The 51,763-nt window shown below is 71.3% G+C and carries 45 protein-coding genes, 1 tRNA gene and 2 pseudogenes (1 of these 48 only partly in view); 30 read left to right on the forward strand and 18 right to left on the reverse strand.

Annotated elements, in window-relative coordinates; translation table 11 throughout:
- The 4 genes in view from ACFZDC_RS06185 to ACFZDC_RS06200 are tightly spaced (at most 55 nt apart) and all read left to right on the forward strand, a layout consistent with a single transcriptional unit that may run on beyond the window.
- Positions 1-78 carry the final stretch of a type II secretion system F family protein gene (locus ACFZDC_RS06185; RefSeq protein ID WP_391320604.1) on the forward strand. It extends 708 nt beyond the left edge of the window, so 78 of the gene's 786 nt are visible here — the last part of the coding sequence; its start codon lies off the left edge, out of view; it ends in the stop codon at positions 76-78.
- A 55-nt stretch (positions 79-133) separates the two neighbouring features.
- Entirely contained in the window at positions 134-334 is a 201-nt protein-coding gene (locus ACFZDC_RS06190; RefSeq protein WP_391320606.1) for a DUF4244 domain-containing protein, read from the forward strand.
- The gene (locus ACFZDC_RS06195) at positions 321-725 is read left to right on the forward strand and encodes a TadE family type IV pilus minor pilin (RefSeq protein WP_391320608.1); all 405 of its coding nucleotides are present in this window, start codon (positions 321-323) and stop codon (positions 723-725) included. The genes ACFZDC_RS06190 and ACFZDC_RS06195 overlap by 14 nt, the downstream gene beginning before the upstream one ends.
- Positions 722-1,189, forward strand: coding sequence for an Rv3654c family TadE-like protein (locus tag ACFZDC_RS06200; protein ID WP_391320610.1), 468 nt, complete (start codon positions 722-724; stop codon positions 1,187-1,189). The genes ACFZDC_RS06195 and ACFZDC_RS06200 overlap by 4 nt, the downstream gene beginning before the upstream one ends.
- Here ACFZDC_RS06200 and ACFZDC_RS06205 read toward each other — a convergent pair.
- Complete coding sequence (locus tag ACFZDC_RS06205) at positions 1,140-3,608, reverse strand: DEAD/DEAH box helicase (protein WP_391320612.1); 2,469 nt, start codon at positions 3,606-3,608, stop codon at positions 1,140-1,142. The two genes, ACFZDC_RS06200 and ACFZDC_RS06205, sit on opposite strands and share 50 nt — an antisense overlap.
- A gap of 81 nt (positions 3,609-3,689) precedes the next feature.
- On the opposite strand from ACFZDC_RS06205, the gene bldG reads away from it, so the two are divergent.
- The 11 genes from bldG (at position 3,690) to ACFZDC_RS06260 (ending at position 20,257) form a co-directional block, all read left to right on the forward strand.
- Entirely contained in the window at positions 3,690-4,031 is a 342-nt protein-coding gene (gene bldG / locus ACFZDC_RS06210) for an anti-sigma factor antagonist BldG (RefSeq protein WP_010986038.1), read from the forward strand.
- A 160-nt stretch (positions 4,032-4,191) separates the two neighbouring features.
- A complete protein-coding gene (locus tag ACFZDC_RS06215; RefSeq protein ID WP_391320615.1) occupies positions 4,192-4,629 on the forward strand; it encodes an ATP-binding protein in 438 nt (145 codons plus the stop codon).
- 297 nt (positions 4,630-4,926) lie between these two features.
- On the forward strand, positions 4,927-7,332 hold the full coding sequence (locus ACFZDC_RS06220; RefSeq protein WP_391320617.1) for a sodium-translocating pyrophosphatase: 2,406 nt from the start codon (positions 4,927-4,929) through the stop codon (positions 7,330-7,332).
- A 204-nt stretch (positions 7,333-7,536) separates the two neighbouring features.
- Entirely contained in the window at positions 7,537-8,154 is a 618-nt protein-coding gene (locus ACFZDC_RS06225; protein WP_391320619.1) for a small secreted protein, read from the forward strand.
- A gap of 72 nt (positions 8,155-8,226) precedes the next feature.
- Positions 8,227-9,747, forward strand: coding sequence for a methyltransferase (locus ACFZDC_RS06230; RefSeq protein WP_391320621.1), 1,521 nt, complete (start codon positions 8,227-8,229; stop codon positions 9,745-9,747).
- A gap of 279 nt (positions 9,748-10,026) precedes the next feature.
- Positions 10,027-10,224: a hypothetical protein gene (locus ACFZDC_RS06235; protein WP_391320720.1), complete on the forward strand. Its 198-nt coding sequence runs from the start codon at positions 10,027-10,029 to the stop codon at positions 10,222-10,224.
- A gap of 268 nt (positions 10,225-10,492) precedes the next feature.
- The gene (gene topA, locus ACFZDC_RS06240; RefSeq protein ID WP_391320623.1) at positions 10,493-13,327 is read left to right on the forward strand and encodes a type I DNA topoisomerase; all 2,835 of its coding nucleotides are present in this window, start codon (positions 10,493-10,495) and stop codon (positions 13,325-13,327) included.
- Positions 13,328-13,643: 316 nt separating this feature from the next.
- Complete coding sequence (gene tmk, locus ACFZDC_RS06245; protein WP_391320625.1) at positions 13,644-16,937, forward strand: dTMP kinase; 3,294 nt, start codon at positions 13,644-13,646, stop codon at positions 16,935-16,937.
- A 211-nt stretch (positions 16,938-17,148) separates the two neighbouring features.
- Complete coding sequence (locus ACFZDC_RS06250; RefSeq protein WP_391320627.1) at positions 17,149-18,354, forward strand: DNA polymerase III subunit delta'; 1,206 nt, start codon at positions 17,149-17,151, stop codon at positions 18,352-18,354.
- A 96-nt stretch (positions 18,355-18,450) separates the two neighbouring features.
- Positions 18,451-20,076, forward strand: coding sequence for an alpha/beta fold hydrolase (locus ACFZDC_RS06255; protein WP_391320629.1), 1,626 nt, complete (start codon positions 18,451-18,453; stop codon positions 20,074-20,076).
- A gap of 107 nt (positions 20,077-20,183) precedes the next feature.
- Positions 20,184-20,257, forward strand: a tRNA-Thr gene (locus ACFZDC_RS06260).
- Between the two features lie 156 nt (positions 20,258-20,413).
- Here ACFZDC_RS06260 and ACFZDC_RS06265 read toward each other — a convergent pair.
- From ACFZDC_RS06265 to ACFZDC_RS06275, 3 genes are read right to left on the reverse strand one after another with little or no spacing between them, the layout of a single operon-like run.
- On the reverse strand, positions 20,414-20,647 hold the full coding sequence (locus ACFZDC_RS06265) for a hypothetical protein (RefSeq protein ID WP_391320631.1): 234 nt from the start codon (positions 20,645-20,647) through the stop codon (positions 20,414-20,416).
- Positions 20,647-21,912 (reverse strand): hypothetical protein, encoded by a 1,266-nt coding sequence (locus tag ACFZDC_RS06270; RefSeq protein ID WP_391320633.1) that lies wholly within the window; start codon positions 21,910-21,912, stop codon positions 20,647-20,649. Before ACFZDC_RS06270 ends, ACFZDC_RS06265 begins: the two co-directional genes overlap by 1 nt.
- Positions 21,909-22,262 carry a WXG100 family type VII secretion target gene (locus ACFZDC_RS06275; protein WP_391320635.1) on the reverse strand — a complete coding sequence of 118 codons (354 nt, stop codon included), beginning with the start codon at positions 22,260-22,262 and terminating at the stop codon, positions 21,909-21,911. The genes ACFZDC_RS06270 and ACFZDC_RS06275 overlap by 4 nt, the downstream gene beginning before the upstream one ends.
- 236 nt (positions 22,263-22,498) lie before the next feature.
- On the opposite strand from ACFZDC_RS06275, the pseudogene ACFZDC_RS06280 reads away from it, so the two are divergent.
- Positions 22,499-23,449 (forward strand): annotated as a pseudogene (locus ACFZDC_RS06280) (HoxN/HupN/NixA family nickel/cobalt transporter); the annotation flags it as partial.
- A 169-nt stretch (positions 23,450-23,618) separates the two neighbouring features.
- Here ACFZDC_RS06280 and ACFZDC_RS06285 read toward each other — a convergent pair.
- The gene (locus ACFZDC_RS06285; RefSeq protein ID WP_391320637.1) at positions 23,619-24,050 is read right to left on the reverse strand and encodes a hypothetical protein; all 432 of its coding nucleotides are present in this window, start codon (positions 24,048-24,050) and stop codon (positions 23,619-23,621) included.
- A 121-nt stretch (positions 24,051-24,171) separates the two neighbouring features.
- Here ACFZDC_RS06285 and ACFZDC_RS06290 point away from each other — a divergent pair, with 121 nt between their 5' ends.
- Together ACFZDC_RS06290 and ACFZDC_RS06295 are read left to right on the forward strand one after the other, a co-directional pair.
- Entirely contained in the window at positions 24,172-25,065 is an 894-nt protein-coding gene (locus ACFZDC_RS06290) for a glycosyltransferase (protein WP_391320639.1), read from the forward strand.
- A gap of 406 nt (positions 25,066-25,471) precedes the next feature.
- Positions 25,472-28,807: a BTAD domain-containing putative transcriptional regulator gene (locus ACFZDC_RS06295; RefSeq protein WP_391320722.1), complete on the forward strand. Its 3,336-nt coding sequence runs from the start codon at positions 25,472-25,474 to the stop codon at positions 28,805-28,807.
- 7 nt (positions 28,808-28,814) lie between these two features.
- Here the strand turns inward: ACFZDC_RS06295 and ACFZDC_RS06300 are convergent, their stop codons facing one another.
- From ACFZDC_RS06300 to ACFZDC_RS06310, 3 genes and pseudogenes are all read right to left on the reverse strand, one after another.
- Positions 28,815-30,500 (reverse strand): bifunctional 3'-5' exonuclease/DNA polymerase, encoded by a 1,686-nt coding sequence (locus ACFZDC_RS06300; RefSeq protein WP_391320641.1) that lies wholly within the window; start codon positions 30,498-30,500, stop codon positions 28,815-28,817.
- A 176-nt stretch (positions 30,501-30,676) separates the two neighbouring features.
- Entirely contained in the window at positions 30,677-31,435 is a 759-nt protein-coding gene (locus ACFZDC_RS06305) for a Clp protease N-terminal domain-containing protein (RefSeq protein WP_391320643.1), read from the reverse strand.
- A 73-nt stretch (positions 31,436-31,508) separates the two neighbouring features.
- Positions 31,509-32,135 (reverse strand): annotated as a pseudogene (locus ACFZDC_RS06310) (LysE family translocator).
- Positions 32,136-32,474: 339 nt separating this feature from the next.
- Between ACFZDC_RS06310 and ACFZDC_RS06315 the strand changes: the two are divergent.
- Positions 32,475-33,581, forward strand: a complete 1,107-nt coding sequence (locus ACFZDC_RS06315; RefSeq protein WP_391320645.1) for a DUF2786 domain-containing protein — start codon at positions 32,475-32,477, stop codon at positions 33,579-33,581.
- 7 nt (positions 33,582-33,588) lie between these two features.
- Here the strand turns inward: ACFZDC_RS06315 and ACFZDC_RS06320 are convergent, their stop codons facing one another.
- A complete protein-coding gene (locus ACFZDC_RS06320) occupies positions 33,589-34,107 on the reverse strand; it encodes a DUF4232 domain-containing protein (RefSeq protein WP_391320647.1) in 519 nt (172 codons plus the stop codon).
- A gap of 82 nt (positions 34,108-34,189) precedes the next feature.
- A complete protein-coding gene (locus tag ACFZDC_RS06325) occupies positions 34,190-34,675 on the reverse strand; it encodes a hypothetical protein (RefSeq protein WP_391320648.1) in 486 nt (161 codons plus the stop codon).
- A 274-nt stretch (positions 34,676-34,949) separates the two neighbouring features.
- Between ACFZDC_RS06325 and ACFZDC_RS06330 the strand changes: the two genes are divergently transcribed.
- The 4 genes from ACFZDC_RS06330 (at position 34,950) to ACFZDC_RS06345 (ending at position 36,565) form a co-directional block, all read left to right on the forward strand.
- Positions 34,950-35,324, forward strand: coding sequence for a VOC family protein (locus ACFZDC_RS06330; protein ID WP_391320650.1), 375 nt, complete (start codon positions 34,950-34,952; stop codon positions 35,322-35,324).
- 7 nt (positions 35,325-35,331) lie between these two features.
- Entirely contained in the window at positions 35,332-35,679 is a 348-nt protein-coding gene (locus ACFZDC_RS06335; protein ID WP_391320653.1) for a metalloregulator ArsR/SmtB family transcription factor, read from the forward strand.
- Entirely contained in the window at positions 35,676-36,149 is a 474-nt protein-coding gene (locus ACFZDC_RS06340) for an SRPBCC domain-containing protein (RefSeq protein WP_391320655.1), read from the forward strand. The genes ACFZDC_RS06335 and ACFZDC_RS06340 overlap by 4 nt, the downstream gene beginning before the upstream one ends.
- 146 nt (positions 36,150-36,295) lie before the next feature.
- A complete protein-coding gene (locus tag ACFZDC_RS06345) occupies positions 36,296-36,565 on the forward strand; it encodes a DUF397 domain-containing protein (protein ID WP_067006203.1) in 270 nt (89 codons plus the stop codon).
- 111 nt (positions 36,566-36,676) lie between these two features.
- On the opposite strand, the gene ACFZDC_RS06350 is transcribed toward ACFZDC_RS06345, so the two are convergent.
- Entirely contained in the window at positions 36,677-37,201 is a 525-nt protein-coding gene (locus ACFZDC_RS06350) for an ATP-binding protein (protein ID WP_391320657.1), read from the reverse strand.
- A gap of 354 nt (positions 37,202-37,555) precedes the next feature.
- On the opposite strand from ACFZDC_RS06350, the gene ACFZDC_RS06355 reads away from it, so the two are divergent.
- From ACFZDC_RS06355 to ACFZDC_RS06370, 4 genes are all read left to right on the forward strand, one after another.
- Entirely contained in the window at positions 37,556-38,380 is an 825-nt protein-coding gene (locus tag ACFZDC_RS06355; RefSeq protein WP_391320724.1) for a Scr1 family TA system antitoxin-like transcriptional regulator, read from the forward strand.
- 93 nt (positions 38,381-38,473) lie between these two features.
- Complete coding sequence (locus tag ACFZDC_RS06360) at positions 38,474-39,934, forward strand: aldehyde dehydrogenase family protein (protein WP_391320659.1); 1,461 nt, start codon at positions 38,474-38,476, stop codon at positions 39,932-39,934.
- A 106-nt stretch (positions 39,935-40,040) separates the two neighbouring features.
- A complete protein-coding gene (locus ACFZDC_RS06365) occupies positions 40,041-40,580 on the forward strand; it encodes a DinB family protein (protein ID WP_391320661.1) in 540 nt (179 codons plus the stop codon).
- Between the two features lie 22 nt (positions 40,581-40,602).
- Complete coding sequence (locus tag ACFZDC_RS06370) at positions 40,603-41,244, forward strand: helix-turn-helix transcriptional regulator (protein WP_391320663.1); 642 nt, start codon at positions 40,603-40,605, stop codon at positions 41,242-41,244.
- A 154-nt stretch (positions 41,245-41,398) separates the two neighbouring features.
- Here the strand turns inward: ACFZDC_RS06370 and ACFZDC_RS06375 are convergent, their stop codons facing one another.
- The 4 genes from ACFZDC_RS06375 to ACFZDC_RS06390 all read right to left on the reverse strand — a co-directional run bounded on the left by ACFZDC_RS06375 (position 41,399) and on the right by ACFZDC_RS06390 (position 44,764).
- Positions 41,399-42,028 carry a hypothetical protein gene (locus ACFZDC_RS06375; RefSeq protein WP_391320665.1) on the reverse strand — a complete coding sequence of 210 codons (630 nt, stop codon included), beginning with the start codon at positions 42,026-42,028 and terminating at the stop codon, positions 41,399-41,401.
- 52 nt (positions 42,029-42,080) lie between these two features.
- The gene (locus ACFZDC_RS06380; protein WP_391320667.1) at positions 42,081-42,788 is read right to left on the reverse strand and encodes a hypothetical protein; all 708 of its coding nucleotides are present in this window, start codon (positions 42,786-42,788) and stop codon (positions 42,081-42,083) included.
- On the reverse strand, positions 42,785-43,306 hold the full coding sequence (locus ACFZDC_RS06385; RefSeq protein ID WP_391320669.1) for a sigma-70 family RNA polymerase sigma factor: 522 nt from the start codon (positions 43,304-43,306) through the stop codon (positions 42,785-42,787). The genes ACFZDC_RS06380 and ACFZDC_RS06385 overlap by 4 nt, the downstream gene beginning before the upstream one ends.
- 180 nt (positions 43,307-43,486) lie before the next feature.
- A complete protein-coding gene (locus tag ACFZDC_RS06390) occupies positions 43,487-44,764 on the reverse strand; it encodes a hypothetical protein (RefSeq protein ID WP_391320671.1) in 1,278 nt (425 codons plus the stop codon).
- Positions 44,765-45,215: 451 nt separating this feature from the next.
- Here ACFZDC_RS06390 and ACFZDC_RS06395 point away from each other — a divergent pair, with 451 nt between their 5' ends.
- On the forward strand, positions 45,216-46,247 hold the full coding sequence (locus tag ACFZDC_RS06395) for a trypsin-like peptidase domain-containing protein (protein WP_391320673.1): 1,032 nt from the start codon (positions 45,216-45,218) through the stop codon (positions 46,245-46,247).
- Between the two features lie 234 nt (positions 46,248-46,481).
- Here ACFZDC_RS06395 and ACFZDC_RS06400 read toward each other — a convergent pair whose 3' ends face one another.
- Positions 46,482-47,888 (reverse strand): glutamate decarboxylase, encoded by a 1,407-nt coding sequence (locus tag ACFZDC_RS06400; RefSeq protein ID WP_391320675.1) that lies wholly within the window; start codon positions 47,886-47,888, stop codon positions 46,482-46,484.
- 36 nt (positions 47,889-47,924) lie between these two features.
- Positions 47,925-49,211 carry an ion channel protein gene (locus tag ACFZDC_RS06405; RefSeq protein ID WP_391320677.1) on the reverse strand — a complete coding sequence of 429 codons (1,287 nt, stop codon included), beginning with the start codon at positions 49,209-49,211 and terminating at the stop codon, positions 47,925-47,927.
- A 113-nt stretch (positions 49,212-49,324) separates the two neighbouring features.
- Between ACFZDC_RS06405 and ACFZDC_RS06410 the strand changes: the two genes are divergently transcribed.
- A complete protein-coding gene (locus ACFZDC_RS06410; protein WP_391320679.1) occupies positions 49,325-50,089 on the forward strand; it encodes a TipAS antibiotic-recognition domain-containing protein in 765 nt (254 codons plus the stop codon).
- 28 nt (positions 50,090-50,117) lie between these two features.
- Here ACFZDC_RS06410 and ACFZDC_RS06415 read toward each other — a convergent pair whose 3' ends face one another.
- A complete protein-coding gene (locus tag ACFZDC_RS06415) occupies positions 50,118-50,483 on the reverse strand; it encodes a heavy metal-binding domain-containing protein (protein WP_391320681.1) in 366 nt (121 codons plus the stop codon).
- 141 nt (positions 50,484-50,624) lie between these two features.
- Between ACFZDC_RS06415 and ACFZDC_RS06420 the strand changes: the two genes are divergently transcribed.
- On the forward strand, positions 50,625-51,620 hold the full coding sequence (locus tag ACFZDC_RS06420; RefSeq protein WP_391320684.1) for a VTT domain-containing protein: 996 nt from the start codon (positions 50,625-50,627) through the stop codon (positions 51,618-51,620).
- Positions 51,621-51,763: the final 143 nt, after the last annotated feature.

A 51,763-nucleotide genomic window follows, 5' to 3' on the forward strand; every position in this document is an offset into this window, starting at 1 on the left:
CCCGCGTTCATCGCGATCGGCGTGCTGCCCGTGGTGATCGGGCTGGCGGGCGGCGTGCTGGGAGGGGGTGGGGGCTGACGGGCGAAGAACGCAGGTCATGAAGGCAGCAGAGCTGAGACGAGAGGAACTCGATATGCGTGAGAAGGCAGAGAAGACGTGGGCGCGCCTGCGGGAGCGGTGCCGCAGGGACGCGGGCATGGTGACCTCCGAGTACGCGATGGGGATCGTCGCGGCGGTCGGTTTCGCGTTGCTGCTCTACGAGGTCGTCACCAGCGGCCAGGTCAAGGCGGAGTTGCAGGCCATCGTGAAGCGAGCCCTCAGTGCGCGGATGTGAGCGGGGGGCGGACCGGGGATTCGTGACCGTGGAGTCGGCCATGGTGCTGTCCGTGCTGGTGGCGTTCACCATGGCGCTGGTCTGGGGGCTGCTCGTGGTGGCGGCGCAGATCCAGTGCGTGGACGCCGCCCGCACGGGTGCCCGGGCCGCTGCCCGGCAGGATCCGGCCGACGCGGTGGTGGAGGTGACCCGGCAGGCGGCACCCCGCGAGGCGCGGGTGACGGTCGGGCGGGAGGGCGGTCAGGTCCGGGTGACGGTGGTGGCCAGGCCTCCGGTGCTGACCGGATTGCCGTTCGAGGTGCGGGGGGTGGCCGTCGCGGCGGCGGAGGAAGCCGTAGGGACGGGCTCTGCGGGCTCTACGGGCTCGGGAACGGCGGAGGTGGGGCCGTGAAGCGACGGCGACGTGGCCTGCGGTCCTCGGATCGCGGATCCGCCACCATCTGGAGCCTCGGGGCGATCACCGTGCTGTGCGTCGTCTTCGGTGCCGTGCTCGCCCTCGGGCAGGCCGTTCTCGTCCGGCACCGGGCGGCCGGCGGTGCGGACCTGGCGGCGCTCGCGGCGGCGGACCACTGGGCCGAGGGCAGCGCGGGGGCCTGCGCCCGGGCGGAGCGGGTGGCGCTGGCCCAGGGGGCCCGGTTGGTGCGGTGCGCGCTCGTGGGCGAGACCTCGGACGTGACGGCGGCATCGGGACGGGGGCCGTTCGCGGCGGAGGTCAGGGCCAGAGCGGGGCCCGCGGGGCCGGTGCCGACCGGACGGGCGCCGTCCGCACTCCCCGGGGCGGCACCTGCCCCGCGGGCCGCACGGCTCAGCCCTTGGCCGGCTTCTCCTGCGGTGCCTCCCGCAGCAGCGCCGTGAGAAGCCGCACCGCCCCCCTCTTGTGCAGCGGATCATTGCCGTTGCCGCATTTGGGGGACTGGATGCAGGACGGGCAGCCGGACTCGCACTCGCAGGAGGCGATGGCTTCCCGGGTGGCGGTGAGCCACGCGCGGGCGGTGTGGAAGGCGCGCTCGGCGAAGCCCGCTCCACCAGGGTGGCCGTCGTAGACGAAGACCGTGGGCAGGAGCGTGTCGGGGTGGAGCGGCACCGACACACCGCCGATGTCCCAGCGGTCGCAGGTCGCGAAGAGGGGCAGCATGCCGATCGAGGCGTGCTCGGCGGCGTGCAGGGAGCCGCCGAGGATCTCCGGGCCGATCCGGGCCTCGTCCAGCTGGTCCTCGGTCACCGTCCACCACACCGCGCGCGTACGCAGCGTACGAGGAGGGAGGTCGAGTTTCGTCTCGCCCAGCACTTCGCCCGTGATGAGTCGTCTACGGAGGAAGGAGACCACCTGGTTGGTGACTTCGACGGAGCCGTAGCACAGGCGGCCGGCGCCCCAGGGCACCTCGACGTCGGTCTCCAGGACCGAGATGGCGGTGGTGTCGCGGGCGACCGTCGAGTACGGCGGGTCGGCCTGCTCGACCAGGGCGACCGAGTCCTCCAGGTCGAGGGAACGCACCAGGTAGGTGCGGCCCTGGTGCAGGTGCACCGCGCCCTCGTGGACCGTGGAGTGCGCGGCCCCCGCGTCGACCGTGCCGAGCAGACGGCCCGTGCCCGCCTCGACGACCTCGACCGGGCGTCCGCCGGCGCCGCGGATGTCGGTCAGGTCGGCGGCCCGCTCCCGGCGCGTCCAGTGCCAGGACCTGGTCCGGCGGCGCAGCAGCTTCGCGGCCTCCAGCTGCGGCAGCAGTTCCGCGCAGGCGGGGCCGAAGAGGTCCAGGTCCTCCTCGGTCAGCGGGATCTCCGCGGCGGCGGCGCACAGGTGCGGGGCGAGGACGTAGGGGTTGTCGGGATCCAGGACCGTGGATTCGACCGGTTGGTCGAACAGTGCCTCGGGGTGGTGGACGAGGAAGGTGTCCAGCGGGTCGTCGCGGGCCACCAGCACCGCCAGGGCGCCCTGTCCGGAGCGGCCCGCGCGGCCTGCCTGCTGCCACAGGGACGCACGCGTGCCCGGATACCCGGCGATCACGACCGCGTCCAGGCCGGAGACGTCCACGCCCAGCTCCAGGGCCGTCGTGGCGGCGAGGCCGAGGAGTTCGCCGGAGTGCAGGGCGCGTTCCAGGGCGCGGCGCTCCTCGGGGAGATAACCGCCCCGATAGGCCGCGACACGCCGGACCAGGGAGCGGTCGACCTCGGCCAGCCGCTCCTGGGCGATCACCGAGATCAGCTCGGCGCCACGCCGGGAGCGCACGAAGGCGACCGAACGCACGCCCTGCACGGTGAGGTCGGTCAGCAGGTCGGCGGTCTCGGCGGTGGCGGTACGCCGTACGGGTGCACCCCGTTCGCCGTGCAGTTCGGTGAGCGGGGGCTCCCAAAGGGCGAAGACGAGTTCTCCGCGCGGGGAGGCGTCGTCGGCGACCTCGACGACCGGCAGGCCGGTCAGCCGACGGGCGGCGACGGCGGGCTCGGCGGCGGTCGCGGAAGCCAGCAGGAAGACGGGTGAGGCGCCGTAGCGGGCGCACAGGCGGCGCAGCCGGCGCAGTACCTGGGCGACGTGCGAGCCGAAGACGCCCCGATAGGTGTGGCACTCGTCGATGACGACGTACTTGAGCGCCTTCAGGAAGGAGGACCAGCGGGGGTGGGAGGGCAATATGCCGCGATGCAGCATGTCGGGGTTGGTGAGGACGTAGTTCGCGTACTGGCGGATCCACTCGCGTTCCTCGAACGGCGTGTCGCCGTCGTACACGGCTGGGCGTACGGCGGTGCCCAAGGTTTGTGAAAGTTCCTTCACCGACCGGCACTGGTCCGCCGCCAGCGCCTTGGTGGGCGCGAGATAGAGGGCGGTGGCGCCACGGCCGTTGGGGGCCTGGGAGCCGTCCAGGAGGGTCGACAGGACCGGCACGAGGTAGGCGAGGGACTTGCCGGAGGCGGTGCCGGTCGCGACGACCACCGACTCGCCGTCCAGGGCGTGCTCGGCGGCCAGCGCCTGGTGGGCCCAGGGGTGCTCGATACCGCACGCCTGTACGGCAGCGATCACTTCCGTGCGAATTCGATCAGGCCAGACGGCATGCCGACCCGCGCGCGGGGGCAAGTGCTCCGTATGAGTGATGCGCGCGGAGCGGCTCGGCCCGGAGGCGAGCCGGTCCAGGACCATGCCCGGAGACGGGCGGGACGCCGGGTCCGCCAGGGGTCGATCGGATCGGTGATTCTTGGCCATCGGCACCGAGTGTGTCACTGGCGTGACGGACAATGGAGCCAAGGCGTCGTGCACGCCTGCCGGTAAGTGATTGAATGCCATCGCGGCTGGCGATGCGTTTCGGGGGCCGCAAGCCGAGGTGTCCCGAGGGGCGACGCTCGATAGCAAGGTGCTGGAGGATCCGTGGACCTGTCCCTGTCGACCCGTACCGTCGGCGATCGTACGGTCGTCGAGGTCGGTGGCGAAATCGATGTATACACCGCGCCCAAGCTGCGCGAGCAGCTGGTCGAGCTGGTGAACGACGGGAATTTCCACCTCGTCGTCGACATGGAGGGCGTGGACTTCCTCGACTCCACCGGGCTCGGCGTGCTGGTCGGCGGCCTGAAGCGGGTACGTGCCCATGAGGGCTCCCTGCGTCTGGTCTGCAACCAGGAGCGCATTCTGAAGATCTTCCGTATCACCGGCCTCACCAAGGTGTTCCCGATCCACACCTCGGTCGAGGAAGCGGTGGCGGCCACCGACTGACTCCGGGCCGGTCGCCGCGTCCGGACCGTCCATCGGTCCGGACGTCGGTAGGTCCCGGCCCCGGGCCGGTTCGTGCCGGGGTCCTGTAGTTCATCAAGGGGTGCGGGCTTCGGTGGCCCCGCCCCTTGGAATCGCACGCCCGTAGTCGCGAGGGGGATGCATGGCCACCGTCGAACTCCGCTTCAGCGCGCTGCCCGAGCACGTCCGGACCGCCCGTCTGGTGGCCGCAGCGGTGGCGCGCAGGGCAGGAGTGGACGAGGCCGCGCTGGACGAGGTCCGGCTCGCCGTGGGCGAGGCCTGCTCCCGCGCCGTCGGCCTGCATCAGAGCCATGCCATCACGGCGCCGGTGAAGGTGGCGCTGATCGAGGAGGAGAAGCAGTTCTCCATCGAGGTCGGCGACGAGGCCCCGCACGCGGTCCCCGCCGAACGGGTGGCCGGCGGTGCCGCCGCGGACGCGGATGTGGAGGCCGAGGAGGACGAGATGGGGCTCGCGGTCATCAGTGGCCTCGTTGACGACGTGGAGGTCACCACGGGCCAGAACGGCGGCCTGATCCGCATGAGCTGGCCCACCGCTCCGCCCGCCGCCGCACTCGTCTGAACCCCGCGCACAGCGCACCGAAGGGCCCTGCTCAGCAGGGCCCTTCGTGCTGCTTCCGGCAGCCTCCCCGAATTCGTGAAGGAATTCACGATCAATACCCCGATAATTTGATCAAGCATCAATGTGGTCGTCAATGCTTTTAGGGCGTTACCGCTTTCGGGTTCCATGGCATGACCTCGATCATTTGCTGAAGAGCACGAGAAGGCCAATTCCGCTTACCGTCCCCTGTTTAGATCACTCGGGGGTACCTACAATCCGTCCACATCTTGAGCTCAGCCCAAGCGTCAAGGAGGACGAATGGCGGGGCTTTCTACCCCTCATCAGTTGGGCCACCCCACAACTCTCGCGGCCGCGGTCCTGACCGACGACAACCGGATCATCGTGGCGGTGATCGCGGCTGTGGCCCTGGCCGCGCTCGTGGTCGCGGGCGTCCTGGTGCGTCAGGTGCTGGCGGCCGGCGAGGGCACCGACAGCATGAAGCAGATCGCCGAGGCGGTCCAGGAAGGTGCCAAGGCGTATCTCGCGCGGCAGTTGCGCACGCTCGGCGTATTCGCCGTCGTCGTCTTCTTCCTGCTCATGCTGCTGCCCGCGGACGACTGGAATCAGCGTGCCGGACGGTCGGTGTTCTTCCTGATCGGTGCGGTGTTCTCGGCCGCCACCGGCTATATCGGCATGTGGCTGGCCGTGCGCAGCAATGTGCGGGTCGCCGCAGCCGCCCGGGAGGCCACCCCGGCCCCCGGCGAACCGGAAAAGGATCTCACCACCGTCTCACACACCGCGATGAAGATCGCATTTCGCACGGGCGGCGTAGTCGGCATGTTCACGGTGGGGCTCGGCCTGCTGGGCGCCTCCTGTGTGGTGCTGGTGTACGCGGCCGACGCGCCGAAGGTGCTCGAGGGCTTCGGCCTCGGGGCCGCCCTGATCGCCATGTTCATGCGTGTGGGCGGCGGCATCTTCACCAAGGCCGCCGACGTCGGCGCCGACCTGGTCGGCAAGGTCGAGCAGGGCATTCCGGAGGACGACCCGCGCAATGCCGCGACCATCGCCGACAACGTGGGCGACAACGTCGGCGACTGCGCGGGCATGGCGGCCGACCTGTTCGAGTCGTACGCCGTCACCCTGGTGGCCGCGCTGATCCTCGGCAAGGCCGCCTTCGGCGACTCCGGGCTCGCCTTCCCGCTGCTCGTACCCGCCATCGGTGTGATCACCGCGATGATCGGCATCTTCGCGGTCGCCCCGCGGCGCGCCGACCGCAGCGGCATGACGGCGATCAACCGCGGCTTCTTCATCTCCGCGGTGATCTCCCTCGCGCTGGTCGCCGTCGCGGTCTTCGTCTACCTGCCGGCGAAGTACTCGGACCTCGACGGCGTCACCGACGCGGCGATCCGGGGCAAGGCCGGCGATCCGCGGATCCTCGCCCTGGTCGCGGTCGCCATCGGTATCCTGCTCGCCGCTGTGATCCAGCAGCTGACCGGTTACTTCACGGAGACCAACCGCCGCCCGGTCCGGGACATCGGCAAGACCTCCCTCACGGGGCCGGCCACCGTCATCCTCTCCGGCATCTCGCTGGGTCTGGAATCGGCCGTTTACACCGCCCTGCTCATCGGCCTCAGTGTGTACGGGGCGTTCCTGCTCGGCGGTACCTCGATCATGCTGGCGCTGTTCGCGGTCGCCCTGGCCGGCACCGGCCTGCTCACCACGGTCGGCGTGATCGTGGCCATGGACACCTTCGGGCCGGTCTCCGACAACGCCCAGGGCATCGCCGAGATGTCCGGTGACGTCGAGGGCGCGGGCGCACAGGTGCTCACCAACCTGGACGCGGTCGGCAACACCACCAAGGCCATCACCAAGGGCATCGCCATCGCCACCGCCGTCCTCGCGGCCTCGGCGCTCTTCGGGTCGTACCGGGACGCGATCACCACCAACGTCCAGGACGTCGGTGCGAAACTCACCGGGCCGGGCGCGCCGCTGAGCCTGTCGCTGGACATCTCGCAGCCCAACAACCTGGTCGGCCTGATCGCGGGCGCGGCGGTCGTCTTCCTCTTCTCCGGACTCGCCATCAACGCCGTGTCGCGGTCGGCCGGTTCGGTGGTCTTCGAGGTACGGCGGCAGTTCCGCGAGCACCCCGGGATCATGGACTACACCGAGAAGCCCGAGTACGGGCGGGTCGTCGACATCTGCACCAAGGACGCCCTGCGGGAGCTGGCCACGCCCGGTCTGCTCGCCGTCATGGCACCCATCTTCATCGGGTTCACCCTTGGCGTCGGCGCGCTCGGCTCCTACCTCGCGGGTGCCATCGGCGCGGGCACACTGATGGCGGTGTTCCTCGCGAACTCCGGTGGTGCCTGGGACAACGCCAAGAAACTGGTGGAGGACGGCCACCACGGCGGCAAGGGCAGCGAGGCCCACGCGGCCACGGTGATCGGCGACACGGTCGGCGACCCCTTCAAGGACACCGCGGGTCCGGCGATCAACCCGCTGCTGAAGGTCATGAACCTGGTCTCGCTGCTCATCGCGCCCGCGGTGATCAAGTTCTCCTACGGCAGCGACAAGAACATCGGCGTACGGATCGCGATCGCGATCCTCGCGCTCCTGGTGATCATCGTCGCCGTGTACGTCTCCAAGCGGCGCGGCATCGCGGTCGGCGACGACGAGAGCACCGAACGGCTCTCCAACTCGGCGGATCCGGCGGTGGTTTCATAGGCCGTCTCAGGAGGGCCTGCTCAACGGGCGGGGGGGGGGGGGGGGGGGGGGGCGCCCCCCCCCCCCGCCCGTTTCCGGTGTGTGGGATCGCCCACGTCGTGAGCCTTCTCTCCCATGGTGTAAAGAGTCACAAAAGATGCCTTGTAGCCCGTTCGGTATACGGAGGGCGGCGGTCCGCCGTGTAGATTCCGGGGGCCGAGAGCCATGGAAGGGACCGATCCGGTGAACAAGAAGCTCGCGGCCGCACTGTCCGGCGGTGCGGTACTGGTAGTGGCGCTGTCGGGGTGCAGCAGCAACAAGGACAGCGGACCCGACCCCAAGCTGGTGGCCTGGGCCAAGAAGGTGTGCGACGCGGTGCCCGCGCAGGACGCGAAGATCAGGGCGGCGAACGCGTCGATCGCCAAGATCGCCACGGACGGCAACCTCCCGCCCAAGACGGCCAAGGAAACGTACTCGCAGGCCTTCCAGGACATGGCCGAGGGCTACAAGGCGCTCGCCGCCGCCATCAGCGACGCCGGGGCGCCCCCCGGGGTCGAGGCCGGCGCCAAGCGGCAGCAGGACGCCGCCAAGAACCTCAACGGCCTCGCCACCTCGTACGCCGACCTGAAGAAGAAGGTCGACGGGCTCGACACCAAGGACCAGGGCAAGTTCGCGAACGGTCTGCACGAGGTCGCCGACCAGACGAAGCAGATCGGCGAGCAGAGCAACAACGGCACCGAGGCGCTGAAGCGGCTGGAGCAGGGCGACGTCCAGGCGGCGATCGCCAAGCAGCCCAGCTGCAAGGTCGCCGCGTCCGCGTCGGCCCCGGCGACGACCGGCTGACGCCGGCGGCAGGGCCGGGACGGGGCTGCGCCGAGGCAGCCTCCGGCAGCCCTCTCGGGCCACAATGGGGGCGTGACTGACACCGGCCTCGCCCCCCTGCCCGCCACCGACCGGCCCGACGCCGCCGCACGCCTGCGCGACGCCCTGCTCGCCGCCTCCTTCACCGTCGACGGGCTGCTCGATCTGCTCGGTGCCCCCGCCTACGCGGCGCTGGCCCGCAGCGAGACCGTGCCCGCCCTGCGGGCCACCCGCGGCGACACGCCGCTGGAGACGCTCGTCCGGCTCTTCCTGCTCCAGCAACCGGCGCCCCACGCGCGCGTGGCGGCCGTTCTGCCGGTGGACGAGGTCCTGGAGAGCGGGTGGCTCACGGACGTGGGCGGCGGCGAGGTGGCCGCGACCGTGGACGTGCGGCCCTTCGGCGGTCCCGGCGGCGAGGACTGGTTCATCGTGTCCGACCTCGGCTGCGCCGTCGGCGGCGCGGGCGGTATCGGGCAGCGCGACGAGGGCGTCGTCCTGGGCGTCGGCGGCGCCTCCACCACCCTCGCCGGCATCACCGTCCGTATGCCCGTCGCCTCCGCGCTCGATCTCGGCACCGGTTCCGGCATCCAGGCGCTGCACGCCTCCCGCCACGCCACGCGCGTGACCGCCACCGACGTCAACCCGCGCGCGCTGCACATCACCGCGCTCACGCTCGCGCTCTCCGGCGCGCCGGCCGCCGATCTGCGCGAAGGGTCGCTTTTCGAGCCGGTCAAGGAGGGCGAGACGTTCGACCTGATCGTGTCCAACCCGCCCTTCGTGATCTCGCCGGGCGCCCGGCTGACGTACCGGGACGGCGGTATGGGCGGGGACGATCTGTGCCGCTCGCTCGTTCAGCAGGCGGGGGAACGGCTGAACGAGGGCGGGTTCGCGCAGTTCCTCGCCAACTGGCAGCACGTCGCGGGGGAGGACTGGCAGGACAGACTCAGGTCATGGGTGCCGCGCGGGTGCGATGCCTGGATCGTGCAGCGCGAGGTGCAGGACGTCACGCAGTACGCCGAGCTGTGGCTCAGGGACGCCGGCGACCACCACGGCGACCCCGCGGAGTACCAGGCGCGGTACGACGCCTGGCTCGACGAGTTCGAGGCGCGCAAGGTCAAGGCCGTCGGCTTCGGCTGGATCACCCTGCGCAGGACCGGGGCCGCCGAGCCCTCGGTCACCGTGGAGGAGTGGCCGCACCCGGTCGAACAGCCGCTCGGAGAGGTGATCCGGGCGCACTTCGACCGGCTCGACTTCCTCCGGGAGTACGACGACGCGGCCCTGCTCGAGGGCCACTTCAGGCTGGCCGCCGAAGTGGTCCAGGAGCAGGTCGGGCTGCCCGGCGCCGAGGACCCGGAGCACGTGGTACTGCGCCAGCACCGCGGGATGCGCCGCGCCACCAAGGTGGACACGGTCGGCGCGGGGTTCGCGGGGGTGTGCGACGGCACGCTGAGCGCCGGCCGCATCCTGGACGCCATCGCCCAGCTCGTCGGCGAGGATCGGACGCTGCTGCGCGACCGCACGCCCGCGCAGATCCGGCTGCTCGTGGAGCAGGGCTTCCTGGAGCCCGTGGTGTGAGGCTACGGCGGCCGGACGGGGTGCCGTAGTCCGGCTCCCCGAGCCGTCGTACCCGTGTCCGGAGATGCCGTCGTATGCCACCGGCACGGGCAGGGACGCGCCGGTGCCGATAAAACGGCCGGAAAAATATGGGTGCGGCGCCGAGCCGGTGCCGTTCGAGTGTGCGTTCGGTGACGTGCCGACCTTCCGTTCACCCCGATGCCGCCCGTCCGTTTCCCGCGCGTGCCACCCTCCCGGCGCTGGATACGGGCGGACGGTGCGGAAGGGCTGGGCGGGGTCATGGAGAGCGGGCCGGCGATCTTCGCGGGAGTGGTGTTCGCCCTGTTCGGGAGCGCTCTGCTGGTGTGGACCGGTACCCGGCTGCGGCGCCGTGAACCGGTCGCCCACGGTGTGAACCCGGTCGCATCGGCCGGCCTCGCCGGTGCCGTCGGTGTCGCCGCGCTGACCCTCGGCGCGTACTGCCTCACCCGCCTCTGACGTCGGCGGCCGTAGTGCCGCACGGGTAATTGCGAGTAAGGGGAGCGTCACGCTCCGGACAGGTGACGAGGGGGTGCCGAAGACTCCGGGCGGCAGGAATGCCGGTAGTCGGGTTACCGTTCGAGTGGCCGTTGTGGGCTTTTCCCGTTTGACACGAGGGCGGGATGTAGCGTCACACTCCGCAGCGTCACACGAGCCAGAAGCACGCCGCGACCCCGGGACGAAGGCCCTGGGGAGGCCCCAGCGTCAACCGGAGAGAAGAGCGAAGTTGTCCCCGACCAGCGAGACCGCACAGGGCGGCCGCCGACTCGTCATCGTCGAGTCGCCTGCCAAGGCGAAGACGATCAAGGGCTACCTCGGCCCCGGCTACGTAGTCGAAGCGAGCGTCGGGCACATCCGTGACCTTCCCAACGGCGCCGCGGAGGTGCCGGAGAAGTACACCGGTGAGGTCCGTCGCCTCGGTGTGGACGTCGACCATGACTTCCAGCCGATCTATGTGGTCAACGCCGACAAGAAGGCGCAGGTCAAGAAGCTCAAGGACCTCCTGAAGGACTCCGACGAGCTGTTCCTCGCCACCGATGAGGACCGGGAGGGCGAGGCGATCGCCTGGCACCTCCAGGAGGTCCTCAAGCCGAAGATCCCCGTCAAGCGGATGGTCTTCCACGAGATCACCAAGGACGCGATCCGCGAGGCCGTCGCCAACCCGCGCCAGCTCAACCAGAAGCTGGTCGACGCCCAGGAGACCCGCCGCATCCTCGACCGCCTCTACGGCTACGAGGTCTCGCCGGTCCTGTGGAAGAAGGTCATGCCGCGCCTGTCGGCCGGCCGTGTCCAGTCGGTCGCGACCCGGCTCGTCGTGGAGCGGGAACGCGAGCGCATCGCGTTTCGGTCCGCCGAGTACTGGGACCTGACGGGCACCTTCGCGACCGGCCGGGCAGGTGACCCGAGCGACCCGTCGTCGCTCGTCGCCCGCCTGCAGACCGTCGACGGCAGGCGGGTCGCGCAGGGCCGCGACTTCGACTCCGTCGGACAGCTCAAGAGCGCGAACACCCTCCACCTCGACGAGGCGAACGCCCGCGCCCTCGCCGCCGCCCTGGAGAACACCCGTTTCTCCGTGCGCTCCGTCGAGTCCAAGCCGTACCGCCGCTCGCCGTACGCCCCGTTCCGTACGACGACGCTGCAGCAGGAGGCCAGCCGCAAGCTCGGCTTCGGCGCGAAGGCGACCATGCAGGTCGCGCAGAAGCTGTACGAGAACGGCTACATCACGTACATGCGTACGGACTCCACGACGCTGAGCGAGACCGCGATCGCGGCCGCCCGCGCCCAGGTCACGCAGCTGTACGGCGCCGACTACCTGCCGCCGCAGCCGCGCACCTACGCCGCCAAGGTCAAGAACGCGCAGGAGGCGCACGAGGCGATCCGCCCCTCGGGTGATCGTTTCCGCACCCCCGCGGAGACCGGCCTGACCGGCGACCAGTTCAGGCTCTACGAGCTGATCTGGAAGCGGACCGTCGCCTCCCAGATGAAGGACGCGACGGGCAACTCCGTCACCGTGAAGATCGGCGGCACCGCCGCCGACGGCCGGGACGTCGAGTTCAGCGCCTCCGGCAAGACGATCACCTTCCACGGCTTCCTGAAGGCCTACGTCGAGGGCGCGGACGACCCGAACGCGGAGCTGGACGACCGCGAGCGCAGGCTTCCGCAGGTCGCCGAGGGCGACGCGCTGTCCGCCGAGGAGATCACGGTCGACGGGCACGCCACCAAGCCCCCGGCCCGCTACACCGAGGCCTCCCTGGTCAAGGAGCTGGAAGAGCGCGAGATCGGCCGCCCGTCGACGTACGCGTCGATCATCGGCACGATCCTCGACCGCGGCTACGTGTTCAAGAAGGGCACGGCCCTGGTGCCGTCCTTCCTGTCCTTCGCCGTGGTCAACCTCCTGGAGAAGCACTTCGGGCGGCTCGTCGACTACGACTTCACCGCCAGGATGGAGGACGACCTCGACCGCATCGCCCGCGGTGAGGCGCAGGCCGTGCCGTGGCTGAAGCGGTTCTACTTCGGCGAGGGCCACAACGGCGTCGGCAGCGCGGCCGAGGCGGGCAACGGCGACGGGGACCACCTCGGTGGCCTCAAGGAGCTGGTGACCGACCTGGGCGCGATCGACGCGCGCGAGGTGTCCTCGTTCCCGGTGGGCAACGACATTGTGCTCCGCGTCGGCCGCTACGGCCCCTACATCGAGCGCGGCGAGAAGGACTCCGAGGGTCACCAGCGCGCGGACATCCCCGAGGATCTGGCACCGGACGAGCTGTCCGTCGAACTGGCCGAGGAGCTGCTGGCCAAGCCGAGCGGCGACTTCGAGCTGGGCGCCGACCCGGAGACCGGCCACCAGATCGTCGCCAAGGACGGCCGCTACGGCCCGTACGTGACGGAGATCCTTCCCGAGGGGACACCGAAGACGGGCAAGAACGCGGTCAAGCCGCGTACGGCCTCCCTCTTCAAGTCCATGTCGCTGGACACGGTGACCCTCGAGGACGCGCTGAAGCTGATGTCGCTGCCGCGTGTCGTCGGCACCGACGCCGACGGCGTGGAGATCACCGCGCAGAACGGCCGCTACGGCCCGTACCTGAAGAAGGGCACGGACTCGCGCTCGCTGCAGTCCGAGGACCAGCTCTTCACGATCACGCTGGAAGAGGCGCAGGCGATCTACGCCCAGCCGAAGCAGCGCGGTCGTGCGGCCGCCAAGCCGCCGCTGAAGGAGCTGGGCGACGACCCGGTCTCCGGCAAGCCGGTCGTGGTCAAGGACGGCCGCTTCGGCCCGTACGTCACCGATGGCGAGACCAACGCGACCCTGCGCTCCGGCGACAGTGTGGAAACGATCACTCCGGAGCGCGGCTTCGAGCTGCTCGCCGAGAAGCGGGCGAAGGCGCCTGCCAAGAAGACGGCGAAGAAGGCCACGGCCAAGAAGGCCGCGCCGGCGAAGAAGACCGCCGCCAAGAAGACGGCGGCGAAGAAGACGACCGCGGCCGCCAAGAAGACCACGGCGAAGAAGACGACCGCCAAGAAGGCGACGGCTTCGAAGGCCACGGCTTCCGGCGCGGAGGACTGACATTCCGTCGGATCGGCGCTCCGTCGGATCGGGGCTCCGTCGGATCGGGGCTCCGTCGGACCGACGCTTTGTCGGACCGACGGTGCGTCTGACCGGCCCCCGGTCCGTCAGCGCGGCTTCGGGAAACGCACGCCCCGGCACCACTGTGGTGTCGGGGCGTGCGGACGTATGGGCGGCTTTGGGCCTGTCCGGCGGTTCAGGCCGGCTCCAGGCGACGGTGTGGCCGGTACAGGGCGCGCGATGCCCCCGCGATTCCGGCGTGATCCGCCGGACAGGCCATAGGTGTGGTGTCGGTGCCTGCGGATAGGCTGAACGCATGACGCGAGCCGAGCAGCCAACGGCCCCCACCACAGCACCGGACGACGCCCTGGTCGCGGACTCCCGCGAGCGCGCCGTCCGTTCCCTGCTGCGCCGACCGCAGTTGAGGCGCCTGTGGAGCGCACAGCTCGTGAGCGGTGTCGGTGACGCCCTCGCGCTACTGGTGCTGGTCCTCCTCGTCCTACAGGCGGCCATCACCGAGGGTTCCTTCGGCGGTGGCTACCGAGGCGTGGGGTTCGCGGTGGCGACCGTCTTCGCCGCCCGCATCCTCGCCACGCTCCTCTTCGGCGCGGTCCTCCTCGGCCCGCTGACCACGCTCACCGCCCAGGAGGGCCCGCTCGACCGCCGCTGGACCATGGTCGGCGCCGACGGCCTGCGGACCGCGCTGCTGATCGTCGCCCCCCTGTGGATCGACTGGAGCCCGGGCAACGCACTCGCCATCCTGCTGGTCACCGTCTTCGTCGTCGGCGTCGCCGAGCGGCTGTGGGCGGTGTGCCGGGAGAGCGCGGCCCCCGCCCTGCTGCCCACCCCGCCCCCGGAAGGGGCGACGGTACGACCGCTGCCGGACCACCTGGACGCCCTGCGCCGCCTGTCGCTGCGCACCAGCTTCCTGGCCGTCCCGCTGGCGGCCGCCGCACTCGTCGTGGCCGCGCTGCTCAACAACCTGCTCGGCACCGGTGTCGCCTGGTTCGACCAGCACCACGCGGCCCTCGGGGCGTATGTGGCGGCGGGACTCTTCGCCGCGTCCCTGTCCTTGCTGACCTTCCTGGAGCTGCCCGACACGCGCACCCCGCGCGCGCGGTCCCCGCTGGAGGGCCTGCGCCGACCGCGTACCGGCACCGGCGTCGACAAGGGCCGTACGGGCGCGATCCCGCTGCTCGTCCCGGCCTGTGCCGCCGTGGCCGGAGCCATCGCCGCCGCCGTCGCGGTGTGCGTGCTGCACGCCACCGACCTGGGCGGCGGCCCGGTGCTCTACGGCCTGCTGGTCCTCGGCCTGACCGGCGGGGTCGCCGTCGGCATCCGCACGGCCCCCTCGGTGCTGCCCTCGCTCTCGCGCCGTCGGCTCCTCGCCCTCGCGATCGCCGTCACCGGCATCGCCCTGCTGGCGGCCGGCCTCGTCCCGGACGTCACCACCGTCCTGCTGATCGTCACGCTGGCCGGCGTCGCCGCGGGCGTGGCCGCCAACACCGGGCACGCGCTGCTCGACCAGGAGACCGAGGAGTACCGCAGGGCTCGCGTCACCGAGCACCTGCACGCGGTGGTGCGGGTCTTCATAGCGCTGGGCGCCCTGATCGCGCCCCTGGTCGCCGGTCTGATCGGCCGGCACCGGCTGGAGAACGGACGGTTCGTCTTCGCGCACGGCGGTGCCTCCTTCACGCTGATGCTGGTCGGCGCGCTGCTGCTGCCGGTGGCCGCGCTGGTGCTCGCGAAGGTGGACGACCGCTCCGGCATCCCGCTGCGGCAGGACCTCAAGGACGCGCTGCTGGGCGGCGACGACCCGGACACGGTCCCGGCGACGAACGGCTTCTTCATCGCCCTGGAGGGCGGCGACGGAGCCGGTAAGTCCACTCAGGCCGAGGCGCTCGCGGAGTGGATCCGCGCCAAGGGCCACGAGGTCGTGCTCACCCGTGAGCCGGGGGCCACCCCCGTGGGCAAGCGGCTGCGCTCGATCCTGCTGGACGTCTCCTCGGCGGGCCTGTCGCACCGCGCGGAGGCGCTGCTGTACGCGGCCGACCGGGCTGAGCACGTCGACACCGTCGTACGGCCCGCCCTGGAGCGCGGCGCGGTCGTCATCTCGGACCGGTACATCGACTCGTCCGTGGCCTACCAGGGCGCGGGCCGCGATCTGTCCCCGACCGAGATCGCCCGCATCAACCGCTGGGCGACCAACGGGCTCGTCCCGCACCTCACCGTCCTGCTGGACGTCTCCCCGGAGACCGCCCGCGAGCGGTTCACCGAGGCGCCGGACCGGCTGGAGTCGGAGCCGGCCGAGTTCCACGCGCGCGTGCGGGCCGGTTTCCTCACGCTCGCCGCCTCCGACCCCGGCCGCTACCTGGTCGTGGACGCCGGACAGGAGCCCGAGGCCGTCACCACCGTGATCCGGCACCGGCTCGACACCGTGCTGCCGCTGTCCGAGGCCGAGATCAAGGCCCAGGAGGAGGCCCGGAAGAAGGCCGAGGAGGAGGCGCGCCGCAAGGCCGAGGAAGAGGCCGCGCGCAAGGCCGAGGAAGAGCGCCTGGAGCGCGAGCGCCAGGAGCAGCTCGCCAAGCTGCGTGCCGAGGAGGAGGAGCGCAAGCGCCGCGAACTGGAGGAGGCGCAGCGCCGCGAGGCCGAACGGCAGGCGGAGGAGGCCAGGCAGCGGGCCGAGGAAGCGCGTCGGCGAGCCGAGGAGGAGCGACAGCGGCTTCTCGCGGAGGAGCAGGCCCGCGCCGAGGAGGAGGCCCGACGCCAGGCCGAGGAGGAGCGGCGGCGCAAGCAGGCCGAGGAGGAGGCCAGGCTGCGTGCCGAGGAAGAGGCACGGCAGGCCAGGCTCCGCGCCGAGGAGGAAGCGCGGCGCCTGGAGAAGCAGCGCAAGGCCGAGGAGGCGTTGCTGCGCGCCGAGGAGGCCCGCCGCCAGGCGGCCGCGGCCGCGGCCTCGGCCGACGCGGCGGCCCGCCGGCCCAGCACCCCGCAGCCGACGGTGCCGCGCGTGACCCCGGGCGCGGCGACCGGGCCGGCACCGGTGGGGTCGCCGGGCGCGGAGGCGACGGTGCCGACGCCGGCCGTGTCTCCGGGCACCGAGGAGACGACCGTGCTGCGGCCGGTGCGCGAGGAGCGGGCCGACGGCGCTCGCAGGGCCGGGTCCGCTCCCGACTCCGAGGTGACGGCCGAGCTGCCGCAGCCGCCGGTCGCCTCCGGTGCGGTGGACGAGACGGCGGTGCTGCCGCCGGTGGCTGCGGGTGCGGTGGACGAGACGGCGGTGCTGCCGCCGGTGGCTCCGGGTGCGGCCGACGAGACCGCCGTACTGCCCCCCGTTCGGGGTGGTGACCCGGCGGGCCGGGTGCCACCCGGCTTCTTCCGGGACGAGCGGTCCGCGGCGGGCTCCGACGGCTTGGCGGACCGTACGCGCGAGATGCCGCAGGTGGACGCCGACGGCACGCCCCGTCGCAGGCTCCGCCCCGACTGGGCCGAGGAGACCCCGCTGGACGACCTGCCGACCCTGGCGGACGAACTGCTGGGGTCGTACGACGAGCAGGAGCACGGGGACGCCGGCGAGGACCAGGGCCGCCGGGGCCGCGGCCGTCGCGGCTGAGCGGCAACACGGGAGCACCGGGAGGGCGGTGCCCGGCGGAGCACTTCGTGGCACCGACGGGCCCGCCCTTCGTCGTCGCCGGGTCGCCGGCCCCGGAGGCGACCCCGGCCGGTCGCCGGCCCGGAAGTCGCCACCGGCCGCCCGCGTTGTCAGTGCCCACCCGCACAATGGATCCCGGAACGCGCAGTGTGACGGAAGGGCGGCGTGACCCATGACCGTGTGGGACGACCTCGTCGGGCAGGAGAAGGTGAGCGCGGTGCTCGACGCCGCCGCGCGGGACGCCGACGCCCTCGTCACGGCCGTCGCGGCGGGCGAGCCGCTGCCGGACGCGTCGAAGATGACCCACGCCTGGCTGTTCACGGGACCGCCCGGAGCGGGTCGCAACCAGACGGCACGGGCGTTCGCCGCGGCCCTGCAGTGCGTGAGCCCCGACCGCGCCCTCGGCGGTTCTCCCGGCTGCGGGTTCTGCGACGGCTGCCACACCGCGCTGCTCGGCACCCACGCGGACGTCAGCACGGTCGCCGCCGTGGGCGCCGAGATCCTGGTGAAGGACATGCGGGACACGGTCCGCAAGTCGTTCACCTCCCCGGCGAACGGCCGCTGGCAGATCATCCTGGTCGAGGACGCCGAGCGGCTGAACGAGAAGTCGGCCAACGCCGTCCTCAAGGCCGTGGAGGAGCCCGCCCCGCGCACGGTCTGGCTGCTGTGCGCTCCCTCGATCGAGGACGTCCTGCCCACGATCCGCTCCCGCTGCCGCCACCTGAACCTGCGCACGCCTTCCGTGGACGCGGTCGCCGACATGCTCGTACGCCGTGACGGCATCGAGCCCGAGGTCGCCGCGGCCGTCGCCCGAGCCACCCAGGGCCATGTGGACCGGGCCCGCCGGCTGGCCACCGACCCGGCGGCCCGCGAGCGCCGCGCCGCAGTGCTCAAGCTCCCCCTGCGCCTGGACGAGGTGGGCGCCTGCCTCAGGGCGGCCCAGGAACTGGTCGACGCGGCCGCCGAGGACGCCAAACAGCTCGCCGAGGAGACGGACGGCAAGGAGACCGAGGAGCTGAAGACGGCGCTGGGCGCGGCCCAGGGCGGGCGGATGCCGCGCGGTACGGCGGGCGTGATGAAGGACCTCGAGGACATGCAGAAGCGCCGCAGAACGCGCACGCAGCGCGACAGCCTCGACGTCGCCCTCGGTGACCTCACGGGCTTCTACCGCGACGTCCTCGCCCTCCAGCTGGGCTCACGGGTCGCGATCGCCAACGGAGACGCCGAGGACGCCCTGGAGCGACTGGCCCGCGGCAGCACCCCCGCGTCCACGCTCCGCCGCATCGAGGCGATCGCCGCCTGCCGCGAGGCCCTGGACCGCAATGTGGCTCCGCTGCTGGCGGTGGAGGCGATGACGATGGCCCTGCGGGCGGGGTGAGCCGGGCGTACGGTGGTTGACGGACCGCGTCCCTCGTACGAGGCGACAGTCCGCACGCACCGCGCCCATCCCGTCGCACAGCGTTACGCTCGCCTGATGCACACCTGGCCATCCCCCCGCCGGAACCGTCGTACCCGGACTCGGACCGCAACCCGGACCCGCAACCGACCCCGGGCGAGGGCGCGCGTCACGGGCACCTTGATCGCGGCCGCCGCACTGCTCGTGTCCGCCTGCTCCTCCGGGAGCTCGAGCACATCGGCCGGCGGTGCGGCGGAGGCGGCGCTGGCCGCGCTCCCGCGTGCCACACCGTCGGCGCTGTCGTCGTACTACACCCAGCACCTGCGCTGGCACAGCTGCGGTGTCCCCGGCTTCCAGTGCGCCACGATGAAGGCCCCGCTGGACTACGCCAAGCCCGGCGCGGGCGACGTCCGGCTCGCCGTCGCCCGCAAGAACGCCACCGGCAAGGACAGGCCGCTCGGCTCGCTGCTGGTCAACCCGGGCGGTCCCGGCGGCTCGGCGATCGGCTACCTCCAGCAGTACGCGGGCATCGGCTACCCCGCCGAGATCCGCGCCCGCTACGACATGGTCGCGATGGATCCGCGGGGCGTCGCCCGCAGCGAGCCGGTCGAATGCCTCGACAGCCGCCGGATGGACGCGTACACCCAGACGGACGCCACCCCTGACGACCAGAAGGAGACGAACGCGCTGGTCGGGCAGTACAAGAAGTTCGCCGACAGCTGCGGGGCGCACTCGGCGCGGCTGCTGCGGCACGTGTCCACCGTCGAGGCGGCGCGGGACATGGACATCCTGCGGGCGGTGCTCGGCGACGCCAAGCTCAGCTATGTGGGGGCGTCGTACGGCACCTTCCTCGGCGCGACGTACGCCGGTCTGTTCCCGGACCGGGTGGGCCGCCTGGTGCTGGACGGGGCGATGGACCCCTCCCTCGACGCCCGCAAGCTCAACCTGGACCAGACGGCGGGCTTCGAGACGGCGTTCCAGGCGTTCGCGAAGGACTGTGTACGCCACCCCGACTGCCCGCTCGGCGGCAAGGGCACGACGCCCGTGCAGGTCGGCGACCACCTCAAGGCCTTCTTCCGCAAGCTGGACGCCCACCCCGTCCCGGCGGGTGGCCGCATGCTCGGCGAGTCACTGGCCACCACCGGAGTGATCGCGGCGATGTACGACCAGGGCGCCTGGGAGCAGCTGCGCGGGGCGCTGACCTCGGCGATGAAGGACTACGACGGCGCAGGCCTGCTCGCCCTCTCCGACAGCTACTACGAACGCGACGCCGACGGCCACTACAGCAACCTGATGATGGCCAACGCCGCCGTGAACTGTGTCGACCTGCCGCCCGCCTTCACCACCCCCGAGCAGGTGGAAAAGGCCCTCCCGGAGTTCGAGAAGGCGTCACCGGTATTCGGCGACGGCCTGGCCTGGGCCTCGCTGAACTGCGCGTACTGGCCGGTGAGGGCCACGGGCGAGCCGCACCGGATCGAGGCCAAGGGCGCGGCGCCCATCGTCGTGGTCGGCACCACCCGAGACCCGGCGACCCCCTACCCCTGGGCCAAGTCCCTCGCCCGCCAGCTCTCCTCGGCTCGCCTCCTGACCTACGTCGGCGACGGCCACACCGCCTACGGCCGGGGCAGCACGTGCATCGACTCGGCGATCGACACCTACCTCCTCCACGGCACCCCGCCGGCCCCCGGAAAGCGCTGCTCATAGTGCCCCGACCGGCCCCGGGGTCCACCTCTCCGGGGCTGGTACGAAGCACCCCCGGAAACTGTGTAGACTTACCGGCGTTGCTGATCGCACCATAGTGCGGACAGCGCGCCGCTTTAGCTCAGATGGCCAGAGCAACGCACTCGTAATGCGTAGGTCTCGGGTTCGAATCCCGAAAGCGGCTCCGGCGAAGGCCAGGTCACGTAGCTCGTGGTCTGGCCTTTTTGTTGCCGGTAGAACGTGCCCTCCCGGCGTCGACGCGCGGGGAGGCTGAAGCCGCCTCGGACCGTGGGGCGGCCCCGCCGAGCGCGCGCCCTCACGATCCGTACGCGCCCCGGGGTCAGCTCGCGCTCATGCCGCGTTCCGGCCACTGCGACCGCTCGTCGTACACGGAATTGATCTTCCGGGAGGCCTTGAGGAAGGTGTAGTCGATGTCTCCGTCGTCCGGCCGGGCCGTCCTCGTGTGCGTGTTCATCGTCAGGAGCCGGGTCATCTCCGCCGGGTCCTCACCGAAGGAGTAGCGGACCACCGCCCCGTCCTCGGACTCCTTCTTGAAGTAGACGAGGGAGGCCATCACCACTCACTTTCGAAGTCTTCGCGCTTGTTCAGCGGAACCTGGCTCTGCCAATTGTAGGTTTCGTTGGCCACCCGATGGGCCTCCTGGTAGGTGGCCCCGGGGTGTTCGCGCAAGTAGCTCAGCTCGGTGAGCTCGTGCTCCAGCAATACGTGGTCCTCGGGCAGCGCGTTGCCGGAGCGAAGGCGGATCCAGGCGTCCGCGATCTCGGCGTCCGCGTCGAACTTCCGGACGACGACCTGACCCGTCTCGTAGTCCTCGATCGGGTGCTCCGTGTCGAAGACGTGCTTCTTGATCGAGGCGATCTCCTCCTCGGAGAACCCGGTGGACCCGTTCGCGCGCCGCACGCCCTGGGTGTTCCGGCTGATGGCCTCGACGTCGCGCGGGTTCTGCAGGAAGTCCTCGTAGGCCGACTCCGCCCATCTCGTCTGAGCCGGGTCGTCGAGGATGTCGCGCGGGCGGCGCCGGGCTCCGGTGAGCCATTCGTCGTTGAAGCGCGGGGCCGGGACGGTGGACAGGCCGTCGAGGTCGCTGCCCACTCCCCGGAACAGGTTCCGGACGCCTCCGGCTCCGACGGTGGCCCGGATGCCGCCGGCCCCGGCGCCGAGGAGGCCGCCGAACGCCATGCCGGAGAGCGCGGAGTCGCTCGCCTCGTCCAGGCTGAACCCGCCCTGCAGACCTGCGGAGATCTTCATCGGCTGGGCCACGGCCAGATCTACGGTGACCGACTCGACGCCGGCGATGGAGGCCGTGGCGAGCGTGGTGCCGGCGATGGTGGCGATCTCCGTCGAGACGGTGACACCGAGCGTGGCCGCGAGGTCGACGATGCCCGCCGTTGCCGCGGCCGCTGCGGCCTCCGAGATGCCCGCCGTGAAGATGGCCAGAGCGGTACCGGCGACGATCGTCGCGCCGACGATCTCCAGCTCCTGCTCCAGCCTCTTGGTCGCGGCGTGCACGGCATCGGCGTACTTGTCGAGCGCCTTCGCCATGTCCCGGGAACCGTCGATCACGTCCCGGAGCCAGCCGTGGCCGTCGCGGTAGTAGCGTCGCCAGAACGGGTCGTCGAAGGCGGCGATCGCCTCGCCCTTGTTGTGCTCGATGATGCCGCGGGCCGACCTGTTCGCGGCGGCCGTCACCTCTTCGATGTCGTCGGCGAAGTCCCGCCACGCCTTGGCCGCGTCCCGCAGTCCGCCCTCGTCGGCCGCCGGCCACCACATGCCGGTGACGTCCTGGACGATCTCCTTCGCCTTGTCCGCGGCACTCACTTGGCGGCGTCACCGCCCTTGACGCTGATCCTGCTGAACATCGAGCGCACGAGTTCCTCGTTGGCGATGTGGCCGTCGGCCATGTCGCTCATGGCCTCGTGGATGCTCTGCAGCCCCTGGGAGAGGATGTCGGCGGCGTTCTCCATCTTCTTCACCAGCGGGCCGTAGTGCTTGTGGAACTCGGTGCCCTGCTCGTCGTCACCCCACGGCGAACCGGCCGCCGCGAGGCCGGCCTTGAGCTTCGTGAGCGCCTTGGCCAGGTCCGTGCTGTGGGTGTGGAAGTGCGGTGCCGTCGCCTTCAGATCGGCGATCTTGATCTGGAGTATCTCGCCGCTGTTCGTGTCGCTCATGGCGTCGTCCGTGTCCCCTCCGTCGGCTCGTCGGCCTGCAGACCCTAGTTGATCAAGGTCGTTTGCGGCCGCGAACTCCCCAAAGGGACAGTAAAGGTCCGATCAAGGCTACGCATCCTCGTGTGTGAGCGGGGCCTCGGAGTCGGGGGAGACGCAGTGCTTCAGCAGTGTGGAGACCGACCCGTCGACGAGGCGGTAGCGGACGACCCGGCCGTCCTTCACGCCTTCGACGACGCCAGGTCGGCACCAAGGCGTTCGGCATCGGTCTGGGCGTCACGGCGTACACGCTCGGCATGCGGCACGCCTTCGACGCGGACCACATCGCCGCGATCGACAACACCACCCGCAAGCTGATGGCCGACGGCAAGCGGCCGGTGTCGGTGGGCTTCTGGTTCGCGCTCGGCCACTCGAGCGTTGTGGTCGTGATGGCCGCGCTGGTCGCCGGCGGCGCGAAGCTGGCGGGCACCTTGATGAACGACGGCTCCCGGACCCACCAGGTCCTCGGCACCATCGGCACCACGGTCTCCGGCTCCTTCCTGTACCTCATCGCCGCCCTGAACCTCGTCGCGCTCTTCGGCATCCTGCGCGTCTTCAAGGCGATGCGGGGCGGACGCTACGACGAGGCGGAGCTGGAGGCGCACCTCGACTCGCGCGGCTTCATGAACCGGATTCTGGGCCGGCTCACCAAGTCCATCCGCCGGCCGGGCCAGATGTTCCCGCTCGGCTTCCTCTTCGGCATCGGCTTCGACACCACGACCGAGGTCCTGCTCCTCGCCCTGGCCGGCAACGGTGCCGCCGCCGGCCTCCCGTGGTACGCGGTGCTGTGTCTGCCGTTGCTGTTCGCGGCCGGCATGAGCCTGTTCGACACCCTCGACGGCACGTTCATGAACTTCGCGTACCAGTGGGCGTTCTCCAACCCGGTGCGCAAGGTCTTCTACAACCTCACCATCACCGGCCTGTCCATCGCGGTGGCCTTCTTCGTCGGCACCATCGAGCTGGTCGGCGTCCTGCACGACAAGCTCGGTCTGCGGGACGACGTCACGGGCTGGATCGCGGGGCTGGACCTGGACAACGTCGGCTACGTCATCGTCGGCCTGTTCGTGGCCGTCTGGGCCCTGGCTGTCGGGTACTGGCGCCTGGCCAAGGTCGAGGAGCGCTGGGCCGCACGCGCCGCCGACACGGGCTGACGGCCTCCCGGCCGGCGGCGGCTGTCGGTGGCTGTCGGTGGCTGTCGGCGGCTGTCGGCGGCTGTCGGCGAGAGCCTTCAGGAGGCGGAACCCCGAGGCGGAACACGTCCGACCCGGGGTCTCGAAGAGCCCGTCGCCCGCCCCGGCAGCTGGGGCGCCGACCAAGGGCTCAGCCGATGGTGACCTTCAGGATGCGGCCCTGGTCGGGGCCGTTGCTGGAGCCGAGCCACAACTGGTCGGTGCCCGGCACCTTGGCCGGCGCCCGCAGCCGGCCGTGGACACCGGTGTAGGAGGACTTCGCGGTGCCGACGTCCTTGCCGGTCGCGTCGATCGGCAGCCGCCACAGCCGCCACAGCCGCCACAGCCGCTGCCCGCGCAGCGTGGCGTGGCGAGGCAGAAGCGTGGGATGACTCCTGCCAGGAGTATTGAGGGCTCGTCGACGCGGCAGCCACCTGGGTGGCCCATCCTGCTGCGAGGGGAATCGACCGCGGCGGCACGGGCGCGTCGGCCCCGGGCCGCAGGCCTCCCGGGCCGGCGCACCCGCTCTCGTTCCGCGTGGCCGTATGCGGCGCCGGGGAAGGCGGGAACAAAACAGCGGCAAAAGAGCCGCAAAGTGACTCCGCGTCAGGTGAACGCGCGCCGCTGAGGCAACATCTTGGTGAACGGCGAGCGCCGCGCGGTCAGGACGCCGGTGCCGCCGTATGCCGGATGGGGTGAGGGGCGTGGTGGAGCCGAGGATCGCCGTTGCTGTGGTGACCATGGGCAACCGGCCCGCCGAAGTCGACGCCCTGCTGGAGTCCGTGGCCAAGCAGGACGTGGCCCCCGCCCGCGTCGTCATCGTCGGCAACGGCTGCCGGCTGCCCGAGTTCGCCCGGCGGCTTTCCCTGCCGGGTGAGGTGACCACCATCGACGTCGAGGAGAACCTCGGCTGCCCGGGCGGCCGCAACGTCGCCCTGGCCCGGCTTCGCGAGTACGGCGACATCGACGTCGTGGTCGAACTGGACGACGACGGACTGCTCGTCGACGCCGATGTGCTGCGCCGGGTGGGGGAGCTGTACGCCACCGACCCGCACCTCGGCATCGTCGGCTTCCGGATCGCCGACGAGCACGGCGAGACCCAGCAGCGGCATGTTCCCCGGCTCGGCAAGTCCGACCCCCTGCACGGGGGTTACGTCACCGGCTTCCTCGGCGGCGGGCACGCCTTCCGCATGGCGATGCTGGCCGAGACCGGGGACTGGCCCGCCGAGTTCTTCTTCGCGCACGAGGAGACCGACCTCGCCTGGCGGGCCGCCGACGCGGGCTGGAAGATCCTCTACGCCCCCGAGCTGCTCCTGCGGCACCCCAAGACCTCCCCGGCCCGGCACGCCATCTACTACCGCGTCAACGCGCGCAACCGGGTGTGGCTCGTCCGGCGCAGGCTGCCCCTGCCGCTCATCCCGGTGCACCTCGGGGCGTGGCTGCTGCTCACCGTCGCCCGCACCCGCTCCCTGGCCGGCCTGCGGGCCTGGTTCGGCGGGTTCGCGGAGGGGCTGCGGGAGCCGGCCGGCGAGCGGCGGCCCATGCGCTGGCGGACGGTGTGGCGGCTGACCCGGCTCGGGCGCCCGCCGGTCCTCTGAGCGAGGGGCCCGGAAGGTACGGGACAGGGCCCCGGTCGTTCACCTCCGCCGACCGGGGCCCTTCTGCGTCCCCGGACCAGGCCTGCGGCGACACTCCCCCGAGTTACGCGACGTGACGCGCGCGCCGTCGGGCCGGATCCGATGGAAAGATCACATCAGGGCTCACCAACGGATCGCTAACATGTGGCCAACGGTTCGTCCGCAGGTCGTGGACCGATTGGCCGGAAGTCGCCGGACGGCGGTGGCGGTAAGCGGGAACCCTAACGGATTCCGGCGCCGACCGGCAGGTGGAAGGTGGCGGGAAACCGTTGTGGACGGGGCGGAATTCCGCCAGGGAACGGCGGGCACGCGCCCGCCGCGCAGCACGGTCGCACGGGACCGCGCGGGAAGGCAGTGGGGCGGCGTGATGCTGCGGTACGAGCTGCGGTTCGGACTGCTGGGACCGCCCGTCCTGTACGACCGACAGCCGTACGGGATTTCGTACGACGCCCCCGGCACCCTCAGCGGCACCCCTGAGCACACCCCCGACAACAGTGTGCGAGCCATCGGCAGCCCCAAGGTCCGCGCCCTGTTCGCCGCGCTGTTGCTGGAGGCGGGCCGGGTCGTGTCGGTCGAGTCGCTGAAGGACGCCCTGTGGGGCGGGGCACCTCCCGTCTCCGCACAGGCCTCGCTGCACAACCACGTCACCCGGTTGCGCCGGCTCCTGGACGACCCCGAGCGGCTCAGGGCCGTCGCGCCGGGTTATCTGCTGCGCGTGGACGACGGCGAGTTGGACGTGCACGTGTTCGACGCCCGGGTGGCCGAGGCGCGCGCCGCGCACGCCCGGCAGGACTGGCCGGAAGTCGTGCGCCCCTGCACGGCCGCCCTCGCGCTCTGGCGCGGCACGCCGCTCAGCGGGCTCCCCGCCGACTTCGGCGGCTACGCCCTCGTGCAGCGCCTGCAGGAGGCGCGACGGCTCCTGCTGGAATGGCGGTACGACGCCGAACTCGCCCTGGGCGGAGCCGAGGTGGCCGGACTCGTCCCGGAGCTGGCGGCCCTGGTCGCCGAGCATCCGCTGCGCGAGGCGTACCACCGCCAGCTGATGCTCGCCCTGCACCGCACCGGCCGCCAGGCCGAGGCCCTGGCCGTCCACCGCGACCTTCGTGCCCGCCTGATCGAGGAACTCGGCATCGAGCCCGGTCCCTCGGTCCGCCAGGCCCATGTGGAGGTGCTGCGCGGCTTCACGCCACCACGGCCCGGGGAGGCGTCGACCGAGGACACGCTGCTCCGGCAGGCACCCGAGCCCACCACCCCCGAACCGGTCCCCGCCGGCGCATCCGGAAGCGGCGGGGACGAGCCAACCGTCCACTGCGCGCCCGGGAGTGCCGACGGCCGGCCGGCTGTCCGCACCGCGCCTGCGGCCGCGCTCACCGGCGGCGAGCCGACGCCCCGCAGCACGCCCGCAACCGCCCCCGACGGCATCTCCGCCGCACCGGGGCCATCCACCCTCGCCGACGGCGCTTCCTCTGAGGGCAAGCGCAGCACAGCCGGTACGGGCGGGAAACCGGACCCGGCCGAAGACCGGGTGCCACCCGCGGACCACGCCCCCGCACCGGCCCAACTGCCCCCGCCGCCCGCCCATTTCACCGGCCGCGGAGCCGAACACCACGAACTGCAGCAGGCCCTCGTCGGCCGGCGGAGCCGACTCGCCGTGATCAGCGGTATGGCCGGTGTCGGCAAGAGTGCCCTCGCCCTGCACGTGGCCCACGGGCTGCGGGAACGTTTCCCGGACGGTCAGCTGTACGTCAACCTGCACGGCGCCACCCCCGGCATGACCCCGCTCACCTCGGCGCAGGCGCTCGCCGCGCTGCTGCGCGACCTCGGCGCCGAGCCCCGCAATGTCCCCGAACACCCGGATGCCGCCGCCGCGTTGCTCCGCTCCCTCCTCGCCCCCGCCCGCATCCTGCTGGTGCTGGACGACGCGGCCAGCGCGGCCCAGGTCCGCCCCCTGCTGCCGGCCGGCCCCGGCTGCGCCGTGATCGTCACCAGCCGCTCGCCGCTGACCGCCCTGGACGGCGCCCGGCGTTTTCCGCTCGGCCCGCTGACCGGCGAGGACAGCGCGGCGCTGCTCCGGGCGGTGAGCGGGCGGGCGGGGCTCGACGCCGGCCATGCGCTGGTCGAGCTGACCGGCAGGCTCCCGCTCGCGCTGCGGGTCGTGGCCGCCCGGCTGGCCGCCCGCCGGGCCCTCACCCCGGACGTGCTGGCCGGGCAGCTGGCCGCCACCGAGGGCCGACTGCACCACCTCGAATACGACGACCTGAGCGTCCGCCGCTCCCTGGCGGTCGCCCACGACGCGCTCGCCGCCGCCGAGCGCGAGGCGGACCGGGACGCGGCCCACGTCCTGCGCCGCATCGGAGCCCTCGACCTGCCCACCTACGGCGCCCCGCTGGTCGCCCGCCTCACCGGCACCGACGCGCGGCGCGCCGAGGCCGCCCTGGACCGGCTGGTCGACGTGGCCCTGCTGGAGGAGACGGCGTACGGCCGCTACGCCCCGCACGACCTGGTCCGTGACTTCGCCCGCGAGCTGGCCGGCAAGAGCCCCGGGCCGGCCACCGGCGCCGATCCGGATCTCATCGCCCTGCGCTGGTACGCCGCGGTCTCCGAGCGCGCCCTCACCGCCATCGTGGAGCCCGGTCTCGACCAGGACGACCGCCGGCGCCCCACCGCCGCCCAGCCGCCCGAGCACGCGGCGGACGTGGCGGCCCTGGGGTCCTTCGAGTCCGCCGAGGTGGCGTTCGCCTGGGGCGATGTGGAGCTGGAGAACATCGTCGCGCTGGTGGAGCGCAACGCCGACACGGCCGATGAGCGGCGGGCCGCCCATCTCTCCCTGCTGGTCCGGCTGTTCTTCCCGTATGCGCAGCGCAGCGGGAGGGTCGCCGAGATGGAGGTGCTGGGGCGGGCCGCGCTCGGCGCCGCGCGGCGGCTCGGGGACGCGGCGGCCGAGGCGTACGCCCTGGGCGATCTCTCGGGCCTGCACTTCCTGACCGGCCGGCAGAACGACGCCCTCGCCCTCACCGACCGCGCCCTGGCGATCTGGCGGCGGCTCGGCGCGTTCTCCAGGATCCGGCGGTGTCTGAACAACCGTGGGCTGCTGCTGGAGGGGCTCGGGCGGTTCGAGGAGTCCGGCGAAGCGCTGCGGCAGAGCCTCGCCTGCTCCCGGCAGCTGAACGACCCCTACGGCGAGGCTGTCACCCGCAGCCACCTCGGCAACCTCTACGAGCACACCGATCCGCGGGCCGCCATCGAGCAGCACCGGCGCTCGCTGGCGATCGGGGACGCGATCGGCGCGGTCATCGTGCAGCACTCGGCGCACTGCAACATCGGCTACGCCCACCTCACGCTCGGCGAACCGGCGGCCGCCGCACGGCACTTCGAGGAGAGCCTGCGCATCCTCGGCGGTCACGGGGACTGGCACGGCGAGTCGCAGACCCGGCTCGGTCTGGTCCGCGCGCTGCGGCAGCTGGGCGAGGCCGAGCGGGCCGCCTGCGAGTGCGCGGAGCTGCTGCGCCGGGCCGACGCCCGCGCCGACCGCTACATGGGCGGTCTGGCCCGCCACCAGCACGGCCTGCTGCTGCGCGCACAGGGGCAGCGGACGGAGGCGCACGACGTCTGGAGCGCGGCCGTCGCCGCGCTGGACGGCACGGACGAGCAGACGGTTCTGGAGGAGCTGCGGGAGCTGCTGGCCGGCGGCCCGACTCGGTGACCGGCGTTCACTTGGCGTCGGCGTAGCACTGCACCACCGCTGTCGTGAACGGGAAGCGCACCGGGGTCTCGCCGAAGGTCAGCCGCCCAGCGAGGTCGGCGGCATCCCGGATGGCCCGGACGACGGTGTCGGCCTCCTCGGCGGGGCAGTGCACGATCACCTCGTCGTGCTGGAAGAACACCAGTTCGGCCCTGAGCTCCGCGCAGGTCCGGCGGAGCGCGGCGAGCAGCAGCAGAGCCCAGTCGGCGGCGCTGCCCTGCACCACGAAGTTCCGCGCGAAGCGGCCCCGCGCACGGGAGTTGGTGGACGCATGACCGGGGGTCCACGCCTGCCCGTCGGCGGTGTCGTCGTCGACGGGGATGCCCGCCTCCTCCTCCGGGTCCTCGCCCGTCCCGGCGGCGGGCGGGCAGGTCCGGCCCAGCCAGGTGCGTACGAGCCGGCCCTCCTCTCCGGCCCGCGCGGCCTCGTCGACGTAGGCCACCGCCTTGGGGAAGCGACGGCGCAGCGCCGCGAGGTTCTTCAGGCCGTCGCCCGAGGTCTGGCCGTAGACCGCGCCGAGCACGGCGAGCTTGGCCTGGTTCCGGTCGCCGGAGAAGGCGCGGTCGGAGACGGACTGGTAGAGGTCGCTCTCGCGGGCGGCCACCTCCATCAGGCCGGGGTCGCGGGAGATGGCCGCCAGCACGCGCGGCTCCATCTGGTCGGCGTCGGCCACGACCAGCCGCCAGCCGGGGTCGGCGACCACGGCCCGCCGGATCACCTTGGGGATCTGCAGCGCGCCCCCGCCGTTGGTGACCCAGCGCCCGGTGACCGTGCCGCCGGCGAGGAACTCGGGCCGGAAGCGGCCGTCGCGGACCCAGTCCTGCAGCCAGGACCAGCCGTGCGCCACCCAGATGCGGTACAGCTTCTTGTACTCCAGCAGGGGTTCGACGGCAGGGTGGTCGAGCGAGGCGATCTCCCAGCGGCGGGTGGACTTCACCTTGATCCCGGCCTGGGCGAAGGCCCTGATCACGTCGGCGGGCAGGTCGGGCCGGACCCGGCGGCCGAAGGCCGCGGACACCTCGTCGGCCAGCTGGGCCAGTCGTCGGGGCTCGCCCCCGCCCGCGTACCGCTCGCCGAGCAGCTCGTGCAGCAGGTCGCGGTGGACCTCGGCGCTCCAGGGGAGGCCGGAGCGGTTCATCTCGGCGGCCACCAGCATCCCGGCCGACTCGGCGGCCGTCAGCAGCCGCATCCGGTCGGGATGGGCGGTCTTCTCGTGCCGCCGCTGCTGGTCGGCGTAGACCGCGAGGAGGTCCTCGAGCGGCAGGCGGGTGCCGCTCGGCTCGAACAGCGGGGACTGGGCGCCCGGTTCGGCCGGGCGCTGCGGCGGGTCGGGCGGTACGGGGCCGCCGCGGAGGCGGGCCAGGGCGGCGGCGGCCGAGCACGGCTCGCCGTACCGGCCCTCGTGGCCCAGCAGGAGGGTTTCGGCGTCCTCGATGTCGTAGCACCGCTCCACTCGCACCCCCGTGGCGAGCAGACGCGGGTAGACCTCGGCGGTCGACCGCCACACCCAGCGCTGCACCTCCGGACGGCTCCGTACCGCCCCGGCGGGATCGCTCTCCCGCCGCACCGGACCGGCGGGCAGCCCGTCCGGGCCGAGGGGGGCGACGTCCACGCCACCGTCCTCGGCCGGCGCGAGAGCCCACCGGTCGGTCATGACTGCGAGTGTGGCAGGCAGCTCTGACAATGGCCTTGACCTGGGGATTCGCCGGTGAAACGGTGTCGCGGGGACGTCTGTGCCGGTCCTGTCGGCGGTCTGCCCCGCAAGCCGTCCCAGTCCGTCTGGGCCCGTCTCAGGGCGTCCCAGTCCGTCTCAGGGCGTCCCAGTCCGTATCAGTCCGTCGCGGCCTCCGCCGCGTCCGACGCCGCCTTCTTGGGCTCCAGCAGGGTCGCCAGCATCCTGCCGACGAACTCCTCGGTCGCCTCCTTGGTGATGCCGAGTCCGTTGAGGATGCCCTCGCCGTTCTCGTGCTCCAGCAGGGCCAACAGGAGGTGCTCGGTGCCGATGTAGTTGTGGCCGAGCCGCAGGGCCTCGCGGAAGGTGAGTTCCAGGACCTTCTTGGCCTCGGGGCCGTAGGGGACGAGGTCGGGGACGTTCTCCGCGGCCGGGGGGAGCGCGGCGCTCGCGGCCTGGCGCACGGAGTCCAGCAGGACGCCCTGCCTGGTGATCGCCTTGGCGGCCACGCCTTCCGGCTCGGCCAGCAGCCCGAGGACCAGGTGCGCGGGCCGGCCCTCCGGGTTGCGGGCCGCCACGGCCTCGTTGTGGGCGGCCATGACCACGTTGCGCGCGCGCGGTGTGTAGCGGCTGAAGCCCTGGCTGAGATCGAGGTCCGCCGACTCCTTGGGCACGAACCGCTTCTGCGCCGCCTGCCGGGTCACGCCCATGCTCCTGCCGATGTCGGTCCAGGACGCGCCCGAGCGGCGCGCCTGGTCCACGAAGTGGCCGATCAGATGGTCGGCCACGTCACCGAGGTGGTCGGCGGCGATCACCGCGTCCTGCAACTGGTCGAGGGGTTCCGGATGAACCTTCTTGATGGCCTCGATGAGGTCGTCGAGGCGTACGGATGCCGTGATGTTCGGATTACTCGCCATGTGTCAACCGTAGGTTGTCACTTCTGGAGTGTCAACCGCTGGTTGACACCCGGGAACTCTCGGTCCGGGCCGGTTACTTGGGCGCGGCAACCAGCCGCACCGCCAGCCCCGTGAACACCGTCCCGCTGAACCAGTCGAGGCCCCGGGCCACCCGTCGGCTCCGCCGCAGCAGCGCGGCGAGCTTCCCGGACAGCAGCCCGACCGAGCCGTCCACCAGCAGTCCCATCACCGTGATCGTGAAGCCCAGGACCAGGAACTGCTCGCGTACGTGGCCCAGGCCGGGGTCCACGAACTGCGGCAGGAAGGAGACGTTGAAGAGGATCACCTTGGGGTTGAGCAGATTGGTGACGGCTCCCCGCCAGAAGGCCCGCCGACGCCCGTGCCGCCAAGCGGCCTCCGCGCCGACCGGAACACCGTCGCCGCGGAACGCCTACACGGCGAGGAACAGCAGATAGGCCGCGCCCGCCCAGCGCAGCACGTGATAGAGCGTCGGCAGGGTCAGGAACAGCGCCGACAGCCCGAGCGCCGCGGCGACCGCGTGCACGAACATCGCGCAGGCCACCCCCGCGGCGGCCGTCACGCCCGTCAGGGGGCCGCCCCGGCCGCCCATCGCCACGATGAACATCATGTCCGGACCGGGAGTGACACAGAGCGCGAAAGCGGCCACGAGGAAGGCCGCGTAGAGAGACATGTCCACCATGCCGTCATGCTCGGCGCACACCCGCGCGCGGGCAGCGAATTCCGGGGAGTGAGACGTGCCGGGCAGCTCCGCCAGGGCGGGACCCCGATGCCGGGCTCGGGCGCGGGCGGCGCAGGGGGCCCAGGCGGCGCAGGCCGAGCGACGGTCCGCGGGGTAACGGTCCGCTCCCGGGCGACCAGTCGCCGCCGGCACCGACCAGGCGCTGTTCCCCGGGACGCCCGCAGCCCGCGCCCGGCAGTGCCCTCGACCGCTCCCCGGCACGGTCGTACGCGCCCGAAACTGTCCACAGGGTGTGGACGACCTCGGACCCTGTCGGTGCCGCGTGGCACGATCGACAGCGTGACCAGCACTGCCAGCACCGTGGAGCGGGCCTTCCGGGCCGCCCTGTACGACGACACCGACACCGGACTCGACACGGGCGCCTCCCTGCTCGCCGCCGACCCCGCCGCGGACGCCGAACTCGCGCGGCGGGGCGAGGAGTTCATCGCGACGGCTTGGCAGCGCGGCTGGCAGCCCGCCGATGTCGTACGCCTCGCCCGGCGCGAGCTGGAGGACGTCCACGTACACCTGGCAGCGGGGCTGATCAGGGCCCAGGCCGGGCGGGAGGGCCCGCGCGGGCACCGCTGGACCGCCCAGCTCGAGGCCCTGCCGGAGGACCCCGCGCGCCCGAACGACCGCTTCTCGCACGCCACCGCAGTGCTCCAGCTGTACCGCCTGCTGCTCCGCCTGCCCGCCCTGGAGCCCCTCGAAGAGCCCCGCCGCGAGCACGGGCCGGCCGTCTCCCGCATGCTCACCCGTATCCGCGCCCTGCTCGCCAAGGCCGAGGCGACCGGCTATCCGGAGGAGGCGGAGGCGCTGAGCGCCAAGGCGCAGGAGCTGATGGCCCGGCACAGCGTCGACGAGGCGCTGCTGGCCGCCGGTGCCCCCGCGCCGGACGCGCCCGGTGCCTGCCGCATGGGCGTCGAGCCGCCGTACGAGCAGGCCAAGGCCGTGCTGCTGGACGCGGTCGCCATGGCCAACCACTGCCGTGCGGTGTGGAACGAACCGCTCGGCTTTTCCACGGTGGTCGGCTTCGAGGCGGACCTGGAGGCGGTCGAGCTGCTCTACACCTCCCTGCTGGTGCAGGCCACGCACGCGATGACCAGGGCCGAGGCCGCCCAGAGAGCCGGCGGCCGCAAGCGGACCAAGACCTTCCGGCAGTCGTTCCTCGCCGCCTACGCCCACCGCGTCGGCGACCGCCTCGCGGCCGCCGCCGAGACCCAGGTGACCCAGGACCTGCTGCCGGTCCTCGCCACCCGCGAGGTCGCCGTCACCGACCGGCTGGAGCGCATGTTCCCGCAGACCACCACGACCCGGCTGCGCGGTGTGAGCGACGCGGCGGGCTGGACGGAGGGTGCGGCCGCGGCGGACCGGGCTCAGGTCAGGGCGCGCCCGCGGCTCGGGTGAGGCTGCCTCAGTCCCCGGCCTGCTGGAAGGCGCTGACGAAGGCGTTCGGGTCGCCCTGGCCGGTCGTGCCGGCGATCGGCCCGTACTTCCAGGGGATGTCCTGGGCGACGTCGCTGCCGGGGAGGGTGACGTTCATCGACGTGGCCTTCAGGCTCTTCGCGTCGCCGTCCGCGCCGCGCACGTAGGTGACCGTGAAGGTCGCGGAGTCGCCCTTGGCGAGCTTCAGCTTCTGCGCCTTCGCCCCCTTCTGGGGCTTCAAGGTGGCCGTGACGCCGCTCCGGTTCACCTCGACGTGCGGAAAGCCGTCCAGGGTGCAGGGCGCGCTCTGGTTGGTGATGCTGACAACCACCTGGCCGGTGTCCCCGGCGGCCGGCGCCACGCTCGCGGAGCCGGCCTGGACGGAGGCCTTGCCGACCGCACAGCCCGACCCGGACTTGCTCTTCCCGCCGTCGCTGCCGCCGCCGTCGCAGGCGGTCAGGGCGAGGGTGACGGCGAGAGCGGTGACAGTGAGCGGAATCGCGCGCATGAGCTGGTCCCATCGAGGTCGTGACGGTCTCCCCGCATCATGGCGCCTGCCCGCGGCGAGCGATCGCGCACCCCTCCGCAATTCACCGCTTCAGGGCAGTCGGCAGTCCGGACGGCAGCTTGCCGCCCTCGGCCCTGGTGTAGGTCTCCTGGCCGAGCTTGCCCGACCATGTCACCTTCATGCCGTCCCCGCTCACCGAGTCGACCATGCCGGTGACCCGGTCCTTGCTGCCGTCGGTGCAGGTCAGATGGATCATCTGCATGCCCGCCTCGGTACCCGCCGCACCACTGCACACGGTCCCGCCGGTCGCGAAGAGCCCGGCCTGCTTCCCGGTGATCACCAGGGCCACGACCGAGCCCTTGCTGGTGGTGAGCCAGCTGCCCTGGAGCTTGCCGGAGGTGCCCGCCACCGCGCCGGTGCCGGAACCCGTGGTGGACGTCGGGGTCACGCTCGGGGTGGGCGAGGAGCCGTCCTTGGAGCCGCCCCCGCTGCACGCGGTCAGCGCGAGCGCGCCCACCAGCCCCGCGGCCGCGGCCGCGGTCCGCACCCTTGCAGTCGCCGTAGTCACGTCAAGCTCCCAAGCTGTAGCGAGCCGGCCGTCCCGGGGCCGTCGACCCGTTCCGGACGCCCCCCGGACCGGAGGGACCGCAGCAAGTTACCAGCCGTCAGCGGGAGGACTTCCGGACGCCGGACCGGAATCCGCTGTGCGCGTTCGCGGAGGCAGCGCCCGCTCCCGTGCGTTCCTGACGGCCCGTGCCGACCGCCCATACGCAGGTGGAGGACCATAGGTAGGCGTTTCCCTACTGTTGACGCGTAGCAAAAAGCCTACGTATTCTTCCGGCATGACCATCACGCATGCCTCATTCGTCACGCTCCCCGTCTCCGACCAGGACCGGGCTCTGCGCTTCTACACGGACGTCCTCCGCCTGGAGGTCACCGCCGACCGGGACCTGCCCCAGGGTCGCTGGCTGCAGGTGGCTCCCAGGGGCGCGCAGACCGCGTTCACGCTCTCGGGACCGGCCATGGGTGGTTTCGAGCCCGGCTCCGCGCGGGGGATCATGTTGCTCACGACCGATGTGGACGCGGACTGTGCCCGGCTCGCCGCGGCCGGGACCGCCGTGCAGGGACCGGACGACCTCCCCTGGGGGCGGATGGCCTCCTTCACGGACCCCGACGGCAACGGTCTGATGCTGCTGACGGAGAAGGAAGGCTTCTGACCGCTCCATGAACGGGACGGGTACCGCCGCCGAGGACCGCGTCTTCGCCGCGCTCGCCAACGTCACCCGCCGCGAGGTGCTCCGCCTGCTGCGCGAACGCGGGCCGCAGCCCGTACAGGCGCTCGCCGACCACTTCGACATGCGCCGCCCGAGCCTCTCGGAGCACCTCAAGGTGCTCCGGGAGGCCGGCCTCGTCTCCGAGCAGCGGTCCGGCCGGCAGCGCATCTACCGCCTCGAGGCGGCCCCGCTCGCCGAGGTGCAGGACTGGCTCCATCCGTACGAGCGGTTCTGGCGCGAGAAGCTGAAGGGTCTCGGCGATCTGCTCGACCGCATGCCCGACGATGACCAGCCATGACCACAGCACCCGACGGTGACACCGGCGGCCTCACCACGATCCGTGTCGCCCAGTTCTTCCCCCACCCGCCCGCCAAGGTCTGGCGGGCCCTGACCGAGCCCGGCCTGCTGGCCCAGTGGCAGATGCCGGGCTCCGAGGACTTCCGGCTCGAGGTCGGCCACCGGTACCGCATGACCTCGGTCCCGCGTCCCGGCTCCCGCTTCTCCGGTGTCGTGGAGGTCCAGGTCCTGACCTACGACACCGGGCGGATGCTCTCCCTCCGGTGGGCGGACGCCGATCCGGCCAATCTCGCGGAGTGGACCATCACCTGGACCCTGGAACAGGAAGGGCGCGGTACGCGTCTCTTCCTAGTGCACGAGGGATTCGATCCGGACGACCCGGCACAGATGATGGCGCGGAAGATCATGGACGGGGGCTGGAGAGGACATGTCCTGCCCGCCCTGGGGCGCGCGCTGGAGCAGCTTCGGTAAAGCGCACGTCAAGGCTGTAATCGCGGGACCACGTCTCGTGCACGTGCATCTGCTCATGCGGCTGCACATGAACGGGGTTATGATCCGGGTCAGTTGACCACCGCATCTATGGCCACATCAGCCAGTGCACCACCGGGGAGCGACCTGTGGACCGCGACGTTGACGGCGTGTACGGGGGGTACGACGTGTACAACGGCATGGCTGCCACGCAGCTGGACGGAGTGGCCTGGCAGAAGAGCAGGCACAGCAACTCGCAGGGCTCCTGCGTGGAGTTCGCGCGGCTGCCCGGCGGCGAGGTGGCCGTACGCAACTCGCGCTTCCCGGACGGGCCCGCGCTCGTCTACACGCGCGCCGAGATCGAGGCCATGCTCCTCGGCGTCAAGGACGGCGAGTTCGATCATCTGGTGGCCGGCTGAAACGACTCAGTGATCTCGGCACGGCTCACGGTCGGCCCCAGCCCGGAGGCGGTCGGGTGAACTCGGGGTGTACGCGCGTAGAAACGCGGCGTCACTGGACGCCGCGTGGCGTCAGCCGGCCGGCCGGAGCCGGAACATCGCCCAGACCACCTTGCCGTCGAGGGTGCCCGCGAGCGGGTGCCAGCCCCAGCTGTCGGCGAAGGAGTCGACCAGGAACAGACCCCGGCCCGACTCGGCCGAGAAATCGTCCGAATCGCGCGGGGCGGGCGTCTCGTGGCTGGAGTCGCGCACCGCGCACACCAGTCGCTCGGTCCAGTGCATCAGGTGCAGCCGCACGGAGGCCGGATGCTCGGCGCAGCACGCGCCGGCCGAGTCGCAAGGTGCGGACCGCAGTGCCTCGTTGGCGGGGTGGTGGGGGAGGGGCAGGCCGTGCCGCAGGGCGTTGGTCACGAGCTCGGAGACCACGAGACATATGTCGTCGAAGCGCTCGCCCACGTCCCACTTGTCCAAGGTGCCGCGGGTGAAGCGCCGGGCCTCGCGCACCGCTTCGTAGCGGGCGGGCAGAGCGCAGGAGGCGGCCTCGGCCACGGCCGCGGGATCCCACGGCGGAAGGCCCTGCCGTAATGGCTTGAGCATGGTCGATCCATTCGTCCCCATGCGAGGCACTCCCGGGAATTCGCGGTCGTTGCGATGCAGCGGTGGCGCGGCACCATGGTTTCGGATGGGAGGAGCAGATGCAAGGGCAGATGCACGTGCACGCGACCGAAATGAACCTGCCCGTACCACTTCTTGGCCATTTTTTCCGCCACGTTCGACCGAACATCTCCCAGAGGTCCTGACCTTTGCCGCGTAAAACGGCCGACCTCTTTCCGTTTCCGTAACCGGACGAGTACTGCTTGGAGTGTTTTAGTGGCAGACTTCGGCCCCTGGAGACGGTTGGGGAGGCTGGCGAAGGTGAGCGCGGGAGAGCCCGGATCGGTGGTGCGGCGCATGCTGCTCGGTTCGCAACTCAGGCGACTGCGTGAAGCACGGGGGATCACGCGTGAGGCGGCGGGTTACTCGATCCGCGCCTCCGAATCGAAGATCAGCCGGATGGAGCTGGGCCGGGTGAGCTTCAAGACCAGAGACGTCGAAGACCTGCTGACGCTGTACGGCATCACGGACGAGGCGGAGCGCGAGTCGCTGCTCTCCCTCGCCCGGGAGGCCAACGTGGCCGGCTGGTGGCACAGTTACACGGACGTGCTGCCCACCTGGTTCCCCACCTACGTGGGACTGGAGGGCGCCGCCTCCCTGATCCGGGTGTACGAGGTGCAGTTCGTGCACGGCCTGCTCCAGACGGAGGACTACGCCCGCGCGGTGGTCCGGCGCGGTATGAAGGGTGCGAGCGCCGCCGACGTGGACCGGAGGGTCGCGCTGCGCCTGGAGCGCCAGAAGCACCTGCTCGCCGACAACGCGCCCGAATTCCACATCGTGCTGGACGAGGCCGCCCTGCGCCGCCCCTACGGCGACCGCGACGTGATGCGCGGCCAGTTCCAGCACCTGATCGACGTCTCCCAGCGCCCCAACGTCCGGCTGCAGGTCATGCCGTTCAGCTTCGGCGGCCACTCCGGCGAGAGCGGCGCCTTCACCATCCTCAGCTTCCCCGAGTCGGATCTGTCCGACGTGGTGTACGTGGAGCAGCTGACCAGTGCCCTCTACCTGGACAAGCGCGAGGACGTCGCCCAGTACGAGCAGGCGCTGAAGGAGCTGCAGCAGGACAGCCCGGGCCCGGACGAGAGCAGGGACCTGCTGCGCGGTCTGCTGCAACTGTCTTGAGAGGACACCCTCAACTCGCTTTAAACGCCAGTACGATGACGGTTGATCAGACCGTGACCGGGATCTGGCGTCTGCTAGTGATTGAGGGATCACATGTCGTCCTACTTCAGCGACCTGGCCCAGCAGTACATCGACGGTGAATGGCGTCCGGGCACCGGTTCCTGGGATGTCATCGACTTCAACCCGTACGACGACGAGAAGCTGGCCTCGATCACCGTGGCCACGGTCGACGAGGTCGACCAGGCCTACCGGGCCGCCGCCCGCGCCCAGAAGCAGTGGGCGGCGACCAACCCGTACACCCGCCGCGCGGTGTTCGAGCGGGCGCTCAGACTGATAGAGGACCGCGAGCAAGAGATAGCCGACCTGATCATCGCGGAGCTGGGCGGCACGCGCGTGAAGGCGGGCTTCGAACTGCACCTCGCCAAGGAGTTCCTGCGCGAGGCGGTCCACCTGGCGCTGCGCCCCGAGGGCAAGATCCTGCCCTCGCCGGCCGACGGCAAGGAGAACCGCGTCTACCGGGTGCCGGTGGGCGTGGTGGGCGTGATCAGCCCGTTCAACTTCCCGTTCCTGCTGTCGATCAAGTCGGTGGCCCCGGCCCTCGCCCTGGGCAACGGCGTGGTGCTCAAGCCGCACCAGAACACCCCGATCGCCGGCGGCACCCTGGTCGCGAAGATCTTCGAGGAGGCGGGCCTGCCCGGCGGCCTGCTCAACGTCGTCGTCACCGACATAGCCGAGATCGGTGACGCCTTCATCGAGCATCCGATCCCCAAGGTCATCTCCTTCACCGGCTCCGACAAGATCGGCCGGCACGTCGCCACCGTCTGTGCCGCCAACTTCAAGCGCTCGGTGCTCGAACTGGGCGGCAACAGCGCGCTGGTGGTCCTGGACGACGCCGACATCGACTACGCGGTGGACGCGGCGGTCTTCAGTCGGTACGTCCACCAGGGCCAGGTCTGCATGGCCGCGAACCGGGTGCTCGTCGACCGTTCGATCGCGGAGGAGTTCACCGAGAAGTTCGTCGCCAAGGTCGGCTCCCTGAAGGTCGGCGACCCGCGCGACCCGCTGACCGTCATCGGTCCGGTGATCAACTCCGCGCAGGCCAACGCCCTTTCGGCGGCGGTCGAGCAGGCGCTGGCCGAGGGCGCCACGGCCCTGATGCACGGCACCACCACCGGCAACCTGGTCGAGCCCAGCGTGCTCACCGACCTCCCCGCCGACTCCGCCCTGCTCCAGCAGGAGGTCTTCGGGCCGGTCGTCTTCCTCGTGCCCTTCGACGGCGAGGAGGAGGCGGTCCGGATCGTCAACGACACCCCGTACGGCCTCAGCGGTGCCGTCCACACGGGCGACATCGAGCGCGGTGTGGCGTTCGCCAAGCAGATCGACACCGGCATGTTCCACGTGAACGACGGCACGGTTCACGACGAGCCGCTGGTGCCGTTCGGCGGTGAGAAGCACTCCGGTCTCGGGCGGCTCAACGGCGAGACCACCCTGGAGGCCTTCACCACGATCAAGTGGATCTCGGTGCAGCACGGCCGCAGCGGCTTCCCGTTCTAGTTGCTGGGTGTCCTTCGGGTGCCGGGGCCTTGCGGACAGAAACTGACCGCAAGGCCCCGTAGCGTCGTCGGTGTCAGGGAAACGGACCCGAGGGAAGGCGGCCGTCATGGTCACTCACGTGGGAGCAGAGGCGCAGGGCGACGAACGGGGGGCGCTGCTGTCGTTCCTGGAGGAGCAGCGCGGAGGGATCCGCCGGGCGCTGCTGGGGCTGACGGAGGAGCAGGCCCGCTCCCGGCCCAGCGCCAGCGAGCTGTCCCTGGGCGGACTGCTCAAGCATGTCGCCGAGGTCGAGCAGAGCTGGGTGGCCCGGGCCAGGCAGGAGCCGCCGGCCATCCGGCGCGACGAGTCGAACTGGCACGAGACCTTCCAGTTGGTCGGCGACGAGACGGTCGCCTCGCAGCTCGGGTACTGGGAGGAGGTCGCCGCCGAGACGGAGAAGCTTGTCCGGTCCGCGCCCAGCCTGGACGACACCTTCCCGCTGCCGCCGGACCCCTGGTTCCCGCCGGAGGGCCGCGTCTCCCTGCGCTGGCTGTGTCTGCACCTGATCCGCGAGACGGCCCGGCACGCCGGCCACGCCGACATCATCCGCGAGTCGCTCGACGGCAGGACCGCGTTCGAGCTGGTGGCCCTGGAGCAGGCCGGGTAACGGCCGGCCTAACCTGGAGCCCATGTCAGCGATCCGTCTTCTCGTGCTCGGCGCGGTGCGCCAGCACGGGCGGGCCCACGGCTACCAGGTCCGCAACGACCTGGAGTACTGGGGCGCGCACGAGTGGTCCAACGCCAAGCCGGGCTCGATCTACCACGCCCTGAAGCAGATGGCGAAACAGGGACTGCTGCACGAGCACGAGATCGCCCCGTCCACCGCCGGCGGCCCGCCGCGCACCGAGTATGAGATCACCGACCTCGGCGATGAGGAGTTCTTCCGGCTGCTGCGGGCGTCCCTGGTCTCCTCCGACCAGAAGGCGGACATCCAGTCGGCGGCCATCGGCTTCCTGGTCGAGCTTCCCCGGGCCGAGGCGCTGGCCCTGCTCAGGGAGCGGATCCGGCGGATCGAGGAGTGGCGGGCCACCGTCACCGAGCACTACATCCCCGAGGACGGCCCCCGACAGCTGGGCCACATCGGCGAGATCATGAACCTCTGGGTCCATTCGGCCGACTCCGACGCGGCCTGGACCCGGGGGCTGATCGACCGCCTGGAGTCCGGCGCCTACACCTTCGCCGGCGAGGGCGAACCCTTCGTGGGCGTGCTCACCGAGGGCCAGGAGAACCCGTACGCGACGGGGGAGCGGCATCCGGGGGACGACCGCTGACCGGCCTCCTGGCGGTGTTCTTCAGGCAGGGGCGCTCCGTGCGACGTCCGAGGACTGACCGAAGGGAGCCCCGCGCCCGACGGGCCGGGTGGCCCGACTGCGCCGTGGCCCGGTGCGGGCAGACGGACCTGGGTCCGGGGTCCGTCTGCCGCGTTCACCGGCTCTTCGTGGAGAGGTCGTGGGTGGCTTCGAGGAGTGGCCGCGGCTCGACACCGTCTGTCGGCCGGCTGTCGGAGGGTTCTCCCTGGGGCTGGACGGACATGACGACGACCACCTGGTAGTCGCCGGGGTGCTGGTCCACGTCCGACCACGTGGTGCCGGGGCAGAGGCTGTCGAGCGGCAGGGTCTTGGTGTACGGACGCCGGCCGACGGGGTACAGGAGGGCCGGCCCGCCGTCCGGACCAGTGTCGGCGGCGGGCTTCTGGCGGCCGACGACGACGCCGTGCTTGATCAGGAGGGCCGTGGGCGGGACATCGATGATCGGCAGGCTGAGTGCCTCTGTCCGGTCCTGGGAGGTGATCCTGTAGGTGGTCCGCAGCGTGGAGCCCTGGCGCCGCAGGGATGTGACGGTCAGTTGCAGGGACTCGTCGGGGCCGCTGACGACGACCGGGGGTTCGATGGTGCCGCCGCAGGGCAGGGAGCGGTCCTGGAACTTCAGCGGCGGGGAGGTGGTGGTTGTCGGGGCGGGGTGGGCCCGATCACCGGTCACCGCGCCGGAATCGGCCCCGCATCCGGCGAGGGCGAGCAGCAGGACGGGGACGGCGGGCAGCAGGACGCGACGCATGAGTTCCTCCATGAAGTGTCGAGAGCGGTGCGAGCAGAGGCAGAGGGGCCGGTCATGAGGTCGGCCGTTCAACCGGCCAGGGGGCGCGGGCGACGATCACCGAATCGGGGGCCCGAGTGCCGGAGGGGCCGGCCTTCCGGGTGACGAGGACGACGGCGACTTCGCAGCTGTCCTTCCTCACCGAACTCCAGGTGGTTCCCGCGCAGGGATTCCCTGGCACGGGCGCGAGCCGGACGCGGTGCGGGCGGCCGGGGGTGATGGTCACCTGGTGCGCGGTGTTCTCGGAGGCCGGTCCGGATGGATCCTGGCCGGCCACGACCCGGCCGTTCTTCAGGACGAGAATCCATGGCCCGGCCGACAGGACCGATCGGGCGGTCGCGTCCACCGCGTAGGTGACCTGCGGGGCTCCGTCCCGTGCCGTGCGCACGTCGGAGATGCGCACGGTCACGGCCCCCCGGCCGGTACTCGCCGGGATCTTCATGCCGCAGGTGTAACCAGGGAGCCCTGGAGCTTCGCCACTCGTCGCCGGGGGCTGCTTGATCACCGAGTCCGCCGGTGACTTGATCTCCGGCGTCGAGACGGACGGCAGCGCGTTCAGCGCGACCGCGGCGGCCACGGCCAGGCCCGCCCCGGCCACGGCGGTGTATTGGATGCGCCTGCGTCGGCGCACCCGGGTCCGGACGCGCTCGGTGTCGATCTCCAGCGGCGGTGTGCGGTGCGCGGCGGCCAGCAACTGTTCGCGCAGCTCCTCCGGCTTCATGTCTCCAGCCTTTCCTCCGCGACGTGCTGGGCGGGTGGCCGCAACTGGGCGCCCAACCGTGCCAGCGCGTCGCTCAGATGACGCTTGACCGTGCCCTCACCGCAGCCGAGCCGCGTCGCGATGTCCGCGGTGGACATGTCCTCGTAGTAACGGAGCACCACGCAGGCCCGCTGTCTCGGCGACAGTCCGCGCATGGCGTCCATGAGGTCGATCCGGTGCAGGACGTCCGTGCTGTGGTCGGCGACCGGCTCCGCTGACACGAGCCGTGGAAGCGCGCGGATCCAGCGGGTTCGGCGCCGGTGCAGGTCCAGGTAGCGGTTGAGCATCGTGCGACGTACGTACGCCTCCGCCTCACCCAGTTCCCACGCACGGCGGGGCCGGGAGAAGACTCGTACCAGTGCCTCCTGAACCAGGTCGGCGCCCTCCGCACGGTTGCCGCACAGCAGGAAGCCGTATCGGTTCAGCTCCGCGCCGCGCTCCTGCGCGAGCTCGGACAGCAGCCTTGACCAGTCGGCCACATTCCCTCCCATCCCCTCACCCGGTATCACGAACAACTCCCCCGTCCGGTTGGGGCCTTGCGGCCAGGAAGTTTCGAAGGGCCGCCGCGGACGGTGCGGCGCGGGATGCCGCCCACAGATGCGAGGGGCACCACAGTCTCCGGGTGGAAGCTCTGTGGTGCCCCTCGCGGCGGTGCCGGATTACTGGTGCGGGTTCAGCTTCAGGCCGAAGCTGTGGAGGATGTCAGTGGCCTCCGTCCACTCGATCTCCCCCGGACCGTTGCCGGCGGAGACGATTCCGCGCGCCTGGCGGCGGCGGCTGTCGTTGACCACGAACACGAGGCCACCGGAGTCGCCCTCGGTGCCGCAGTAGGACCCCTTGCCCTGGACGCCCCGCACGTTGTGGAGGGAGCCGTCGGCCCACTGGATCCTGTACCGGTAGTCGTCGTTGGAGGTCGTGATGTCGCAGGGGACACCCTTGTGGTTGTAGAACGAGCGGGCGCCGTCCTGGCAGACCCTCTGTCCCTTGTAGGAGTAGGCGACGTTGTTGACGGCGTACCACTTGCCGGTGGGCGTGTCGGCCTCGTCCGAGTTGAAGCCCTTGCCGTTGTAGAGGCCGCTGTCGATGAGCTGGGCGTCCCAGCCGTCCTTGGTGCTGGTCACCTTGCCGAAGTACTTGCCGTGGCTGCCGGTCCAGTGGCCGGGGGTCGAGCCGCCCTCACCGTAGACGCCCGCGCCGTTGGGGAAGCAGTGGGCGGCGGTGATGAGGTAGTCGCGTCCGTGCGAGTTCTCGGCGGCGATGCCGCCGGTGCACTGGGCGACATAGCCGGACTTGCGGGCGTTGCCGACGAGGACGTCGCCGCCGATCTGCGGACGGGAGTCGTTCCAGCGCCAGGAGGCCGCCGTCTTGATCTTGCCCGGCACGTAGGTGACGGGGATGCCGTCCAGCCGGTTGCCCCGCGCCTTGACCCGCTGCAGCGCGCTCGGCTTGACCTCCACGGTGATACCGGAGCCGTCGGCCTTGGGCGCCGCGCCGTAGTACACCTCCTTCGAGGCGTCCTTGACGGCGCCCAGCGGGAATATCTTGTCGATCTCCCGGTCCAGCACCTTCCTGCTGTAAGCGGCGTTCTGAACGCGAATCAGCGCGGTGTCGATCGTCGGGTGGGCGTGCTTGGCGGCGGCGACCAGCTTCGCGGCCCGGGTGCTGTCGGTGGCGAAGAGGGTGACGAAGCCGCCCTCCTCGTCGACGTGCAGGTCGCTGTAGGTGTCGGCGAACGTGCCGCGGCCCTGCTCGCCGAGGGCGTTGGCGACGGCGTTCAGCGGTGCGACCTTCTTGGCGTGCGCGAGGAGCGCGGCGTCGGTGGTGGTGGCTCGCTGCCCGTCGTTGGCCTCGGCCGCCGGCGTCGCCACGACGGCGAGCAACGCGCCTAACGCCGAGGCGGTGGTGAGCGCGAGGAGCTTGGTACGTGTACCAGGCATGAGGGTCCCCCTGAAAGATGTGAATTTCCCCGTGTGACCAAACGGTCGAGCGTCATCGAAACTCAGAGCCGGACGGGCGTCAAGGGAATTATGCGGAGCCACCCCTGCGTGCGCGGAATTGTCGGCTCCGAATGTCGGCAGGAGGCCGGAAAAGCGGAGTGGGTGATTCAGCAATTTCTGTCGGCCATGCCTGCCCACTCGCTCCTGGGCTAGTCAAAGCCCTGGTCAGACGCATGGTGGAGTCGCCGAAATCGGTAGCGGGGCTCGCTGTCGGCGAAATGATGTGTATCGAAACCTTCAGGTGGAGGGTTTCGTGTGCGCCCGGGGACGCTAACCCATCCTTTACGCTGCGGAGGCAAAGAAAAAGTAAAAGTAAATGGTTCGACTCTCGGGAGTCCGTCCCCTATCGTCGGCTCGTCCTGTCCGACAGCCCGCTGAGGGAGTGCACCGAGTGAAGAGCCCTATCAAGTTACGCAGTCTTCTTATGGCCGCTGGAGTGATTGCCGGCCTGGTCTCGGCGTCCGGTGTGGTCGACGCCAGTGCCGCGGACGCCCGCCCGGCGTCCTCGCCCGCGAGGCCGGACCTCTCGCCTTCCGGGCAGGCGGCGCCGCGCTGGACCGCCGCGGCGGCGCAGCGGTTCTGGACCGACCGGCGCATGGCCGAGGCGAAGCCGCTTCCGGAGGACCGGCGCCCGGCATCGGCGGATGCCCCGTCTGCGAACCCGGGCAGGCCCCTGTCACGGCGTGCCGGGGTCGGCCCGGGAAGCTCGCACTTCGGCGGGCTGCCGATGATCGGTCGGATGTATGTGCAGAGAGGCGGCGGTTCCTACTTCTGCACCGCGAGTGTGATCAACAGCTCGCACCACAACATCGTGCTGACCGCGGGCCATTGCATGGACTCCAGGGCCGGGAGCGGTTCGATGGCGTTCGTGCCGCAGTGGACCGCGGCCAGACCGCGACCGCATGGGATCTTCCCGGTCGCCACCGACTCCAGAGGGCGCAGCCTGGTCTGGATCGATCAGCGCTACTACGACCGCGGGCACACGAAGGGCGCGCCGTGGGACGTGGCGTTCGCTCGGCTCGGAGCGCGCAGCGACGGCAAGCAGGTGCAGGACGTCGTGGGCGGCAACACCCTTGTCACCGGGCGCGGTTACGCGTTCCCCCGAGTCAGGCTGATCGGCTATCCGAACACCGACCGGCAACCGCTGACCTGCACCAACTCCACGACGCGGTTCACCCCGAACGACGGCACGCCCGGCTCGTACCTCCGGATCGCCTGCGACGACTACCGGTCGGGTACCAGTGGCGGCCCGTTCCTGGCGAACTTCGACGCGCACACCGGGAGGGGCGATGTGGTCGGGAGCATAGGCGGCTGGAAGACAGGGGGGCCCACCGCCGACATCTCCTACAGCCCGTACTTCGGCTCCGACATCCGGCGTCTGTACAACGCCGCCGTGGCCGGCTCGCCGCCCGCCCGGCCCTGAGCGCTGCCGCAGTGACGGGCCGGCGGTGAAGCGCCCCCTGCCCCGGCGCCCACCGCGCGGGTGCAGGCCCTAGGGCCCTTCTGATGGATCTCGGCGGCGTCGCGGCGTCCTGCACGCACGCTCGCCGCACGGCGCGAAGGGACAGGTGGCTCCGCCACATGACCCTCCACGCCGCACGCCGAGCGCACGCACCGGACGCCGCTCCTTCCCCCACGGAGATCCATCAGAAGGGCCCTAGTGGTGGAAGCCGGTGGCCGCCGCCCTGTCCCGGGTCAGCGGGTGCGGCTGCCGGCGCAGCTCCGGCACCAGGCGGGTCAGGTCGTCGGCGAAGAGGTCGGCGAGGTCGCGCGAGAAGCCGTTGCGGCACACGACCCGCACCACGGACAGGTCCTCGCGGTTGGGCGGGAAGGTGTACGCGGGCACCAGCCAGCCGTTCTCGCGCAGCCGCCGGGAGACGTCGAAGACGTCGTACGTCTGGACGTCCGGTGCGGTCGTGAAGGCGAACACCGGTAGTTCGTCCCCCCGGGTCAGCAGCCGGAAGTCGCCGATCGCCTCGATCCGGTCCGCCAGCGAGGCCGCCACGTCCCGGGTCGCCTGCTGCACCGCCCGGTAGCCCTCGCGGCCCAGCCGCAGGAACGTGTAGTACTGCGCCACCACCTGGGCGCCCGGGCGGGAGAAGTTGAGCGCGAAGGTGGGCATGTCGCCGCCGAGGTAGTTGACCCGGAAGACCAGCTCCTCGGGCAGCGCCTCCTTGTCCCGCCACAGCGCCCAGCCGACGCCCGGGTAGACCAGGCCGTACTTGTGCCCCGAGGTGTTGATCGAGGCCACGCGCGGGAGGCGGAAGTCCCACACCAGGTCCTCGTCGAGGAAGGGCGCCACCATCGCGCCGGACGCGCCGTCCACGTGCACGGGGATGTCGAGACCGGTGCGCTCCTGCAGGGCGTCCAGGGCCGCGCACAGGTCGGCGATCGGCTCGTACGACCCGTCGAAGGTCGAGCCGAGGATGCCGACGACCCCGATGGTGTTCTCGTCGCACAGCTCGGCCGCCGCCTGCGGGTCCAGGTGGTACCGGTCGCCCTCCATCGGGACCAGCCGGGCCTCCACCTCCCAGAAGTTGCAGAACTTGTCCCAGCAGACCTGGACGTTGATACCCATGACCAGGTTCGGGCGCGCTCCCGGATAGCGGTCGGCGTTGCGCTTCGTCCAGCGCCGCTTCAGCGCCATCCCGGCGAGCATGCACGCCTCGCTCGACCCCGTGGTCGAACAGCCCTCGGCGGCCGCCGGGTCCGGCGCGTTCCACAGGTCGGCGAGCATCGCCACACAGCGCCGCTCCAGTTCGGCGGTGCGCGGGTACTCGTCCTTGTCGATCATGTTCTTGTCCCGGCACTCCGCCATCAGCTCACCGGCCTGCGGCTCCATCCAGGTGGTGACGAAGGTGGCTAGGTTCAGCCGGGAGTTGCCGTCCAGCAGCAGCTCGTCGTGCACGAGCTGTGCCGCCGTGCTGGGCGGCAGGGGTGTTTCGGGGAGCCGGTGCTTGGGCGGGGCCTCGGTCATCTCGACGACCGGGTTCGCCTCCCCGAAGAACGGGTTGACCGACATCGGCCGCTCGTCGTGCTTCCCAGGACCTTTGTGCAGAGCCATGAATGTGCCTCCAGAAGGAGAGAGAGTGAGGGCTAGCTAGCGGACCGGGGTGCCGTCCTTGCGCAGCTGCATCTGCGGCCGCCCGGTGACCAGCAGCCAGGCGGGCAGCGAAGCGACGCACAGCAGGGCGATGATCACCGGCGAGGCCACCAGGACGGCGGCCGTGAACAGGCTCACCCAGCCCTGCCGGGTGATCGCCAGGAGAATGCCCAGCACACTCGCCGACACACCCAGTGCGGGCGGCACGGCCGGAATCAGCGCGTGGGCACACAGCCCCAGGGCGGTGCCGATGAAGACGGCGGGGAAGATGCGGCCGCCCCGGAAGCCGCAGGACGCCGCGACCAGCAGCGCGGCCAGCTTCACCACGGCCATCGCGGCGAACTGCCCGGCCGACCAGCCCTCCGGATCGTGCGCCAGCACCCCGAGCTCGGTCAGCCCCTTGAACAGCGTCAGACGGCCGCCCACGGCCGCCAGAGCCCCGAGGACGACCCCGCCGGCCGGAAGCATCAGCATCGGGTGCCGCAGTCGCTGGAAGGCGGAGTGGACGTACGGGAAGGCTCGTACGCCACACATGCCGAGCAGCGCGGCCGCCGAGGCGATCACCAGGGCCGACAGCAGGTCCTGCCAGTGCGGGCGGCCCAGGGCGGGCAGGCCCAGGTCGAAGGCCGGGCGGAAGAGCAGGGTGGTCGTCATGGCCCCGACCGCGGCCGCGGTCAGCGGCGCGAACAGGTTGTCCCACAGCAGCCCCCGCGTCGGACGCCCGGCCAGCGCCTCGGAGATGACCAGTGCCGCCGCCACCGGCGTGCCGAACAGTGCGCCGATCGTCGCCGCCTCGGCCAGCAGCGGCCACAGGGCGCCCGGCGTGCGGCGCAGGAAGCGCCCGCCCAGCCAGGCGGCCAGGCCCACGTTCACGGCGATGATCGGGTTCTCCGGGCCGAGGCTCGGCCCGCCGGCCAGCATCAGCCCGGTCGCCAGCACCAGGCCCGGCAGCACCGCCGGCGGCAGGACGGGCGCGTCCAGACCGGTGGTGGCGGGGTCGGGGCCGGCGTGCCCCGGCACCTTCCAGACCACGAGCCCGACGGCGATCCCGGTCGCCACGAGCATGACGAACATCCACAGCACGGAGTAGCGACCCACACCCAGCGCGTCCGGCAGGGGCCCCCACAGCACGTGCTGGAGCTGCTCCGCCGCCAGGCTCACCCCGACGTACACCAGGCTCGCGGCAACCCCCACGACGACCGAGGGCAGTACAAGGGGCAGCAGAGCCCGTGCCGGGGTCGCCGGACGAGTCGTGCGAGCGTGCTGCTCGGTGTCCTGGGCCACGGGCTCACCATAAGCGGACAGAACATGTCGAACACCCCGAAGCGGATCCGGCTTGCACCTCACGTGGCGTGAGGCATCAGCGTGGACGACGTACCGACGACAAGGAGCGGAAAGTGAGCTACTCCGTGGGACAGGTCGCGGGGTTCGCCGGCGTCACGGTGCGCACCCTGCACCACTACGACGAGATCGGGCTGCTCGTGCCGGGCGAGCGCACGTACGCCGGCCACCGGCGCTACACCGACACCGACCTCGACCGGCTCCAGCAGATCCTGTTCTACCGGGAGCTCGGCTTCCCGCTCGACGAGGTCGCGGCCCTGCTCGACGACCCGGAGGCGGACCCGCGCGCACACCTGCGCCGCCAGCACGACTTGCTGACCGCCCGGATCGAGAAGCTGCAGAAGATGGCCGCGGCCGTGGAGCACGCCATGGAGGCACGCACGATGGGCATCAACCTCACACCGGAGGAGCGGTTCGAGGTCTTCGGGGAACAGAACGACCCCGAGAAGTACGCCGAGGAGGCCGAGCAGCGCTGGGGCGACACGTCCGAGTGGGCCGAGTCACAGCGCCGCACCGCCCGCTACGACAAGGAGGACTGGAAGCGCATCAAGGCCGAGGCCGACGGCTGGAACGAGCGGTACACCGCTCTCGTCGCCGCCGGTGAGCAGCCGTCCGGCGCGGCGGCCATGGAGCTGGCCGAGGAGCACCGGCAGCACATCTCCCGGTGGTTCTACGAGTGCCCGCCCCAGATGCACCGCTGTCTCGGCGAGATGTACGTCTCCGACGAACGCTTCAAGGCGTACTACGACGCCATGCGGCCGGGCCTGGCCGAGCACCTGCGCGACGCGATCACCGCCAACGCCGACCGGCACACCTCCTGACCTGTCCCGGCCCGGGTGCGCACGGGGGTCACTCCCGGGCCAGGACCACGGCCGTGCCGTACGCACACACCTCCGTGCCCACGTCCGCGGCCTCCGTCACGTCGAAGCGGAACATCAGCACCCCGTTGGCCCCACGCGCGCGTGCCTGCTCCACCAGCCGCTCCATGGCCTGGTTGCGGGTCTGCACGAGCGTCTTGGTGAGTCCCTTCAGCTCGCCGCCGATCATCGACTTCAGCCCGGCGCCGATCTGGCTGCCGAGGTGCCGGGAACGCACGGTGAGCCCGAAGACCTCGCCCAGCACCTGTCGCACCCGGTATCCGGGCACGTCGTTCGTCGTCACGACCAGCACGTCCGGCTGGGGCCCCTGGCCGCCGCCGTAGTCATCGAGTCCCATGGCTCACAGCTTTGCCCCAGTCGTCCCACAGTGCATCCTGGAGTCACCGGTGGAACCTGGGGCGGTCACATCGCGTTGATAGCTTTGTGCGGCCGCACAAGGACGCCGTAGCCGCCCTCATCCCCTCAGGAGCCCGGACCCGTGATGACACTCGCCCTCGGCCCGAGCTGGCTGGATCCCGCCCATCTACTCAACACCTACAGCATCTGGGGTCTGCTGCTCGTCGTCTTCGCCGAGTCCGGCCTGCTCATAGGTTTCTTCCTGCCGGGCGACTCACTGCTGTTCACCTGCGGCCTGCTGATCACGTCCCACGAGCTGCACTTCCCGCTCTGGGGTGCGATCGCCCTGATCTGCCTCGCCGCCGTCCTCGGCGACCAGGCGGGCTACATGTTCGGCAAGAAGGTCGGGCCGTCCCTGTTCAACCGGCCGGACTCGCGCCTGTTCAAGCAGGAGAACGTCGCCAAGGCGCACGAGTTCTTCGAGAAGTACGGGCCGAAGTCCCTGGTCCTGGCCCGTTTCGTGCCCATCGTGCGCACGTTCACGCCGATCGTCGCCGGCGTCAGCGGCATGAAGTACCGCTCGTTCCTGGTCTTCAATGTCATCGGCGGCGTCCTGTGGGGTGCCGGTGTCACTCTGCTCGGCTCCTGGCTCGGCAACAACGACGTCGTCAAGAACAACATCGAGGCGATCCTCATCCTGATCGTCCTCGTGTCGGTGATCCCGATCGCGATCGAGTTCCTCCGCGCGCGCGGCAAGAACAAGAAGGCGGCCGCGCGGCCCGAGGCGCAGCCCGCCCCCCAGCAGGTCCAGGCCCCGTACCAGCATCAGCCGGTCATGGACGACGCCACGACCCGCCTCCGCCGCATCGAGCCGGAGCAGCCCCAGTACCAGCAGCAGTACCGGGAGCCGCAGCAGTACGAGGAGCCGCAGCAGTACGAGGAGCCGCAGCAGTACGTGGAGCCGCAGCAGGAGCAGTACTGGAACCAGGGCCACGACAGCCAGTACTACGGCCGGCAGCAGTACCCGCAGCAGCAGTACCCGCAGCGCCGGTACGACCAGCAGCAGTACGACGAGGACCAGTACGACCAGACCCAGTACGACCAGAACCAGTACCCGTACGACTACCGCCGGCAGTAGCGCGGCGAGTCACCAGGAGCAGGGCGCTAGTAGATTGTCGCGGCTTAGTTTTGCTGTGTGGTTGGGTAGAGGTGGCGTAGTTTCACGCGTGCGTCGTCGGTGGTGAAGTGCCAGTCGACTTGGCGCTGGTTGCTGTTGGTGTG

The organism is Streptomyces sp. NPDC007905 (genome assembly GCF_042959345.1).
Taxonomy (GTDB): Bacteria; Actinomycetota; Actinomycetes; order Streptomycetales; family Streptomycetaceae; genus Streptomyces.

What these genes read in the sequence shown, in the direction of transcription:
- ACFZDC_RS06365 (WP_391320661.1), top strand. Translation starts at nt 40,041, where the DNA reads ATGGTCACTCACGTGGGAGCAGAGGCGCAGGGCGACGAACGGGGGGCG.
- ACFZDC_RS06415 (WP_391320681.1), bottom strand. Translation starts at nt 50,483, where the DNA reads ATGGGACTCGATGACTACGGCGGCGGCCAGGGGCCCCAGCCGGACGTG.
- ACFZDC_RS06305 (WP_391320643.1), bottom strand. Translation starts at nt 31,435, where the DNA reads ATGGCGAGTAATCCGAACATCACGGCATCCGTACGCCTCGACGACCTC.
- ACFZDC_RS06205 (WP_391320612.1), bottom strand. Translation starts at nt 3,608, where the DNA reads ATGGCATTCAATCACTTACCGGCAGGCGTGCACGACGCCTTGGCTCCA.
- ACFZDC_RS06255 (WP_391320629.1), top strand. Translation starts at nt 18,451, where the DNA reads ATGCACACCTGGCCATCCCCCCGCCGGAACCGTCGTACCCGGACTCGG.
- ACFZDC_RS06220 (WP_391320617.1), top strand. Translation starts at nt 4,927, where the DNA reads ATGGCGGGGCTTTCTACCCCTCATCAGTTGGGCCACCCCACAACTCTC.
- ACFZDC_RS06250 (WP_391320627.1), top strand. Translation starts at nt 17,149, where the DNA reads ATGACCGTGTGGGACGACCTCGTCGGGCAGGAGAAGGTGAGCGCGGTG.
- ACFZDC_RS06300 (WP_391320641.1), bottom strand. Translation starts at nt 30,500, where the DNA reads ATGACCGACCGGTGGGCTCTCGCGCCGGCCGAGGACGGTGGCGTGGAC.
- ACFZDC_RS06400 (WP_391320675.1), bottom strand. Translation starts at nt 47,888, where the DNA reads ATGGCTCTGCACAAAGGTCCTGGGAAGCACGACGAGCGGCCGATGTCG.
- tmk (WP_391320625.1), top strand. Translation starts at nt 13,644, where the DNA reads ATGACGCGAGCCGAGCAGCCAACGGCCCCCACCACAGCACCGGACGAC.
- ACFZDC_RS06375 (WP_391320665.1), bottom strand. Translation starts at nt 42,028, where the DNA reads ATGCGTCGCGTCCTGCTGCCCGCCGTCCCCGTCCTGCTGCTCGCCCTC.
- ACFZDC_RS06350 (WP_391320657.1), bottom strand. Translation starts at nt 37,201, where the DNA reads ATGCTCAAGCCATTACGGCAGGGCCTTCCGCCGTGGGATCCCGCGGCC.
- ACFZDC_RS06215 (WP_391320615.1), top strand. Translation starts at nt 4,192, where the DNA reads ATGGCCACCGTCGAACTCCGCTTCAGCGCGCTGCCCGAGCACGTCCGG.
- ACFZDC_RS06190 (WP_391320606.1), top strand. Translation starts at nt 134, where the DNA reads ATGCGTGAGAAGGCAGAGAAGACGTGGGCGCGCCTGCGGGAGCGGTGC.
- ACFZDC_RS06225 (WP_391320619.1), top strand. Translation starts at nt 7,537, where the DNA reads ATGGAAGGGACCGATCCGGTGAACAAGAAGCTCGCGGCCGCACTGTCC.
- ACFZDC_RS06320 (WP_391320647.1), bottom strand. Translation starts at nt 34,107, where the DNA reads ATGCGCGCGATTCCGCTCACTGTCACCGCTCTCGCCGTCACCCTCGCC.
- ACFZDC_RS06330 (WP_391320650.1), top strand. Translation starts at nt 34,950, where the DNA reads ATGACCATCACGCATGCCTCATTCGTCACGCTCCCCGTCTCCGACCAG.
- ACFZDC_RS06390 (WP_391320671.1), bottom strand. Translation starts at nt 44,764, where the DNA reads ATGCCTGGTACACGTACCAAGCTCCTCGCGCTCACCACCGCCTCGGCG.
- ACFZDC_RS06265 (WP_391320631.1), bottom strand. Translation starts at nt 20,647, where the DNA reads ATGGCCTCCCTCGTCTACTTCAAGAAGGAGTCCGAGGACGGGGCGGTG.
- ACFZDC_RS06340 (WP_391320655.1), top strand. Translation starts at nt 35,676, where the DNA reads ATGACCACAGCACCCGACGGTGACACCGGCGGCCTCACCACGATCCGT.
- ACFZDC_RS06370 (WP_391320663.1), top strand. Translation starts at nt 40,603, where the DNA reads ATGTCAGCGATCCGTCTTCTCGTGCTCGGCGCGGTGCGCCAGCACGGG.
- ACFZDC_RS06380 (WP_391320667.1), bottom strand. Translation starts at nt 42,788, where the DNA reads ATGAAGCCGGAGGAGCTGCGCGAACAGTTGCTGGCCGCCGCGCACCGC.
- ACFZDC_RS06235 (WP_391320720.1), top strand. Translation starts at nt 10,027, where the DNA reads ATGGAGAGCGGGCCGGCGATCTTCGCGGGAGTGGTGTTCGCCCTGTTC.
- ACFZDC_RS06295 (WP_391320722.1), top strand. Translation starts at nt 25,472, where the DNA reads ATGCTGCGGTACGAGCTGCGGTTCGGACTGCTGGGACCGCCCGTCCTG.
- ACFZDC_RS06360 (WP_391320659.1), top strand. Translation starts at nt 38,474, where the DNA reads ATGTCGTCCTACTTCAGCGACCTGGCCCAGCAGTACATCGACGGTGAA.
- ACFZDC_RS06335 (WP_391320653.1), top strand. Translation starts at nt 35,332, where the DNA reads ATGAACGGGACGGGTACCGCCGCCGAGGACCGCGTCTTCGCCGCGCTC.
- ACFZDC_RS06275 (WP_391320635.1), bottom strand. Translation starts at nt 22,262, where the DNA reads ATGAGCGACACGAACAGCGGCGAGATACTCCAGATCAAGATCGCCGAT.
- ACFZDC_RS06355 (WP_391320724.1), top strand. Translation starts at nt 37,556, where the DNA reads ATGCTGCTCGGTTCGCAACTCAGGCGACTGCGTGAAGCACGGGGGATC.